This window comes from Streptomyces sp. P9-2 (genome assembly GCF_051903975.1).
Lineage (GTDB): Bacteria > Actinomycetota > Actinomycetes > Streptomycetales > Streptomycetaceae > Streptomyces > Streptomyces cellulosae.
The window spans coordinates 170,531-226,597 of sequence record NZ_CP192634.1 but is presented as its reverse complement, the minus strand read 5'-3'; the positions used below and the strand labels follow the sequence as shown (position 1 = coordinate 226,597).

The 56,067-nt window shown below is 74.5% G+C and carries 50 protein-coding genes and 2 pseudogenes (1 of these 52 running past the window's edge); 28 read left to right on the top strand and 24 right to left on the bottom strand.

Annotation, left to right across the window (positions count from 1 at the left end):
* Both ACQY0Z_RS33635 and ACQY0Z_RS33630 read left to right on the top strand, forming a co-directional pair.
* Nucleotides 1-344, top strand: partial view of a glycoside hydrolase family 1 protein gene (locus tag ACQY0Z_RS33635; protein WP_189898176.1) — the 3' end only. The gene continues 859 nt to the left of window position 1, outside the view; only the last 344 of its 1,203 coding nucleotides appear in the window; its start codon lies off the left edge, out of view; its stop codon occupies nt 342-344.
* 175 nt (nt 345-519) lie between these two features.
* Nucleotides 520-1,932, top strand: coding sequence for a glucoamylase family protein (locus ACQY0Z_RS33630; protein WP_439813470.1), 1,413 nt, complete (start codon nt 520-522; stop codon nt 1,930-1,932).
* Nucleotides 1,933-1,950: 18 nt separating this feature from the next.
* Here ACQY0Z_RS33630 and ACQY0Z_RS33625 read toward each other — a convergent pair whose 3' ends face one another.
* Nucleotides 1,951-2,238 (bottom strand): muconolactone Delta-isomerase family protein, encoded by a 288-nt coding sequence (locus ACQY0Z_RS33625; RefSeq protein ID WP_189898179.1) that lies wholly within the window; start codon nt 2,236-2,238, stop codon nt 1,951-1,953.
* A gap of 48 nt (nt 2,239-2,286) precedes the next feature.
* Here ACQY0Z_RS33625 and ACQY0Z_RS33620 point away from each other — a divergent pair, with 48 nt between their 5' ends.
* Nucleotides 2,287-2,715, top strand: a complete 429-nt coding sequence (locus tag ACQY0Z_RS33620; protein ID WP_137207266.1) for an OsmC family protein — start codon at nt 2,287-2,289, stop codon at nt 2,713-2,715.
* A 462-nt stretch (nt 2,716-3,177) separates the two neighbouring features.
* On the opposite strand, the gene ACQY0Z_RS33615 is transcribed toward ACQY0Z_RS33620, so the two are convergent.
* The 3 genes from ACQY0Z_RS33615 to ACQY0Z_RS33605 are packed head-to-tail and all read right to left on the bottom strand — an operon-like array spanning nt 3,178 to nt 5,824.
* Nucleotides 3,178-3,990, bottom strand: coding sequence for a polysaccharide deacetylase family protein (locus tag ACQY0Z_RS33615; protein ID WP_439813469.1), 813 nt, complete (start codon nt 3,988-3,990; stop codon nt 3,178-3,180).
* A gap of 54 nt (nt 3,991-4,044) precedes the next feature.
* Nucleotides 4,045-4,962, bottom strand: coding sequence for a DMT family transporter (locus tag ACQY0Z_RS33610; protein ID WP_439813468.1), 918 nt, complete (start codon nt 4,960-4,962; stop codon nt 4,045-4,047).
* A gap of 13 nt (nt 4,963-4,975) precedes the next feature.
* Nucleotides 4,976-5,824: an SDR family NAD(P)-dependent oxidoreductase gene (locus tag ACQY0Z_RS33605; protein ID WP_439813467.1), complete on the bottom strand. Its 849-nt coding sequence runs from the start codon at nt 5,822-5,824 to the stop codon at nt 4,976-4,978.
* 152 nt (nt 5,825-5,976) lie between these two features.
* Between ACQY0Z_RS33605 and ACQY0Z_RS33600 the strand changes: the two genes are divergently transcribed.
* Nucleotides 5,977-7,149 (top strand): MGDG synthase family glycosyltransferase, encoded by a 1,173-nt coding sequence (locus tag ACQY0Z_RS33600; RefSeq protein ID WP_189898545.1) that lies wholly within the window; start codon nt 5,977-5,979, stop codon nt 7,147-7,149.
* Nucleotides 7,150-7,158: 9 nt separating this feature from the next.
* Here ACQY0Z_RS33600 and ACQY0Z_RS33595 read toward each other — a convergent pair whose 3' ends face one another.
* A complete protein-coding gene (locus ACQY0Z_RS33595; RefSeq protein ID WP_189898546.1) occupies nt 7,159-7,932 on the bottom strand; it encodes a ribonuclease BN in 774 nt (257 codons plus the stop codon).
* A 284-nt stretch (nt 7,933-8,216) separates the two neighbouring features.
* Nucleotides 8,217-9,053 (bottom strand): MBL fold metallo-hydrolase, encoded by an 837-nt coding sequence (locus ACQY0Z_RS33590; RefSeq protein ID WP_189898186.1) that lies wholly within the window; start codon nt 9,051-9,053, stop codon nt 8,217-8,219.
* A gap of 192 nt (nt 9,054-9,245) precedes the next feature.
* On the opposite strand from ACQY0Z_RS33590, the gene ACQY0Z_RS33585 reads away from it, so the two are divergent.
* Entirely contained in the window at nt 9,246-10,283 is a 1,038-nt protein-coding gene (locus ACQY0Z_RS33585; protein ID WP_189898188.1) for a DNA topoisomerase IB, read from the top strand.
* 32 nt (nt 10,284-10,315) lie between these two features.
* Here ACQY0Z_RS33585 and ACQY0Z_RS33580 read toward each other — a convergent pair whose 3' ends face one another.
* Nucleotides 10,316-11,218, bottom strand: a complete 903-nt coding sequence (locus tag ACQY0Z_RS33580; RefSeq protein ID WP_189898548.1) for a UbiA family prenyltransferase — start codon at nt 11,216-11,218, stop codon at nt 10,316-10,318.
* Between the two features lie 73 nt (nt 11,219-11,291).
* Here ACQY0Z_RS33580 and ACQY0Z_RS33575 point away from each other — a divergent pair, with 73 nt between their 5' ends.
* The 3 genes from ACQY0Z_RS33575 to ACQY0Z_RS33565 are packed head-to-tail and all read left to right on the top strand — an operon-like array spanning nt 11,292 to nt 13,916.
* Nucleotides 11,292-12,365 (top strand): 3-oxoacyl-[acyl-carrier-protein] synthase III C-terminal domain-containing protein, encoded by a 1,074-nt coding sequence (locus tag ACQY0Z_RS33575; RefSeq protein ID WP_189898550.1) that lies wholly within the window; start codon nt 11,292-11,294, stop codon nt 12,363-12,365.
* A 10-nt stretch (nt 12,366-12,375) separates the two neighbouring features.
* Nucleotides 12,376-12,891 carry an isoprenylcysteine carboxyl methyltransferase family protein gene (locus ACQY0Z_RS33570; protein WP_189898190.1) on the top strand — a complete coding sequence of 172 codons (516 nt, stop codon included), beginning with the start codon at nt 12,376-12,378 and terminating at the stop codon, nt 12,889-12,891.
* Complete coding sequence (locus ACQY0Z_RS33565) at nt 12,888-13,916, top strand: NAD(P)/FAD-dependent oxidoreductase (RefSeq protein WP_189898192.1); 1,029 nt, start codon at nt 12,888-12,890, stop codon at nt 13,914-13,916. The genes ACQY0Z_RS33570 and ACQY0Z_RS33565 overlap by 4 nt, the downstream gene beginning before the upstream one ends.
* Before the next feature lie 12 nt (nt 13,917-13,928).
* Here ACQY0Z_RS33565 and ACQY0Z_RS33560 read toward each other — a convergent pair.
* A pseudogene (locus tag ACQY0Z_RS33560) lies at nt 13,929-15,912 on the bottom strand (SpoIIE family protein phosphatase).
* 352 nt (nt 15,913-16,264) lie between these two features.
* Nucleotides 16,265-17,041, bottom strand: coding sequence for an alpha/beta fold hydrolase (locus ACQY0Z_RS33555; RefSeq protein ID WP_439813466.1), 777 nt, complete (start codon nt 17,039-17,041; stop codon nt 16,265-16,267).
* A 330-nt stretch (nt 17,042-17,371) separates the two neighbouring features.
* On the opposite strand from ACQY0Z_RS33555, the gene ACQY0Z_RS33550 reads away from it, so the two are divergent.
* Nucleotides 17,372-20,224: a lectin gene (locus ACQY0Z_RS33550; RefSeq protein ID WP_439813465.1), complete on the top strand. Its 2,853-nt coding sequence runs from the start codon at nt 17,372-17,374 to the stop codon at nt 20,222-20,224.
* Between the two features lie 16 nt (nt 20,225-20,240).
* Nucleotides 20,241-21,983, top strand: coding sequence for a lectin (locus ACQY0Z_RS33545; protein WP_439813464.1), 1,743 nt, complete (start codon nt 20,241-20,243; stop codon nt 21,981-21,983).
* A 172-nt stretch (nt 21,984-22,155) separates the two neighbouring features.
* Here ACQY0Z_RS33545 and ACQY0Z_RS33540 read toward each other — a convergent pair whose 3' ends face one another.
* A complete protein-coding gene (locus tag ACQY0Z_RS33540; RefSeq protein ID WP_189898198.1) occupies nt 22,156-22,524 on the bottom strand; it encodes an STAS domain-containing protein in 369 nt (122 codons plus the stop codon).
* Nucleotides 22,525-22,756: 232 nt separating this feature from the next.
* Here ACQY0Z_RS33540 and ACQY0Z_RS33535 point away from each other — a divergent pair, with 232 nt between their 5' ends.
* The 3 genes and pseudogenes from ACQY0Z_RS33535 to ACQY0Z_RS33525 all read left to right on the top strand — a co-directional run bounded on the left by ACQY0Z_RS33535 (nt 22,757) and on the right by ACQY0Z_RS33525 (nt 24,465).
* On the top strand, nt 22,757-23,230 hold the full coding sequence (locus ACQY0Z_RS33535) for a PAS domain-containing protein (RefSeq protein ID WP_439813463.1): 474 nt from the start codon (nt 22,757-22,759) through the stop codon (nt 23,228-23,230).
* Nucleotides 23,227-23,619: a hypothetical protein gene (locus ACQY0Z_RS33530; protein ID WP_439813462.1), complete on the top strand. Its 393-nt coding sequence runs from the start codon at nt 23,227-23,229 to the stop codon at nt 23,617-23,619. The genes ACQY0Z_RS33535 and ACQY0Z_RS33530 overlap by 4 nt, the downstream gene beginning before the upstream one ends.
* Nucleotides 23,523-24,465, top strand: a pseudogene (locus ACQY0Z_RS33525) (PP2C family protein-serine/threonine phosphatase). The gene ACQY0Z_RS33530 and the pseudogene ACQY0Z_RS33525 overlap by 97 nt, the downstream one beginning before the upstream one ends.
* 13 nt (nt 24,466-24,478) lie before the next feature.
* On the opposite strand, the gene ACQY0Z_RS33520 reads toward ACQY0Z_RS33525, so the two are convergent.
* Nucleotides 24,479-24,739 (bottom strand): hypothetical protein, encoded by a 261-nt coding sequence (locus tag ACQY0Z_RS33520; RefSeq protein ID WP_189898617.1) that lies wholly within the window; start codon nt 24,737-24,739, stop codon nt 24,479-24,481.
* Nucleotides 24,740-25,034: 295 nt separating this feature from the next.
* Between ACQY0Z_RS33520 and ctaD the strand changes: the two genes are divergently transcribed.
* Entirely contained in the window at nt 25,035-26,750 is a 1,716-nt protein-coding gene (gene ctaD, locus ACQY0Z_RS33515) for an aa3-type cytochrome oxidase subunit I (protein ID WP_439813461.1), read from the top strand.
* Nucleotides 26,750-27,124, top strand: a complete 375-nt coding sequence (locus ACQY0Z_RS33510; protein WP_439813460.1) for a hypothetical protein — start codon at nt 26,750-26,752, stop codon at nt 27,122-27,124. Before ctaD ends, ACQY0Z_RS33510 begins: the two co-directional genes overlap by 1 nt.
* Here ACQY0Z_RS33510 and ACQY0Z_RS33505 read toward each other — a convergent pair.
* Both ACQY0Z_RS33505 and ACQY0Z_RS33500 read right to left on the bottom strand, forming a co-directional pair.
* On the bottom strand, nt 27,114-28,067 hold the full coding sequence (locus tag ACQY0Z_RS33505; protein WP_381726361.1) for an alpha/beta hydrolase: 954 nt from the start codon (nt 28,065-28,067) through the stop codon (nt 27,114-27,116). The two genes, ACQY0Z_RS33510 and ACQY0Z_RS33505, sit on opposite strands and share 11 nt — an antisense overlap.
* A gap of 101 nt (nt 28,068-28,168) precedes the next feature.
* Complete coding sequence (locus tag ACQY0Z_RS33500) at nt 28,169-28,501, bottom strand: putative quinol monooxygenase (protein ID WP_439813459.1); 333 nt, start codon at nt 28,499-28,501, stop codon at nt 28,169-28,171.
* A gap of 144 nt (nt 28,502-28,645) precedes the next feature.
* On the opposite strand from ACQY0Z_RS33500, the gene ACQY0Z_RS33495 reads away from it, so the two are divergent.
* Nucleotides 28,646-29,551 (top strand): AraC family transcriptional regulator, encoded by a 906-nt coding sequence (locus ACQY0Z_RS33495; protein WP_439813458.1) that lies wholly within the window; start codon nt 28,646-28,648, stop codon nt 29,549-29,551.
* Between the two features lie 2 nt (nt 29,552-29,553).
* Here the strand turns inward: ACQY0Z_RS33495 and ACQY0Z_RS33490 are convergent, their stop codons facing one another.
* Nucleotides 29,554-30,054, bottom strand: coding sequence for an N-acetyltransferase (locus ACQY0Z_RS33490; RefSeq protein WP_381726358.1), 501 nt, complete (start codon nt 30,052-30,054; stop codon nt 29,554-29,556).
* A 182-nt stretch (nt 30,055-30,236) separates the two neighbouring features.
* Here ACQY0Z_RS33490 and ACQY0Z_RS33485 point away from each other — a divergent pair, with 182 nt between their 5' ends.
* On the top strand, nt 30,237-30,815 hold the full coding sequence (locus ACQY0Z_RS33485; protein WP_019523075.1) for a Dps family protein: 579 nt from the start codon (nt 30,237-30,239) through the stop codon (nt 30,813-30,815).
* Between the two features lie 61 nt (nt 30,816-30,876).
* Here the strand turns inward: ACQY0Z_RS33485 and ACQY0Z_RS33480 are convergent, their stop codons facing one another.
* From ACQY0Z_RS33480 to ACQY0Z_RS33470, 3 genes are all read right to left on the bottom strand, one after another.
* Complete coding sequence (locus ACQY0Z_RS33480) at nt 30,877-32,019, bottom strand: polyprenyl synthetase family protein (RefSeq protein ID WP_254586452.1); 1,143 nt, start codon at nt 32,017-32,019, stop codon at nt 30,877-30,879.
* Between the two features lie 144 nt (nt 32,020-32,163).
* The gene (locus tag ACQY0Z_RS33475; protein WP_254586453.1) at nt 32,164-33,723 is read right to left on the bottom strand and encodes an SDR family oxidoreductase; all 1,560 of its coding nucleotides are present in this window, start codon (nt 33,721-33,723) and stop codon (nt 32,164-32,166) included.
* A gap of 144 nt (nt 33,724-33,867) precedes the next feature.
* A complete protein-coding gene (locus tag ACQY0Z_RS33470) occupies nt 33,868-36,036 on the bottom strand; it encodes an FUSC family protein (protein ID WP_189898206.1) in 2,169 nt (722 codons plus the stop codon).
* Between the two features lie 275 nt (nt 36,037-36,311).
* Between ACQY0Z_RS33470 and ACQY0Z_RS33465 the strand changes: the two genes are divergently transcribed.
* Nucleotides 36,312-37,463: a DUF3103 family protein gene (locus ACQY0Z_RS33465; protein WP_189898207.1), complete on the top strand. Its 1,152-nt coding sequence runs from the start codon at nt 36,312-36,314 to the stop codon at nt 37,461-37,463.
* Nucleotides 37,464-37,613: 150 nt separating this feature from the next.
* Nucleotides 37,614-38,081 (top strand): universal stress protein, encoded by a 468-nt coding sequence (locus tag ACQY0Z_RS33460; RefSeq protein WP_189898208.1) that lies wholly within the window; start codon nt 37,614-37,616, stop codon nt 38,079-38,081.
* A 10-nt stretch (nt 38,082-38,091) separates the two neighbouring features.
* Here the strand turns inward: ACQY0Z_RS33460 and ACQY0Z_RS33455 are convergent, their stop codons facing one another.
* Complete coding sequence (locus ACQY0Z_RS33455) at nt 38,092-38,670, bottom strand: TetR/AcrR family transcriptional regulator (protein WP_189898209.1); 579 nt, start codon at nt 38,668-38,670, stop codon at nt 38,092-38,094.
* A gap of 92 nt (nt 38,671-38,762) precedes the next feature.
* On the opposite strand from ACQY0Z_RS33455, the gene ACQY0Z_RS33450 reads away from it, so the two are divergent.
* On the top strand, nt 38,763-39,812 hold the full coding sequence (locus tag ACQY0Z_RS33450) for a zinc-binding dehydrogenase (RefSeq protein WP_439813550.1): 1,050 nt from the start codon (nt 38,763-38,765) through the stop codon (nt 39,810-39,812).
* Between the two features lie 12 nt (nt 39,813-39,824).
* Here the strand turns inward: ACQY0Z_RS33450 and ACQY0Z_RS33445 are convergent, their stop codons facing one another.
* Together ACQY0Z_RS33445 and ACQY0Z_RS33440 are read right to left on the bottom strand one after the other, a co-directional pair.
* Nucleotides 39,825-41,342 (bottom strand): MFS transporter, encoded by a 1,518-nt coding sequence (locus tag ACQY0Z_RS33445; protein ID WP_439813457.1) that lies wholly within the window; start codon nt 41,340-41,342, stop codon nt 39,825-39,827.
* 164 nt (nt 41,343-41,506) lie between these two features.
* Nucleotides 41,507-42,517: a LacI family DNA-binding transcriptional regulator gene (locus ACQY0Z_RS33440; RefSeq protein WP_189898211.1), complete on the bottom strand. Its 1,011-nt coding sequence runs from the start codon at nt 42,515-42,517 to the stop codon at nt 41,507-41,509.
* A gap of 154 nt (nt 42,518-42,671) precedes the next feature.
* Here ACQY0Z_RS33440 and ACQY0Z_RS33435 point away from each other — a divergent pair, with 154 nt between their 5' ends.
* From ACQY0Z_RS33435 to ACQY0Z_RS33420, 4 genes are read left to right on the top strand one after another with little or no spacing between them, the layout of a single operon-like run.
* Nucleotides 42,672-43,523, top strand: coding sequence for a phytanoyl-CoA dioxygenase family protein (locus ACQY0Z_RS33435; RefSeq protein ID WP_189898212.1), 852 nt, complete (start codon nt 42,672-42,674; stop codon nt 43,521-43,523).
* Between the two features lie 60 nt (nt 43,524-43,583).
* Complete coding sequence (locus ACQY0Z_RS33430) at nt 43,584-44,654, top strand: sulfite oxidase (protein WP_347224551.1); 1,071 nt, start codon at nt 43,584-43,586, stop codon at nt 44,652-44,654.
* 45 nt (nt 44,655-44,699) lie between these two features.
* On the top strand, nt 44,700-45,659 hold the full coding sequence (locus ACQY0Z_RS33425) for a Rieske (2Fe-2S) protein (protein WP_189898214.1): 960 nt from the start codon (nt 44,700-44,702) through the stop codon (nt 45,657-45,659).
* Nucleotides 45,660-45,688: 29 nt separating this feature from the next.
* Nucleotides 45,689-46,369 carry a phosphodiesterase gene (locus tag ACQY0Z_RS33420; protein WP_439813456.1) on the top strand — a complete coding sequence of 227 codons (681 nt, stop codon included), beginning with the start codon at nt 45,689-45,691 and terminating at the stop codon, nt 46,367-46,369.
* 13 nt (nt 46,370-46,382) lie between these two features.
* On the opposite strand, the gene ACQY0Z_RS33415 is transcribed toward ACQY0Z_RS33420, so the two are convergent.
* The 3 genes from ACQY0Z_RS33415 to ACQY0Z_RS33405 all read right to left on the bottom strand — a co-directional run bounded on the left by ACQY0Z_RS33415 (nt 46,383) and on the right by ACQY0Z_RS33405 (nt 48,718).
* The gene (locus ACQY0Z_RS33415) at nt 46,383-47,060 is read right to left on the bottom strand and encodes a hemerythrin domain-containing protein (RefSeq protein ID WP_189898216.1); all 678 of its coding nucleotides are present in this window, start codon (nt 47,058-47,060) and stop codon (nt 46,383-46,385) included.
* Nucleotides 47,061-47,211: 151 nt separating this feature from the next.
* Nucleotides 47,212-47,745: an SRPBCC family protein gene (locus ACQY0Z_RS33410; RefSeq protein WP_189898217.1), complete on the bottom strand. Its 534-nt coding sequence runs from the start codon at nt 47,743-47,745 to the stop codon at nt 47,212-47,214.
* Between the two features lie 94 nt (nt 47,746-47,839).
* Complete coding sequence (locus ACQY0Z_RS33405; protein ID WP_381729544.1) at nt 47,840-48,718, bottom strand: PhzF family phenazine biosynthesis isomerase; 879 nt, start codon at nt 48,716-48,718, stop codon at nt 47,840-47,842.
* 182 nt (nt 48,719-48,900) lie between these two features.
* On the opposite strand from ACQY0Z_RS33405, the gene ACQY0Z_RS33400 reads away from it, so the two are divergent.
* Complete coding sequence (locus tag ACQY0Z_RS33400) at nt 48,901-51,219, top strand: FdhF/YdeP family oxidoreductase (protein WP_347224554.1); 2,319 nt, start codon at nt 48,901-48,903, stop codon at nt 51,217-51,219.
* A gap of 67 nt (nt 51,220-51,286) precedes the next feature.
* Nucleotides 51,287-52,417 (top strand): hypothetical protein, encoded by a 1,131-nt coding sequence (locus ACQY0Z_RS33395; protein WP_347224555.1) that lies wholly within the window; start codon nt 51,287-51,289, stop codon nt 52,415-52,417.
* A gap of 342 nt (nt 52,418-52,759) precedes the next feature.
* Here the strand turns inward: ACQY0Z_RS33395 and ACQY0Z_RS33390 are convergent, their stop codons facing one another.
* On the bottom strand, nt 52,760-53,623 hold the full coding sequence (locus ACQY0Z_RS33390) for an SDR family NAD(P)-dependent oxidoreductase (protein WP_439813455.1): 864 nt from the start codon (nt 53,621-53,623) through the stop codon (nt 52,760-52,762).
* Between the two features lie 181 nt (nt 53,624-53,804).
* On the opposite strand from ACQY0Z_RS33390, the gene ACQY0Z_RS33385 reads away from it, so the two are divergent.
* Together ACQY0Z_RS33385 and ACQY0Z_RS33380 are read left to right on the top strand one after the other, a co-directional pair.
* Nucleotides 53,805-54,668, top strand: coding sequence for a helix-turn-helix transcriptional regulator (locus ACQY0Z_RS33385; RefSeq protein ID WP_189898222.1), 864 nt, complete (start codon nt 53,805-53,807; stop codon nt 54,666-54,668).
* 124 nt (nt 54,669-54,792) lie between these two features.
* Entirely contained in the window at nt 54,793-55,950 is a 1,158-nt protein-coding gene (locus ACQY0Z_RS33380) for a serine hydrolase domain-containing protein (protein WP_198427654.1), read from the top strand.
* Nucleotides 55,951-56,067: the final 117 nt, after the last annotated feature.

The window sequence follows — 56,067 nt, the reverse complement described above, 5'->3', positions numbered from 1 at the left end:
ACCCGGCCGCCGTCGGCCACGCCCTGCGCCACACCGCCGACGTCGCCGGCCCCGGCATGCCGCTGATCGTCACCGAGAACGGCATCGCCACCGCCGACGACGCCCGCCGCGTCGACTACTACACCGGCGCCCTGGAGGCCGTCTCCGCCGCCCTCGAGGACGGCGTGAACATCCACGGCTACCTGGCCTGGAGCGCCCTCGACAACTACGAGTGGGGCTCCTACAAGCCGACCTTCGGCCTCATCGCCGTCGACCCGGTCACCTTCGGGCGCACCGCCAAGCCCTCCGCCGTATGGCTCGGCGAGATGGGCCGCACCCGGCAGCTGCCGCGCGCCGAGCGCTGACCCGCGCCTTCCCGCGCGCCGCCCCCGGACCCGGGAGCCGGTGGGCCCCTGACACCCACCGGCTCCCGCACCCCCTCCGCACCACCCCCGCAACACCCCGCACCGCACGACGCCCCGACGGCCGGAGCCCCCGTCGCCCGGCCGCACCCCGCCCTTCCCCGAAGGCAGGAGCCGCATGAACCGTCGTACGTTCCTCACCACCGCCACCCTCACCGCCGCCGCCTCCGCGACCGCCCTCGCCGGCGCCGCACCCGCCGCGGCGGGCGGCAGCACCGGGCGCGCCCCGCTCCGCACCTGGTTCGAGGCGACCCACCGTTCCCTCGAGGCCATGACCACCGACTTCGGCCTCACCACCGACAAGATGGACGTCAGCGGCACGGGCGCCCCCGCCCTGTCCGCGCAGACCTCGCCCACCAACATCGGCTGCGGCCTGTGGACCACCGTCGCCGCCGCCGGACTCGGCGTCATCGACTCCGACACCCTGCACCGCCGCCTGACCCGCACCGTCGCCGCCGTCGAACGGCTGGAGCGCGCCCACGGCTTCTGGCTCAACTGGTACGACGCCCACGACGGCTCGCTGCTGACGACCTGGCCGGAGACCGGCGACCCGGTGCGGCCCTTCCTCTCCAGCGTCGACAACGCCTGGCTGGTCACCGGCCTGATGATCGCCGCCGACGCCGACCCGTCGCTGCGCCCCCGCGTCGCCCGTCTCCTCGAGGACGCCGACTGGTCGTACTTCTACACGCCCTACGACCCCGCCGACCCGGTCGCCGGCCCCGGTCAGCTCCGCGGCGGCTACTGGCCCGACAAGCCGGGCAAGGGCGAGCCGACCGGCCACCACTACGGCGCCCTCAACACCGAACCCCGCATGGCGAGCTACCTCGGCATCGCCGACGGCTCCCTCCCGCCGGAGCACTACTGGCACGTCTTCCGCACCCTGCTGGCCGGCATGGAGCAGGAGCAGGAACCCGAGGGCGCCTGGGTCACGATCGACGGCGTCCGCGTGTGGCAGGGCCACTACACCCACCGGGGCCGCAAGCTCGTCCCCACCTGGGGCGGCTCCATGTTCGAGGCGCTGATGGTGCCGCTGTTCGTGCCCGAGCCCGAGTGGTCCCCGCGCTCCTGGGGCACCTCGCACCACCGCTACGTCCGCGGCCAGATCGACCACGGCCTGCAGGAGGCCGGCTACGGCTACTGGGGCTTCTCGCCCGCCAACATCCCCGACGGCGGCTACAGCGAGTACGGCGTCGACGCCCTCGGCATGCAGGAGGAGGGCTACAACCCCAAGGGAGTGGTCACCCCGCACGCCTCCTTCCTCGCCCTGCCCTACGAGCCCGCCGCGGCCGTCGCCAACCTCACCGCGCTGGACCGCGACTTCGGCGCGTACGACGACCGCTACGGCTTCCGCGACTCGGTCGACACCGCGACCGGCCGGGTGAGCGACTTCGTCCTCGCCCTCGACCAGGGCATGGTCGCCGCCGCGCTCGCCCAGCAGTTGCGGCCGGGCCTGCTGCAGCGCCCGTTCCGCACGGGCGGGTTCCGCTCGCGTGTGAAGCCGCTGCTGGCGAAGGAGCGGTTCAGCATCTGACCTCGCTGGGTGCGCGGGTCAGGCGGTGGGGTCGTTGGGGTGCGTCTCCAGTTCCGTGACGACCGCGGTCATCCACGGCCACAGGGGCAGGGTGCCCAGCACCTCCTCGCGCAGCGCCGCCTCGTCCTCGGCACGCCACAGGCCGATGCTGCGCCGCTCCCCTACGGGCCGCCACAGACGCGCCAGATGCCCGGAGGCCGCGAGCTCGCGCGCGCGTACGGCCTCCCGCGCACGGACCCGGTCGACCTCGGCCGGGTCCGTGCCGTCGGGGACGGTGGTGGTGAGCTCCACCAGAAACTCCCGCATGTCGTTCTCCTCTCGGGGTGCCGGCCGCTTCGGGACTACTGTCGACGCATGAGCGAAGCGTCCAAGCGTTCCGTCGTCGTCGAGCGCACGAGCACCGGCCAGTTCATCGCCACCAACCCGCGCGGCGGGACCGTACGGTTCGGCACCGACGGGGGTGACGCCTTCACCCCCGTCGAACTGCTGCTCGCCGCCATCGGGGGCTGCTCGGCGGCCGACGTCGACGTCGCCACGGGCCGGCACGCCGAGCCCACCCGGTTCACCGTCGAGGTGAGCGGCGACAAGATCAGCGACGAGCAGGGCAACCGCATGACCGACCTGCGGGTCACCTTCCACATCGCCTTCCCGGACGAGGAGGGCGCCGACCGCGCCCGCGCGATCCTCCCGCGCGCGGTGAAGGCCTCCCACGACCGCCTCTGCACGGTCAGCCGCACGGTGGAACTCGGCACACCGGTCACGACGGAGATCGCGGAGGACTGAGGCTCCGCGCGCACACGAGCGCCCGGCGCCGGCGCGCCCGGCGTGGTGGCGTGCTCGCGTGCGCTGCTCCAGCCGTGGGCGGGCGGCCATGCGTGGGACTGCCGGACCGGGGGAGCGGCGTCGGGCTCCCACCCTTGCGGTTCCGCGCGCGGGTGGTCCCACGCGTGCCGCGAGCGAGGTGAGGACGCCGGTCCACAGACCGGTGGTCCCCATGCGTGCGCTGTCCCGCCAGGCGGGACGTCGCGCCCGGAGTGTGGTGCCGTGCTCGCGAGCGGCTGCTCCAGCCGCGGGCCGACGGCCCTAGGCGGGACGGCCCCGGACCGGGGGAGCGGCGTCGGGCTCCCACCCTCGCGGTACTGCGCGCCGGCGGCCCCCACGCGTGCCGCGAGCGACGGGACGACGTTCGTCCACAGCGCGGAGGGCCGGCGCCCTTGTCCACGGGCCACTGGGCGGTACGGTGCCTCACCCATGCCGTGACCGGCCATGCTCCAGCGGCCGGCGCGGCACAGCGCCCGACCGGCCCAGCACCCGGGGAGCCGTCGCGTGCACCTCCGCCGCCGTGCCGTGGTCCGCCAGGGGGCCGACCGTCCAGCCCGCCGCTCGCCAGTCCGCCACCAGGTCGGGCAGCGCGCCCAGGGTGGCGTGCCAGCAGCCCGGGGCCGCCGTGCGGTCGGTGTCGTGGAGGAGGACCGTGCCGCCGCCGCCCAGGTCCGCCTCGACCGTGGCGCGTACCGACGCCGGGGTGGCCGACGCCGTCCAGTCCCGGCCCCAGGCCGTCCACAGCACCGGGCGCAGCCCCGCCGCGCGGGCGGCCGCCCACCGGCCGGAGGTCAGGATGCCGTACGGCGGCCGGTACCACCGTGGGGTCACCCCCGTGACGTCCTGAACCGCCTCCACCGCACGGCGCAGGGCGCGTACGTCCCGCACCGGCGTCGGCAGCCACGGCCGGCCGTGGCTCCATCCGTGCACGGCCACCTCGTGCCCCCGCCGTGCCGTCTCCCGTACCACCCCGGGATGCCGTACGACCGCGTCGCCGAGGACGAAGAACGTCGCCCGCACGCCGAGGCCGTCCAGCGTGTCGAGGAAGCGGGGGGTCGAGACCGGGTCGGGGCCGTCGTCGAAGGTCAGGGCGACATGACAGGGGTGCCCCGCGCCGGCGAGGCGGGGGGACAGGCGCCTGCGCACCACGGGCAGCCACGTGGCCGCGGGACCGAAGTGCGTCAGGGCGGCCGCGGCGAGCGGCAGTGCGGCGGCCCGGGACACGGATTCGGGCATGGCGGTGACCTCCTGATCACGCGGACTGACCTCACGGACCGACCACGCGGACGCTCACGGCGGGCGGGACACCCGCTGCTGCGCCGCGGAGCCCGGGCCGTCCCGCACCCTGGCCTGGTCCCAGCCGCCCCCGACCGACGGCGCGCGCGCCAGGCCGACGCTGCCCGCGCCCATCAGCGCGATGCCGATCAGCTCCGGAACCACTCGCGCGCCGAGGTTGATCTGCTCCCCGAACAGCGCCCACCCGAGAGCCACACTGGTGAGCGCGTCACCGAGGGTCAGGGCGGGCTGCGACGCGGCCAGCGTGCCCGCCCGGAACGCGGCCTGCAGCAGCAGGAACGCGGCGATGCCCACCACGGCGGTGGCGTAGAGCGGCCAGGTCGACAGGACGGCGACGGGGCCGTCCGGGATCAGCCCGGTGACCTCCTTGAGCAGCGCGGCCGTCGCCGAGAACAACACGGCGGACGCCAGCCCCAGCAGCGCGGCGCGCGGCGCGCCCCGGACCGTACGGGACGCCGCCACCAGCCCCAGCACCAGCGCCACCAGGGCCGTCCCCGCCGGCCACCAGCGCCCGGGTATCGCCATGGCCCGCCCCGACGTCGGCGCCGCCGCCGTCAGGAAGAGGGACAGGCCCGCCGCGAGGGCCACGAAGGCCAGCCAGGTTCTCAGGTCCGGCAGACGGCGGAACACCACGCTCCCGACCGCCAGGGTGAACAGCAGCTCGGCCGCCATCAGCGGCTGCACCAGCGCGAGACTGCCCACGCCGAGCGCCGCCGCCTGGAGCACCGTCGTCAGGGCGAGCATCCCCGCGCCCGCCACCCAGTACGGCCGCCGCAGCACGTGCCCCAGCCAGCGCAGCGCCTGCCGCAGCCCCTTGCCGCTCGCCGGCTCGTCGGCGGCGGCCCGCCGCTGCAGCACGGAGGCCGCGGCGTTCGCCAACGCCGCGAGAAGCGCCAGGGCGACGGTCAGCACGCCGCGGCGCCGCTCATCCGAACGTGGCGGCCAGCCGCCGGTACAGTCCCGGCGCCGCGCCGCGCACCCTGGCCGGAAGACGCAGCCACCCGGGGACGTAGACCTCGTTCCGCCCCCGGACGACGGCACGCCACACGGCGTCGGCCACCCGCTCCGGCGGCACCGGCCGGGGCCGGTTCCGCACGTAGGGCGTGCCGCGCCGGTCGAAGAACGGCGTGTCCACCACCCCCGGCACGACGAGGGTCACGCCCACGCCCGTGCCCTGCAGCTCGTAGCGCAGCGCGTCCGCGAAGACCGCCACCGCAGCCTTCGACGCCGAGTACACCGCCTCGCCCTTCACCCCGACGGCCCCCGCGAGCGACCCGACGAGCACGACCCGTCCGGAGCCCGCCTCCACCATGTGGGGGAGCACCTGGCGCACCAGACGCAGCGTGGTCAGCAGATTCACCTCCATCACCTCGTCGAAGGCACGCCGGGTCATCGTGGTGAAGTCGCCGGCCCAGCCCACCCCGGCGCACGCCACCAGCAGATCCAGGTGTCCCACCTCGTCGAGCGCGAACCGGGTCAGCCGCCGCTCGGCGGCCGGGCGGGTGAGGTCCTCGGCGAACACCGCGGCGGGCGCGTGCGCGGCCGTCTCGGCCAGACGCCCCGCGTCCCGGCCGTTCAGCACCAGCCGCCACCCCTCCGCGGACAGCCTGCGCGCCACGGCGGCGCCGATGCCGGAGGAGGCTCCGGTCACCAGGGCCGTCCCCGGCCGCGTCGCCGCCGCGCCGGGAGGCTCCCGTACGTCGTCGGGGAACGGCGCCGGCGTCCGGGTGTCGGAGGCGCCGGCCGTACCGGCGCGGGAGGGTGCGTGGGGCATGGGCTGACCTCGGCTGCTGGGCGGACACCGGAAGCGGCCGGCTGGACCACTCCCGTCGTCCGGGAGGGGGTGAGCCCGGAGTATCCAGGTCAGGGACGCCCGAAACGCCCGGCGGGCGTTTCACCGGCGCGCCGACGGTGACTCAGCATGACGTGCTCCCGTCCTCCCCGGCCCCGCACCACCGGGGCGCCGCCCGGCAGGCCGGCGCCCGCCGCGTGCTGGTGCTCAGCGCGAGCATGGGAGCCGGCCACGACACGGTGGCCCGCGAACTCGTCCGCCGCGCCCGCGCACAGGGCCACCAGGCGGACGCCGTCGACCTCATGCGGCTGCTCCCGTACGGCACGGGCTCCGGGCTGCGGGCCTTCTACCGGACGTCGGTACGCCACGCCCCCTGGGTGTACGACGGCCTCTACCGGGCGTTCCTGCGCCCCGGTGACCACGCCCGCCCCAGCGGCGTCCCGCTCGCCCGGCTCGCCGCCGACGGGCTGGAGCGGCTCGTCGCACGGACCGGCGCGGACGTGGTCGTGCCCGTCTTCCACCTGGCCGCGCAGCTCACCGGCCACCTCAGGACGCTGGGCCGGCTGCGCGTCCCCAGCGCGGTGTTCGTCCTCGACTTCGCCGTGCACCGGCAGTGGCTCCACCCGGGCAACGACGCCTGCCTCTGCCTCACCGGCCAGGCCGCCGACGACGTACGCCGGGCCGTCCCCGGCACGCACGTCGAGGTCACGGGCCCGGTCGTGGCGCCCGAGTTCCTCACCCCCGCCCCGGGCGCCGACGACTGGCGCAAGCGGTTCGAGCGGTACGCCCCCGGACGACCGCCCGTCCTGCTGTCCGCCGGCGCCTGGGGCGCCGCGGCGGGCCTCGGTGAGACCGCCCGCCTGCTGGCCGGCGCGGGCCACCTCCCCGTGGTGCTGTGCGGCCGTAACCAGGCGCTGCGGTCCCGCACCGCCCGCGTGCCGGGCGCGCTCGCCCTGGACTGGGTGACGGACATGCCGGGCCTGCTGCACGCGGTGCGCGCGCTCGTGGACAACGCGGCGGGCCAGACCGCCGTGCAGGCCCTCGCCGCCGGACTGCCCGTGATCGGTCACCGCCCGCTGCCCGGACACGGCGCCGACGGGGTCCGCCGGATGGCGGAACTGGGCCTCTCCGAGGCCGCCCACGACAGCCCCGCCCTGCTGGACGTCCTGCACCGGATCGTCACCGGGAGCCCCGGGGAGCGCGAACGGAGGGCCGCGCGCGGACGCTCGGTCTTCCGCGCCGACGTCATGGAACGTGCGGTCGCCCTGGCCGACCGGTCCGCGGTCCCGCCTCCCGGCGCGGAGTGAGCCGGGGTCTCACTCCGCGCCGACCCGCTCCCGCTCCTCCTGCTGGTGCCGGTGGCCGAAGTGACGGAGGAAGCCGTGGTGGGTCAGGAGCCAGTGCCCGAACAGGGCGCCGCCGTACACGACGAAGCCCACGCCGATCAGCCAGGACTCCACGACCAGGACCACGCCGACCGTGCCGTAGCTGACGGCGTTGTCCACGATCAGCGGGGTGAACACGTAGTACGAGAAGATCCGCAGGCCGACCAGGCCCACCATGGTGGCGACCGCGCCGGGGAACAGGTCGCGCCAGCGGACCTGCCCGCCCAGCAGGAAACGCTGGCCCCACCAGAAGAACAGCACACCGGCCGCCGTCGACAGGGTGATCCGCTCCGGCCCGTACAGCAGCGTGCGCGTCCGCACCTCCTGGTACAGGAACGCGGTCAGCACGGCCAGCCACAGCGCCTGCCGCCACACCCGGTGCCAGGGGCCGGGCGGCAGCCGCCACACCCGCTCGTAGCCGTTCTGGACGCTGCCGCCCAAGGCGATCCCGAACACGGCGAGCGCCAGACCGCCCCACACGCTGGTCGTGCCCACCACCTTGCGGGGCGGGCTGAAGATCTCCGTGAGGACCCGCGCGGACCGCCCGGTCAGACCCATGCCGTCCGCCAGCCAGGTGGCGAAACCGCCCCGGCCCAGCGGGTCCGCGGCGGCGACGACGATCAGCAGCGGCGCCAGCGTCACCAGCGCGAGGGTGGCGAAGCCCATGGCCCGGTGCATCAGCTCCAGTTCCCGGCCCCGCGCCATCAGGGCATGGGCGCCCAGCCACCTCCAGCTGTTCTGGAGCACGCCGAGGTACCGCCTCACGGTGCCCCTCCTTCGCCTGCTCGGGCACGCGCCGCGAAGTGACCCGCGGCCGGACCGGACCGTCTCGTGCCACGCCGGGGGCGGACCGGGCGCCGCACGGCGACCGCACCGCTCTCCGCGTTCATCATCCGGCGACCGCGACGGGACCCGCCACTTCGCCCGTCCCGCCGCGACCGCGGGACGCCCGCCCGCGACGGCCGTCCTGGGTGGCACAAGGCCAGGGTTCAGCGGCGGGTGTCCCCGCCGACCGTCACCCGTTCACCCGGCCGGCAGCGCATGATCCGCCCGCCGTGCCCGCGCCGGGCCGCCTCGGCGAGGAAGTCGGAGAGCGGGGAGCGGAAGACGCCGTAGTCGTCGTGGTGGACGGGCAGCGCCCGGTGCGGACGGATCACGTCCAGCAGGTCCGCGCCCTGCTCACCGTCCATGGTGACGAGCAGCCCGCCGGGCAGCGTGGTCCCGCCCAGGTGCAGTACCGCCAGATGGATGTCGGGACACCGGCGGGCGATCTCCCTCAGCCCGTCGAACATCAGCGTGTCGCCCGAGAGGTACATGACCAGGCGGACACGGCCGGAGCGGTCGCCGAACTCCAGCAGGCTGCCCATCACCGGCGGCAGCAGACGCTGCGCCGGACCCGGGGCGTGCCGGCCGGGCAGCGCGGTGACGCGGACCAGGGAGTCGCCGCGCAGCAGGGTGTGGCTCTGCCAGGTGCGCAGGCCCACGGCGCGGTGGAAGCCGAACAGCCCCTGGAGGACGCGGGAGGCGTGCGGGGTGGTCAGGAACGGCAGCCCCCGGTCCAGATGGCGCCGGGCCACCCGGTCGAAGTGGTCGCCGTGCAGATGCGACAGCACCACCGCGTCCAGGTCGGCGTGCGGGAGATCGGTGACGTCCACGGCGGGCTCGGTCAGCCGGCGCGACACCAGGCCGTAGCCGAGGTGGGCGAGCTGCCCGCGGTGCAGGAAGTTCGGATCGGTCAGCAGGGTCAGACTGCCGTAGCGGATCAGCAGGGTGGCGTTGCCGATGAACTGCACCCTGACGGTGCCCGCAGGCGGTGTGCGCTCCACAGCGACCTCCCTCGGCCGTCGTCGGCGTCCGGGCACGACCCGGGTGGCCCCGCGCGGCCGATCTACACCCGGCGAACCCCGGGTGCGTGCCGGACGCGGTTTCGCGGGTACCCGCGCACCGTTCCACTTCTCCCCCCTCCCGGTCACGCGCCCGCCGCGTACGACGGTCGGGTTCCACGCCGGGAGGTCCGGTTGCGTCTCCACCACTCCCGCCCCACCGACGCCGGGTACTCCCGGCTGCGCCACGGGCGGGGCTTCCGCTATCTCGACGCCGAGGGCGAACCCCTGCGCGACCGCGAGGAACTGGCCCGCGTCCGCGCGCTGGTCATTCCGCCCGCCTGGACCGACGTGTGGATCTGCGCCCGCGCCAACGGGCACCTCCAGGCTGTCGGCACCGACGCCGCCGGACGCCGCCAGTACCTGTACCACCCGCGGTTCCGCGCCGAGCAGGAGGCCGCCAAGCACGAGCACGTCCTCGACGTCGCCGAGACGCTGCCCGCCCTCCGGGAGGCCGTCGAAGGGCACCTCGGCGACCGGGGCCTGACCCGCTCCCGCGTCCTCGCCACCGCGGTCCGCCTGCTCGACCTCGGCTTCTTCCGCATCGGCAGCGACCGGTACGCCGAGCTCAACAACAGCTACGGCCTCACCACCCTGCTGAAGGAGCACTCCAGCTGCCGGTCGGGCGCGGTGCTGTTCAGCTACACCGGCAAGCACGGCAAGGAGACCGTGCGGACCGTCGCCGACCCCGCCGCCTGCCGCAGCCTCACCGCGCTGCTGCGCCGCAGGGGCGGCGGCGACCGGCTCCTCGCGTACTGGGAGGGGCGCGCCTGGCACGACGTGAGCAACGCCGACGTCAACGCGTACCTCAAGGAGCTGGCCGGTCTCGAGGTCACCGCCAAGGACTTCCGCACCTGGCACGCCACTGTGATGGCGGCCGTCGCCCTCGCCGTCTCGGAGCCGGCCGCCCGCAGCGAGACCGCCCGCCGCCGCGCCGTCGCCCGCGCCGCCCGCGAGGTCTCCGGCTACCTCGGCAACACCCCCGCCGTCTGCCGCGCCTCCTACATCAACCCGCGGGTCGTCGAGTTGTACGAGGAGGGGGTGACCGTGGCGCCCGCGCTGCCGCACCTCGGCCATGAGGCCGCACACGGCATCCCGGCCACCCAGGGGGCCACCGAGCGGGCGGTGCTGACCATGCTGCGCACCGGCGCCCCGCCGGCCGGGGTGGTGTGACCCACGTGGAGGCGGGGACGCTTCGAAGCGCCTCAGACCACCCCTGCCCCCGCCCACACCAACCGCCCCACCGCCAGCCCCGCCACCGCCATCGCCGCCCGGAACGGCCACCGGCTGCCCCGCCCCGCTGCCGTCGCCGTGCCCGTCACGGCCACCGCGCCCGCCACCACGGCCAAGCACAGCCCGCCGGGGCTCACCGCCCCGGGCGGTCCCGCGACGACCACGCCCACCGCCGCCAGCATCACCAGCGGCGCCAGCCACCGGCAGACCGTGCGGCCCAGCCGCTGCGGCAGCCCCCTCACGCCCGTCGCCAGGTCGTCCTCGATGTCCGGCAGCACGTTCACCAGATGCGCCCCCACGCCCAGCAGCGCTCCCGCCGCCACCACCCACCAGGCGGGCCAGGCCGGTCGCGGCAGCCCGAGGGTGACGAACACCGGCAGCGAGGCGAACCCCACGGCGTACGGCAGCGGAGACAGCACCGTGTGCTTCAGCCGCAGGTTGTAGCCCCAGCCCGCCGCCACCCCCGTCAGATGCGCCGCCGCCGCGCCCGGCCCGGACAGCAGCGACAGCGGCACGCACAGCACCAGCGCCGTCCACGCGGCCCCAGCCACCGCCCGCGCCGACAGGAGCCCCTCGGCCACCGGCTTGTCCGTGCGCCCGCACACCGTGTCGCGGCGTGCGTCGGCCGCGTCGTTGCACCAGCCCACCGACAGCTGACCCGCCAGCACCGCCGCGCCCACCGCCGCAGCACCCGCCGGGCGGTGCCCCGCCGCCACCGCCAGCGCGGTCACGAACACGGTGACGGCCAGCGCCGGCTCGGGATGACAGCAGCGCAGCAGCGCGGGGAGACGGCCCGGCGGCGTACGCGGAACAACCCCGGACGGGTGGTGGGACACGGGTGCAAGGTAGCCGGAAGGCGACGGCGAGGAAGTCATTACGGACATGCGTGTCCCCCTCGTCGCCGAACCGGCGCCCGCCACCTCAACGCCCCCGAGCACGACGGCGCCGGTGACCACCGTCGCCGCCGTGCACACCGCGCTGCCGCCCCACCGCTACCCCCAGGACCGGCTCACCGAGCCCATCGGCGACCTGTGTCTCGCCCCGGGTGCCGACCGCGCCGTGCTGCGCCGCCTGCACGCGTCCGCCGGTGTGCGCACCCGCCATCTCGCCCTGCCCATCGAGCGGTACGCCGCGCTGCGCGACTTCCGCGAGAGCAACGAGGCATGGCTGACGGCGGGCCTCGACCTGGCCGAACGGGCGCTCACCACCGCGCTGGCACAGGCCGGGCTCGCCCCGGCCGACGTCGACCTGCTGGTGTGCGCGTCCATCACCGGCGTCGCCGCCCCGTCCCTCGACGCCCGCCTGGCCGGACGGATCGGCCTGCGGCCGGACGTCAAACGGCTGCCGGTGTTCGGCCTGGGCTGCGTCGCGGGCGCCGCAGGACTCGCCCGTGTCCACGACTACCTGCGCGGACACCCCGGCGGGACCGCCGTGCTGCTCACCGTGGAACTGTGCTCGCTGACCCTGCAGAAGGGCGACGACTCCCGCGCCAACCTGGTCGCCGGCGCCCTCTTCGGCGACGGAGCGGCGGCGCTCGTCGCCCGAGCCACCGGGACCGGCACGGAAGCCGGAGCGGAACCGGCCGCCGGGCCGGCCGTCGTCGCCACCCGCAGCCACCTCCACCCGGGCACCGAACACCTCCTCGGCTGGGACGTCGGCGCGGGCGGCTTCCGTGTGGTGATCGACCCCGACGTCCCCGCCCTGGTCCGCCGCGAACTGGGCGACCAGGTGCGCGGCTTCCTCGCCGCACACGGCCTGGACACCGGGGACATCGGCGCCTGGGTGTGCCACCCGGGCGGACCGAAGGTGCTCGACGCCGTGACGGACGCGCTCGCGCTGCCCGACGACGCCCTCACCCCGTCCCGGCGGTCGCTCGCCGCCGTCGGCAACCTGTCCTCCGCCTCCGTCCTGCACATCCTCCAGGGCCACACCGAGGCCCACCGGCCCGCGCCCGGCACCTGGGGGCTCGTCCTGGCGATGGGCCCGGGATTCTGTACCGAACTCGTCCTGCTGCGCTGGTGAGGTGACCGCCATGACCTGGTACACGCTGCTCGTCCTCGCCGTGGCCGCCGAACGCCTCGCCGAACTCGTCGTGGCCCGCCGCAACGCCGCCTGGACCCGCGCGCGGGACGGGGTGGAGCACGGGCGCGGTCACTACCCCGCCATGGTCGTCCTGCACACCGGCCTGCTCGCGGGCTGTCTCCTCGAACCCCTGCTTGCCGGCCGCCCGTTCCTCCCCGCCCTCGGCTGGCCCGCCCTGGCGCTCGCCCTGCTCGCGCAGGCCCTGCGCTGGTGGTGCATCACCACGCTGGGCCCCTACTGGAACACGCGCGTGATCGTCGTCCCCGGCGCCCGTCTCGTCGGCGCCGGCCCCTACCGCTTCCTCCGCCACCCCAACTACGTCGCCGTCGTCGTCGAGGGCGCCGCCCTGCCGCTGGTGCACTCCGCGTGGATCACGGCGACCGTGTTCACCCTGGCCGACGCGGTGCTGCTGACCGTGCGGATCCGCTGCGAGAACGCCGCCCTCACCCACGCGGTGCCCGCGTGAGCCACCCCGACCTCCTCGTCGTCGGCGGCGGACCCGCGGGTCTCGCCACCGCCCTGCACGCCGCCCGCGCGGGCCTGGACACCGTCGTCGCGGAACCGCGCCCCGCCCCGGTCGACAAGGCGTGCGGCGAGGGCCTGATGCCCGGCGCCGTCCGCGCCCTCACCGCCCTCGGCCTGCGCGCCCCCGGCCACCCCCTCACCGGCATTCGCTACGTGCAGGGGCCCTGCCGCGCCGAAGCCCTGTTCCGGCGCGGGCAGGGTCTCGGCGTCCGCCGCACCGACCTGCACACCGTCCTCCACCGGGCGGTGCTCGACGCGGGCGTCCCCGTCCTCCCGCTGCGCGTGGACGCCGTACGGCAGGACGCGGACGGCGTGACCGTCCCCGGCGCGGGGCTGCGCGCCCGGTGGCTCGTCGCCGCCGACGGCCTCCACTCACCCCTGCGCCGCTCCCTCGGCCTCGACCGCCCGGCCCGCGGCCGGCCCCGCCACGGACTGCGTCGCCATTACGCCGTACCGCCCTGGACGTCGCACGTCGAAGTGCACTGGGGACCGGACGCGGAGGCATACGTCACCCCGCTCGGCCCCCGGCTGGTCGGCGTGGCCCTGCTGACCTCGCGTCGCGCGCCCTACGACACGCAGCTCGCCGGTTTCCCCGAGTTGGCCGCCCGCCTCCCGCCGGACACCGCGGTCACCCCGGTCCGCGGCGCCGGACCCCTGCGCCGTGGCTCCCGCACCCGCGTGCACGGCAGGGTCCTGTTCGTCGGGGACGCCGCCGGGTACGTCGACGCGCTGACCGGTGAGGGCCTCTGCCTCGCCCTGACCGGCGCCCGCGCCCTCGTCGCCAACCTCCGCCGGGGCACGCCCGGCCGCTACGACACCGACTGGGCCCGAGCCACCCGCCGCTACCGCGTCCTGACGGAACTGCTGGTCAGGGCGCGCCAGCAACCCGCCCTCGCCCCGCACATCGTGCCCGTCGCCGCGCGCCTGCCCCGCCTGTTCACGGCGGCGGTCAACGCCCTGGGGTGAGCGGGCGGGCGGTCACCCGCAGTCGGGCGTGGGGCTCAGAAGCAGCAGGGCGATGTCGTCGCCGGGTGCCGGGGCGTGCCGTACCAGCGTGTCCGCCATGGCCTCCAGGTCGCGCGGGTCGGACTGCTCCACCAGACCGGCCAGCGCGGCCGTCGCGTCGTCCGGGTCGACGCCCGGCGCCTCGACGAGCCCGTCGGTGTAGAGCACCAGCACGCAGCCGGGCGGCAGCGCGCACTCCAGCGACGGGTAGCGGGCCGTCGGGTCGATGCCGAGGAGCAGCCCCGGCGGGATGGCCAGCAGCTCGGTGCGCCCGTCGCAGTGCCGCATCAGGGGCGGCGGATGCCCCGCGGTGGCCAGGCACGCCCGTCGGTTCCCCAGGTCCAGGTGCGCGTAGAGACAGCTGGTGAACAGACCGGGGTCCAGGTCGGTGAGGAGCCGGTTGGTGCCGCCGAGGACGTAGTCCGGGGGAGCGCCGACGGTGGCGTGGGCGTGCACGGCGGTGCGGACCTGCCCCATCAGCGCCGCCGCGTCCACGTTGTGGCCCTGCACGTCCCCGATGGCGGCCGCCGCCGTGTTCTCGTCGAGCCGGATCAGGTCGTAGAAGTCACCGCCGATGCCCAGACCGCGCGCGGCCGGCAGATAGCGGGCGACGACCCGCAGGCCGGGGATGCTCGGCAGGCTGTGGGGGAGCAGCGCCGACTGGAGCCGGTGGGCGAGCCGGTCCTTGTTGTCGTACAGCCGGGCCCGGTCGAGGGCCTGCCCGACGAGACCGGCCAGGGAGGTGAGGATGGCGCGCTCGCTGGGCGGGAAGGTGTGCGGCCGGTCGTAGGAGAGCAGCACGGAGCCGATGGGACGTCCGGAGGCGATCAGCGGCAGGACCGCCCACGCGGCCATCCCGTCCTCGTGGGTCATCTTCGGGTACACGTCCGCCATCTGCGTGAACGACGGGAAGAAGCCCGGCTCCCCGGTGGCCAGGACCGCCGCGCCCGGGATGTCCCGGCTCAGCGGTGTCCCGTCGAACCGTGCGAGCAGCTCGGGGTTGTAGCCGCGGTGGCCCAGGATCCGCAGCCGGCCGTCCTCCGCCGTCATCAGCACCATGGCCTGCGCCCCGAGGGCGGGCAGCAGCTGCTGCGCGGTCTGGTCGACGACGTCCTGCACGCCGACGGCCTCGGTCAGCGTGGTCGCCAGGTGCATCAGGTGGTACAGCATCGTGGCCCGGCCGGGACCGTGCGGCATCCGCGTGACCGGGTCGGCGTCCTGCCCGTCGCCGGTGCGGTCGATCCGCACGCTGATGCCCGAGGGGTCCGGGTACAGCTCGAACGACAGCCAGGTGCCGGGCGGGCGCAGCACCCGGAACGACTGCGGGGTGCGGCTGATCAGCGCCGCCCGGTAACGGTCCTCGACGTGGGGGACGTCCATCCACGGCAGCGCCTCCCACGGCAGGGCGCCCAGCAGCCGGTCGGGTGAGGCGCCCACGAGGTCGGCGGCGGCCGGGGTGACGAGGGTGATCCGCCCGTTCAGGTCCAGGCCGACGTACCCGCCGGGCAGCCGGTCGAGCAGCGCCGTGCCGGCCCACGCCTCCTCGGCGGTGGGGGTGCGTCCCGGTTCCGGCGGCAGGATGTGCGGCCGGCCGGGGGAGACGACGGCCTCGCCGCGCCGGGCGGCCTGTTCGAAGAGGTGCCCGAGGCGCCGGGAGCCCGCGCGGACGGCGTCGTGCTCGGCGCGGCTGAGCTGCGGCCGGCAGCACCACGGCCGGCCGGGGATAGCGGCGCGCCATCTCCTCCTGGCTGTTCACCCACACCAGGCGCTCCTCGCGCACCGCGTCGGCGACCGGTATCGGGTCGCCCACCGCGACCTGGGTCCACGGCGCGACGACCTCGCGCGGGGCGCCCGCCACATGGGACAGCCAGAGGGCCGTGCGGTCGGGGGTGAGGACGTAGAGCATGGCGCCGGTGGCGCGGGTCGCCCGCACGACGTCGGCCAGGGCGGTGTCCATCAGTCACCCGCCCGTCCCGGCGGGGACGAGCCCGCCGACTCGACCGGCGTCGCCCGAACTGCTCCCATATCGGGACAGTACGCCGAATCCTTGCCGGAGGCATCCAGCGTCCGGGCGGCCCCCGGGCCCTGCCTGGCTGCGGGCATTCGTGCCCCCCCAGTGCCTTGAGGGCCTGGGAGGTACCCCAGGGCCACGGGGGTACCTCCCGGGTACCTCCCGCTCGAGCGAAGCCGAGAGTGGGGGAGGGTGGGCGCAGCGGCCTCAGCCTGCCAGCGGCCCGAGCGTCCCCCGTGCGGGCAGCCAGGTCCGGGCACCTGTACAGCACCGCAAGCCGCACCCCCGGGCGCCGTGCTCAGGCGCGCAGCACCGGCATCATCGTCTCGGGCGCGCCGCCCGCGAGGTGGTCGAGGATCATCCGGTCGACCTCGGCGGGCTTCTCCAGCGGCACCAGATGGGACGCGCCGGGGATCACGGCGAGCCGGGCGTCGTGGAGCGCGTGGTAGAGGGCCGCGGTGTGCTCCAGGGTCATCAGGTCGTCGTCGCCGGTCATGACGAGGGTGGGCGCCCGCACCGCCGCCAGGTCGTCGGCGTCGAGCGTCGGCTGGGTGCGCCACATGTCGATCATCCGCGTCGCCACGGCAGGCCAGTGGTCCGGCCCGTCCGGGCTCGCGGCCGCGTACAGCTCGCGGAAGAAGGCCATGTCGGCGCTGTCCGGGGTCAGCGCGTCGAGCATCTCCGGCGCGACGAACGCCTCCGGCGCGGGCCGGAAGTTCGCCCCGATCACCACCATCCGGCGCACCAGGTCGGGCCGGGCGAGGGCGGTCAGCAGCGCCACGACGCCCCCGTCGCTCCACCCGACCAGATGGGCAGGGCCGCCCACCACGGACTCCAGGAACGCCACCGTGTCACCGGCCATGTCGGTGTACGACAGCGGACCCGCGACGTCCGGGGTGCGCCCGTGCGCCCGCCGCTCGGGGAGGTGGACACGGTAGGAGGCGGCGAGGTCGGGCCGCTGCGCGCCCCAGGTGTCGTTGGTGCAGAACCCGCCGTGCAGCAGCACCAGCGCATCGCCGGAGCCCTCGGTCTCGTACCAGGTCCTGACCCCGGCGAGGTCCGCGTAGTCACCCATGCGTTCCCGCCCTCCAGGGACGTACGGCCGTCCCCGGCCAGTGTCCGGCGGCCCCGGAACGGCCGCAACGCGGCCCCCGACACCCGCGAAGCGCCCCCGTGCCGCACCGGCCGGAACACTTTGTCCCAGCGGTGGAAGAAGGCGCGGGACGCCGTGCGAAAGGGGTTACGTCTTCGCGCCCCGCCCGCTAACTTCCTTGAAACACACCGGTCTTGAGGCCTACGGGCCGACCGGCCGGCGCTCCATGGCGCGACGGCGCGCGCCTGTGCTCCTTCACGGCAGCCCCCTGCCCTGGGCCTGCCGCCACCCCCCACTGCCCTGGAGAGCTCCGTGCGCACGAGACCGCTCGGACACAGACGTGTCCGCACCCTTCTGACCGCACTGACCTGCGCCGCCGCCCTGGCCCTCCCCATGGGCCCCGCGGCGGCCGCCGCCCCCGCCCCCGTTGACCGGGTGGCCGCCGCCCCCGAGGACTTCCAGCAGGTGACCCTCGCCAAAGGCGTGGCCGAGACGGGTGAGCCCATGACCCTGGCCGTGCTGCCCGACCGTTCGGTGCTGCACACCTCCCGCGACGGCACCCTCCGCCGCACGGACGCGGCCGGCACCACCACCGTCGCCGGCAGGCTCGACGTCTACAGCCACGACGAGGAGGGCCTGCAGGGCGTCGCCGTCGACCCCGGCTTCGCCTCCAACCGCTTCGTCTACCTCTACTACGCGCCCCGGCTGAACACCTCCGCCGGGGACGCCCCGTCCGACGGCAGCGCCGCCGACTTCACCCCGTTCGACGGCGTCAACCGCCTCTCCCGCTTCGTCCTGCGGCCCGACAACACCCTGGACACGACGAGCGAGAAGAAGATCCTCGACGTGCCCGCCTCCCGCGGCCTGTGCTGCCATGTCGGCGGCGACATCGACTTCGACGCGGACGGCAACCTGTACCTGTCGACCGGCGACGACACCAACCCCTTCGCCTCCGACGGCTACACGCCCGTCGACGAGCGCGCCTCCCGCAACCCCGCCTACGACGCCCAGCGTTCGGCCGGCAACACCAACGACCTGCGCGGCAAGATCCTGCGCATCAAGGTCCAGGCCGACGGCAGTTACACCGTCCCGCCCGGCAACCTCTTCCCGCCGGGCACCGACAGGACCCGCCCCGAGATCTACGCGATGGGCTTCCGCAACCCGTTCCGCATGAGCGTCGACCAGGCCACCGGCACCGTCTACGTCGGCGACTACGGCCCGGACGCGGGAACGGCCAGCTCCACCCGAGGCCCCGCAGGGCAGGTCGAGTTCAACCGCGTCACCCGGGCCGGCAACTACGGCTGGCCCTACTGCACCGGCCGGAACGACGCCTACGTCGACCACGACTTCGCCTCCGGTTCCGCCGGCGCCCGCTTCGACTGCTCCGCCCCGAGGAACACCTCACCGCGCAACACCGGCCTGACCGAGCTGCCGCCCGCCCAGCCCGCCTGGATCCCCTACGACGGCGGCTCGGTACCGGAGTTCGGCACCGGCTCCGAATCCCCGATGGGCGGCCCCGTCTACCGCTACGACGCGGAATCGGCCTCCGATGTGAAGTTCCCCCAGGAGTACGACGGCGACTTCTTCGCCGGGGAGTTCGGCCGCCGCTGGATCAAACGCGTCGAGACCGGCGGCGACGGGACCGTGCAGTCCATCGACGCGTTCCCCTGGAACGGCACCCAGGTGATGGACATGGCCTTCGGCCCGGACGGCGCCCTCTACGTCCTCGACTACGGCACCGGCTACTTCAACGGCGACCACAACTCCGCCCTGTACCGCATCGAGCACGTCACCGGCGGACGCGCCCCGCTCGCCCAGGCCGCCGCCAACAGGACCTCGGGCATCGCGCCCCTCACGGTCGCCTTCTCCTCGTCCGGCACCTCGGACCCCGACGGCGACACCCTCGGCTACGCCTGGACCTTCGGCGACGGCGCCACCTCCACCGCCGCCGACCCCTCGCACACCTACACGGCCAACGGCCAGTACACGGCGACCCTCAAGGTCACCGACCCGTCCGGCAAGTCGGCCACCGCGTCCGTGCGGATCACCGTCGGCAACACGGCCCCGACCGTACGCATCGACACCCCCGCCGACGGCCGCATCTACGACTTCGGCGCCGCCATCCCCTTCAGCGTGACCGTGACCGATCCGGAGGACGGCGCCGTCGACTGCTCCCGGGTGAAGGTCACCTTCGTCATCGGCCACGACAGCCACGGCCACCCGCAGACCTCCGCCACCGGCTGCACCGGCACCCTGCGCACCCTGGCCGACGGCGAGCACGACCCGAACGCCAACATCTTCGGGGTCATCGACGCCGAGTACACCGACCGGGGCGCGAACGGCCAGCCCGCCCTCACCACCCACGACCAGCACATCACCCAGCCCAGCCACCGGCAGGCCGAGCACTACGGCGACTCCGCCGGCGTACAGATCATCGACAAGGCGTCCGCGCACGGCGGCAGGACGGTCGGCGAGATCCACGACGGCGACCGGATCTCCTTCACTCCGTACAGCCTCGACAACGCCTCCCGCTTCACCGCCCGCGTCTCCTCGGCGGGCAGCGGCGGCACGATCGAGATCCGCGCGGGCTCCCCGACCGGCGCCCTCCTCGGCACGGCCACCGTCCCGGTCACCGGAGGCTGGGACATCTTCCGTGACGTCACGGCGCCCCTGAGCGGCCGGCCGGCCGGAGCGACCACCCTGCACCTCGTCTTCAAGGGCGGCGCCGGACCGCTGTTCGACGTGGACGAGTTCTCCTTCGACACCGGCGCCACACCGGGGCCCCGCACCGGTGAGATCCGGGGCGTCGACGACAAGTGCCTGGACGTGGACAACGCGGGGACGGCGGACGGCACGCGGGTGCAGATCTATGCCTGCAACTCCTCCGCCGCCCAGCGGTGGACCGTCTCGGCCGACGGCACGCTCCGGGCGCTGGGCAAGTGCCTCGACGTGTCCGGGGGCGGCACCGTGGACGGCACCCGCGTCCAGCTGTGGACGTGCAACGGCACGGGCTCGCAGGTGTGGGCCGCACAGTCCGACGGGACCGTGCGGAACCCGCAGTCGGGCAAGTGCCTGGACGCCTCGGGCGGCACCTGGGAGGACCGCACCCCGGTCCACCTGTGGACCTGCCACACCGGACCCAACCAGAAGTGGACCCTGCCGTAGGAAGGAGGCGCCCCCCATGCGCACCCCCTGGAAAGCAGCACTCGGTCTGATCGCCGGCGCCGCGCTCTGCCTGACCCCTCAGGCCGCCGCGACCCCCGGCGCCGCGCCCGCCGACGCGCCCCTGGCGGCGCCGGCGGCCGACCCCGCGTACCGCATCCTCGTCTTCTCCCGAACGGCGGGCTTCCGCCACGACTCCATCGACGAGGGCATCACCGCCCTGCGGGAACTCGGCGCGGCCGGCAACTTCACCGTGACCGCCACCGAGGACCCGGCGGCCTTCACCACCGACAACCTCGCCCGGTACCGGGCCGTCGTCTTCCTCTCCACCACCGGCGACGTCCTCGGCCCCGCCCAGGAGACCGCCCTCGAGCAGTACATGGGCGCCGGCGGCGGCTACGTCGGCGTCCACGCCGCCGCCGACACCGAGTACGACTGGCCCTTCTACGCGGGACTGGCCGGCGCCCTGTTCCAGTCCCACCCGGCGATCCAGCCCGCCACCGTGCGGGTCGAGGACCGGGCGCACGACGCCACCGCCCACCTCGGCACCGCCTGGCAGCGCACCGACGAGTGGTACAACTACCGCACCAACCCCCGCTCCACCGCCCATGTCCTCGCCTCTCTGGACGAGTCCAGCTACTCCGGCGGCACGATGTCCGGGGACCATCCCATCGCCTGGTGCAAGGACTACGCGGGCGGCCGCGCCTTCTACACCGGCGGCGGCCACACGGCCGAGTCCTACGCCGAACCCGCCTTCCGCCGTCACCTCCTCGGCGGCATCCGCTGGGCCGCCGGCACGACAAAGGCGGACTGCCGCCCCGAGACCGGCTACACCCCGCTGTTCGACGGCACCGGCACCACCGGCTGGAAACAGGCGGGCCCCGGCGGCTTCACCCTGAACGACGCCACCCTCACCTCCCAGGGCGGCATGGGCCTGTTCTGGTACGACCGGGAGATCACCGGCGACTACTCCCTCAAGCTCGACTGGAAGCTGCACGGCGACGACAACTCCGGTGTCTTCCTGGGCTTCCCCGCCTCCGACGACCCGTGGTCCGCCGTCGACCAGGGCTACGAGATCCAGATCGACGCCACCGACACCGCCGACCGCACCACCGGCGCGGTCTACGGCTTCCAGTCCGCCGACATCGCCGCCCGGGACGCGGCACTGAACCCGCCGGGGGAGTGGAACACGTACGAACTCCGCGTCACCGCGGAACGGCTTGAGATCTTCCTCAACGGCCGGAAGATCAACGACTTCACCAACACCGACCCCGCCCGCAGCCTGCGCGACGGCCACATCGGCCTGCAGAACCACGGCGACGGCGACCAGGTGTCCTTCCGCAACATCCGCCTCCACCAGAACGGCGCCACACCGGGGCCCCGCACCGGTGAGATCCGGGGCGTCGACGGCAAGTGCCTGGACGTGGACAACGCGGGGACGGCGGACGGGACGCGGGTGCAGATCTACGCCTGCAACTCCTCCGCCGCCCAGCGGTGGACGGTGCCCGCAGACGGGACGCTGCGGGCGCTCGGCAAGTGCCTGGACGTGTCCGGGGGAGGGAGCCTGGACGGTACGCGGATCCAGCTGTGGACGTGCAACGGAACCGGTGCGCAGGTGTGGGCCGCGCGGTCCGACGGAACCGTGCGCAACCCGCAGTCGGGCAAGTGCCTCGACGCCTCGGGCGGCACCTGGGAGGACCGCACCCCGGTCCATCTGTGGACCTGCCACACCGGACCCAACCAGAAGTGGACCCTGCCCTGAGTCAGGACAGCACCTCGTAGGTCAGGTGGGTGACCCTCCGGGCCGGCCGTGACGCGGGACCCCGTCGAAGAGGCGGGGTCCCGCCCCGGGCGCCGGCGGCGACGATGAGCAGCCGCGCAGGACCCTGACCGCCGGGCGGGGGAGAGGCACGAGCGTGCACCCGTACGGGTGGTCAGGGCAGGGGCGGCCGGGCGGCGCGGAGCGCGTCCTCGACGCCGGCGTGGAAGGTGAACACCTCGTCCAGCCCCACCATGCGCAGCACCCGCATCTGGGCCGGGGCCACGCCCGCCAGGCTGAGCTGCGAGCCCTTGTCCCGCGACCGTCGGTGCGCCGTCACGAACACGGTGATCCCCGACGAGTCGCAGAAGGTCAGCCCCGACAGGTCCAGCACCACACCGTAGGGACCGAACGGCGCCTCGTTGACCGCCTCCGTCAGCAGCGGCGCCGTGTGGTGGTCGAGCTCCCCGGCCACCTCCAGGACGTAGGGCCCCGTGGCGCTCGGGCGGGGGGTGACGGTGAACGTCTCGTCCGGTACGGACACGAAATCTCCTCGGCGGGGTGTTCGGCGCATGCGGGTGAGCCCGACCTCCGCCCATCCCCACGGTGCCCGGCCGGCCGGTTCATCCTACGAAGTCCGGGCAGGTGTCTCGTGCACGCCCCGGGCCGTCGCACCGCCTACCCACCCCGGTCCGCTCCATGCGGAGCCCCGTACACAAGGGGCGGAACGCCCGCGGATGTGGGGAACGTGCGATGATCCGAAGGGGTGAGAGGGCATGGAGACGGTGGAACCGGAACACGACGGGGAGACGGCCGGGGTGATCGGCGACACGATCACCCCGATCGGCACCGGCGCCTACGTCGTGGACGGACGCGGGACGATCGTCGCGGTCAACGCGGTCGCCGAGCGGCTGCTGGGGCGGCCCGCCGCCGCACTCGTCGGCGCCGACGCGCACGACCTGCTGCACCGCACCGCCCACGGCGAGACCCTGCCGACCTCCCAGTGCCGCATGCGGCCCGCCTTCCTCTCCGGCCGCCCCGCCCAGGACGGCGGGGAATGGTTCGAGAAGGGCGACGGCACCCTGCTCCCCGTCGCCTGGACCATCACCCCCTACGACGCCGGCACCGACGACACCTGCGTCCTCGTCCTCTTCCACGCCCGCGAGACCCCGCCGAGGCGCCCGGCCCGCCCGCGGCCCGCCAGGGGACGCTCGACGAGCTGGAGCGGCTCGCCCTGCTGGCGGAGATGACCACCCAGCTGACGTCCACCCTCTCCGTCGACGAGGCACTGCGCCGGCTGGTGTCCCTGGTGCTGCCGCGCCTCGCGGACTGGGCGGTGATCGACCTGATCAGCGAGCGCGACGAGGTGTGGCGCACCAAGGTGGTGCACCTGGAGGACGGCCTCCCCGTCTCCCGCCGTGACCTCGAAGGGCCGATGGCGCCCGTCCCCGACGAGTCCCCGATGCCCCTGTCCCGCGCCCTGCGCGGCGCCTCCTCGACGATCGCCGGCCCGGAGACCTACGAGGTGTCCCCGACTCGGGCATCGCCGTCGAGCAGCGCCGGCTGTTCGAGGCCACGGGAATGCACTCGGCCGCCATCGCCCCCATCCGCGGGCTGCGCGAGGTCCTCGGCGCCCTGACCCTCGGCCGCTCCGAACGGGCCGACGCCTTCACCCCCGACGACCTGACCCTGCTGGAGGACATCACCCGCCGCGCCGGACTCGCCCTGGACAACGCCCGCCTCTACCAACGGCAGCGCAAGGTCGCCGAGACCATGCAGCGCTATCTGCTGCCCCAGCTGCCGCGCGTCCCCGGCCTGGAGATGACGTCCCGCTACCTGCCCGCGCCGGACGCCTCCCACGTCGGCGGCGACTGGTACGACGCCTTCCCCCTCGGGGAGGGCGACACCGCCCTGGTCGTCGGCGACGTCTCCGGGCACGACCTGGACGCCGCCGCGGGCATGGCGCAGCAACGTGCTGCGCTCCTACGCCTGGTCCTCACGGGACGAGCCGCCCGGCCGGGTCGTCGAGCGGGTGGACCGCGCCGTGCTGCGCATCACCGACGTCTCCATGGCCACCCTGGTGCTCGCCGTCCTCGGCACGGACGAGGAAGGGCGCTGGACCCTGCGCTGGACCAACGCCGGCCATCCGCCGCCCCTGCTGGTCACCCGGGAGGGCGTCGCCGACTACCTCACGGAGGGCGGCGGGATGCTCCTGGGCACCGGCACGGACCGTCCGCGCGCCGACGGCTCGACGGTCCTGCCCCCGGGCGCCACCCTCGTCCTCTACACGGACGGGCTGATCGAGGCGCCCAGCCACACCATCGACGAAGGGCTGGAGCGGCTGCGCCGGCACGCCGCCGCGCTCGCCCACCGCCCGGTCGGGGAGTTCACCGACGAACTGCTCCGCCGGGCGCGCCCCGCCGACAACGACGACGACGTCGCCCTCCTCGCGGTCCGCGTCGGCACCCGGCCGGCACGCGGCTGACCTTTCCCTCGCGTCACGCCCCTTCCGCAGGCCGGCGGGATCTCTCACGCAGCCGGGCCACGGCCGCCTGGAGGTCGTCGAAGGCGTGCTGCTCGTGCCACGGGCCGGTGCGCGCCCCCGGCAGCAGGCTGTCCCGGGCCGCGCGGGCCCGCGCGTACGCCTCGAACCGGGTGACCACCTCGGCCACGGCATCAGGAGGCGGGGAGTCGTTCTGCGAGCTTTCGCGGGAGGAGGGGGAGGACCCCTTCCGCCGCGCGTTCGTACGTCCGGTCATGCCCGCATCCTGACCGGGCCCCCGGCCGCTCCACACTGCACGCCTCCGGACGAGGACGCCGGGCCGACGTTGCCGGGAGCGGGCAAGGACGACGGGGACCTCCCAGAACCGTTCGCAATCCGTGCACGAAGTGACGCCGCTCGGACGGGTGAAGTAGCCCGCCGCTCGGCGGGTGTCAGAACCCGACGACCGGTTACCTGACATAGCGTCGATCCGGCACCCGTGTGCCGATCGCGCCCGCAATGAGTGCGTTCCCTCCCGGCCGGCCTCCGCGTAGTGAACCCGAAGGAACTCGATGGCGACACACACGACTGAACCTCTTTCCCCGGTTCCGGCGGCGGAGGGAAGACGATCGAGAGGGCGTGTGGTCATCTCCTGGCTGACCACCACCGACCACAAGAAGATCGGGCACCTCTACCTGATCACCTCGTTCGCCTTCTTCCTCGTGGGCGGTCTGCTCGCCATGGTGATCCGCGCGGAACTGGCGCGGCCCGGGCTCCAGATCGTGTCGCCCGAGCAGTACAACCAGTCGTTCACCATGCACGGCACGATCATGCTGCTGCTGTTCGCGACGCCCACGTTCGCGGGGTTCGCCAACGCGATCATGCCGCTGCAGATCGGCTCCCCGGACGTGGCGTTCCCCCGCCTGAACATGCTGTCGTACTGGCTGTTCGCCTTCGGCGGGCTGATCGTGATGACCAGCTTCCTCACGCCCCAGGGCGCCGCGGACTTCGGATGGACGGCGTACACGCCGCTCAGCGGCGGCGAGCGCACCCCGCAGGAGGGCGGCGACCTGTGGATCATGGGCCTGGCGCTGTCCGGCTTCGGCACGATCCTCGGCGCCGTCAACTTCATCACCACGATCATCTGCATGCGCGCGCCCGGCATGACGATGTTCCGAATGCCGATCTTCACCTGGAACGTGCTGCTCACGTCCGTGCTGGTGCTCCTGGCGTTCCCGGTCCTGGCGGCGGCGCTGCTCGCCCTGGAGGCGGACCGCCGCTTCGGCGCGCAGATCTTCGACCCGGGGAACGGCGGGGCGCTGCTGTGGCAGCACCTGTTCTGGTTCTTCGGCCATCCCGAGGTCTACATCCTCGCGCTGCCCTTCTTCGGCGTGGTCAGCGAGATCATCCCGGTCTTCGCCCGCAAGCCGATCTTCGGCTACATGGGACTCGTCGGGGCGACCATCACCATCACCGGTCTCTCCGCCACGGTGTGGGCCCACCACATGTTCGCCACCGGCGCGGTGCTGCTGCCGTTCTTCTCCTTCATGAGCTTCCTCATCGCCGTGCCGACGGGCGTGAAGTTCTTCAACTGGATCGGCACCATGTGGAAGGGCAGTCTGTCCTTCGAACCGCCCATGCTGTGGGCCACCGGCTTCCTCGTCACCTTCCTCTTCGGCGGTCTGACGGGTGTGCTGCTGGCGTCCCCGCCGATGGACTTCCACGTGCATGACAGCTACTTCGTCGTCGCCCACTTCCACTACGTGCTGTTCGGCACGATCGTGTTCGCGATGTTCGGCGGATTCAGCTTCTGGTGGCCGAAGATGACCGGCACCATGCTCGACCACCGTCTGGAGAAGGTGCACTTCTGGACGCTGTTCGTCGGCTTCCACACCACTTTCCTGCTCCAGCACTGGCTGGGCGCCGAGGGCATGCCCCGCCGCTACGCCGACTACCTCGCCGCCGACGGGTTCACCGCCCTCAACACGGTCTCCTCCATCGGCGCCTTCCTGCTCGGCCTGTCGACGCTGCCCTTCCTCTACAACGTCTGGAAGACCGCGCAGAAGGGCGAGAAGATCGAGGTCGACGACCCCTGGGGCTACGGGCGTTCGCTGGAGTGGGCCACCTCCTGCCCGCCGCCCCGGCACAACTTCGTCACCCTGCCCCGTATCCGCTCCGAGTCGCCCGCCTTCGACCTGCGGCACCCGGCCCTGGCCGGCGTCGACCAGGCGGAGAACACCGGGCAGCGTGACGTCATCGACCCCGGCGGCCACAAGGGCGACCGCTGATGACGCGGTCGCGGTTCCGTCGCCCCACCGCGCACGACGCCTCGGCCGTCATGGCCGAGGCGGAGGGCATCGTGATGGCGCGCTCCCACCTCGCCGAGGCGCGCCGGGAGGCGGAGGCCCTCTGCGCCGACCTGCCGTGGCTGACCACCGGTCAGGCCGAGGACCTCACCCGGCACTACGTCGCCCGCCGCATCGATCTCACCCGCCAGATGCTCCGCACCACGGTCCGCCGAGCCGACGAACTGCGCCACGAGTACGAGACGCGGTACGTGGAACTACGCGGCGCGCTGTTACGACGTCACGTGGCCTGGGCGAGCGGCGTGCTGGCCTGCGCCACGGGGATCAACGCGACGCTGTGGCTCTTCACCCGCTGAATGTCGCCGGCCGGCCGTTCGCCGACGCGCCGTCGGCCGCGGCCTGCCGCAGCACCCGCCCCAGCCACTCGCTCCGCGTCCTCCTGGCCGTCACCGACAGTTCCGCCTCCGGGAACTGCGCGTCGAAGCCGTGGTGGCCGCCCGCCCACACGTGCAGCTCAGCCTGGCCGCCCGCCGACCAGAGGGCGGAGGCGTACGCCACGTCCTCGTCGCGGAACACCTCGGCCGAGCCGGTGTCCACGTAGGCGGTGGGCAGCCCGGACAGGTCGGCGGCCCGTGCGGGGGAGACGTACGGCGGCACCTCGCCGTCGGCCTGGTCGCCCAGCAGCGTGCGCCAGGCGAACTCGTTCGTCTCCCGCGTCCACACGCCGGGCTCCCCGGAGTACTGCCGGCTGGAGACGGTCACGTTGCGATGGTCCAGCATGGGGCAGATCAGCAGCTGTGCCGCGATCGCGGGTGTGCCGCGGTCGCGGGCCAACAGGCAGAGCCCGGCGGCGAGACCCCCGCCCGCGCTGATGCCGGCCACCACGATGCGGCCGGGGTCGACGCCCAGCTCCTCGCCGTGCGCGGCCACCCAGGCCAGCCCCCGGTGGCAGTCCTCCACGGCGGTCGTGCCCGTGGCCTCCGGGGCGAGCCGGTACTCCACGGTCACGACGACCACGCCGAACCGCTCCAGCCACTCCAGCGGGATGTCGATCTGCCCGAACCGGTCGCCCAGGACCATCCCGCCGCCGTGGATCCAGTACACGCACGGCGCGGGGACGGCGGGGTCGCGGTCCGCGGGACTCAGCACCGACAGCCGGACGACGGCGCCGTCCTCGGCCGGCACGTCCACCTCCCGGCGGACCACGCGGCGGCCGGCGAGCAGGGAGTCCGGGGACGGGGACGGCAGGGCGCGCAGCTGGCTGAGGATCTCCTCGTCCATCCGCTCCACGAGGGGCATCTCGGCGAGCAGGGCGCGGAGTTCGGGGTCGACGTCGGGGCGCGGGCTCAGGGACACGGGTGTGCCTTCCGGTGGGGTGGGGACGGGGTTCACACGGCGGTTCACGCGGCGGCGGGGCCGAAGGCGGCCTTACCGCGCACCGGGACGTAGTCGGCGTGGACGGGCTCGCCGGCCAGCAGCGGCGTGATGCGGGACACGAGAGCACGGGCGGCCTCGCCGTCGAACAGCCGCTCGTGTTCCTCCTTGCCGGTCCAGCCCTCGGTGATGTGGACGACGTCCGGGGCGGAGGCGGACCGCGACACGAGGTAGACGACGCAGTGCTCGCTCGCGGCGGCGCCTCCCTCGTCCATGCCGGTGAGCAGCAGCTCGGCGAGCTCCCCGCCCCGACCCGGACGGGCGGTGAGCGTGGCCTGGAAGCCGTACTGGACAATCATGGCGACCTTCTCTCGTTCGGTGGAGTGCGATTACTCCATTGAAGGCCGTCGAACTGGGGAAACGTTAGATCGATCCTCCCCGGTGCTTGCACGATCCTCTCAGTGCCGGGGATGCGGCACCCGCTCCTGTGCTGCAATGGAGGCATGGCCCTCCTCGAAGAGCTGCGCACCCTGCTGGAGCGTTGTGCCCGCCCCGACGGGGCCACGCCCGTCGACGGCGTCCTCGCCACGCGGATCGACCGGCAGGATCCCCCGGGACCGTCCATGTCCGGCACGGTCCTCGCCGTCGTCGCCCAGGGCGCCAAACGTCTCGCCCTCGGCGATCGCGTCTACGAGTACGGCCCCGGCCAGTATCTGGTCGCGTCCGTGGACCTGCCCGTCACCGGCCACTGGCTCGACATCGGCCCCGACCGTCCGGCCCTCGGCTTCGGACTGGTGCTGGACCCCTCCGCCGTCGCCGACCTCCTGCTGTCGGCCGGCCCCGGAGGCCTGCCCAGCACCGGCGGGACGCCGTCCGCGCTGGCCGTGAGCGACGCGCCGGAGCCGCTGCTGGACGCGGTCGTCCGGCTGCTGCGCCTGCTGGACCAGCCCCGCGACCGCGAGGTGCTCGCACCGATGGTCAAGCGGGAGATCCTGTGGCGCCTGATGACCGGTGAACAGGGCGCCGCCGTACGGCAGTTGGGGCTCGCCGACAGCGGGCTCAGCCACGTCTCCCGTGCGGTGCGCTGGATCCGCGAGAACTTCGCGGAGTCGTTCCGGGTGGAGGACGTGGCGCGGATGAGCGGTATGAGCGTCTCCGCCTTCTACCGCAACTTCCAGGCGGTGACGGCGATGAGCCCCATCCAGTTCCAGAAGCGGATCCGGCTCCAGGAGGCCCGGCTGCTGCTGGCCACGCGCCCGGGCGACGTCACCGCCGTCGGCCGGCGCGTCGGCTACGACAACCCCTCCCAGTTCAGCCGCGAGTACCGGCGCCTGTTCGGCGCGCCCCCGAGCCGCGACGCGGCCCGCCTCCGCGGGACCGGACAGGCCCCCGCCGCCCTGGCGCCCTGACCTCAGGCGACGTCCGGCAGCTTCAGCCACTCCTCCCAGGTGAGGTCCCGGCCGATGAAGCGGGGCCGTTCGAACGGCCAGTCCTCGGCGATCCACCGCGGCACGAACGCGTCCAGCGCCCGCTCCAGGGGACCGCCCACCTCGTCGTCCACCACCCACCAGGAGATCTCGGCGTCCGCGCCCTCCTTCTCCGGCGGGTCGATGTAGACGCAGCCGCGCAGCGCGGTGCGCTCCGGGTTCTCGATCGTGTAGTTGAACGACTCGTGCGCCTCGATCTCGGCCGCGTGCCGTTCCAGATCGGCGAGGTTCGCCTCGTACGTCATGGTGGCCGAGGGCCAGCCCCAGGCGGGGCCGAATATGGACCACAGCCGCTCGCGCGACCCCATCACCGCTGGATAGTCCAGCGGCGCGTCGGCGCCGGCGATCGGGCGCAGCCGATGGCCCGCACCGCCGGGGACGCCGACGTGCAGGGGGTGGACGAAGTCGCGCGGAAGCCAGCTCATGGGCGTGAGCCAACCACGCGCCGTCCCGCCCGGCAAAGCAATAAGCGCGCGGGCCCTGGGCGGCGCCTTCCGCTGCTCCAGACCGGTGAGACGCGCGGAGGTGGGCGACGGTGAACCGGGCAACGGGCCGATGAACCGCTTATCTGGATGTTCGAGCATCGGACGATCGCAAGGAGCCCCTCGTGCCGTCACAGCCCGCCGACCCCTCGTACACCGTGCCCGGCCTCAGCACCCAGGACAGCGGACGGATCATCGAGCTGTTGCAGAGGCGACTCCACGCCCTCAACGACCTCCATCTGACCCTGAAGCACGTCCACTGGAACGTCGTCGGACCGCACTTCATCGCCGTGCACGAGATGATCGACCCTCAGGTCGACAAGGTGCGGGACATGACCGACGACCTCGCCGAGCGGATCTCCACCCTCGGCGGCGAGCCGAACGGCACCCCCGGCGCGCTGGTCGCCGCCCGCTCCTGGGACGACTACTCCATCGGGAGGGCCGAGGCGATCGAGCACCTGGGAGCCCTCGACGTCGTGTACACGAACCTGATCGAGGACCACCGGGAGGCGATGCGGGAGACCGAGGAGTCCGACCCGGTCACCCAGGACATGCTGATCGAGCAACTGCGCGGCCTGGAGCTGTTCCAGTGGTTCGTCCGCGCCCATCTGGAGTCCAGCGGCGGCAAGTTGAGCACGCGCGGCGCCACCACCGAGACCGGCGCCGCGGGCCAGGCCGCCGAACAGGCCCGCCGCCAGCCCTGACCCGCACCCGAGGGCGGGCGGCCCGCCACGATCCCGTCCGGACCGTGGCGGGCCGCCCGCCTCACACCGTTTCCCGCACCTGCGGCGCCGCGATGCCCGACGCGCGGGCGACCAGCGCGGCGAACTCCCGCCGCACCGCGTCGTCCGCTCCCGTCCCGCCGAAGTGCCGCAGCGCGGAGTCCGCCAGCTCGGCGATCTTCGCCTCCACCACGTCCCGGGCGCCCGTCCGCTCCAGCGCCGCCCGCACGCCCTCCACCGCACGCTCCGGCAGCGCGGGCACACCGGGGGAGAGGAGCGCCACGGCCTCCTCGTCACCGGCCGCCCGGCCCATCTCCAGGGCCACGGCCAGCAGGTAGGTGAGCTTGCGCGCCCGCAGGTCGTCGCCCACCGGCTTCCCGGTCAGCGCGGGATCGCCGAACGCGCCCAGCAGGTCGTCCCGCAGCTGGAAGGCGAGCCCCGCGCACCGGCCGGCCGCGCGCAGCGCCGCCGTCACCGACTCGTCCGCCCCGGCCAGCGCCGCGCCCAGGGCCAGCGGGCGCTCCACCGTGTAGAGGGCACTCTTCAGCGTCGCGATGGTCAGCGCCTCCTCGACACCGGACGCGCCGGCCGCCTGCGCCTGGAGGTCGCGGTACTGCCCGGCCACCATCTCCTCGCGCATCGCCCGCCACTCCCGGTACAGCCGTGGCCCGTTGGGCGTGGCGAGCGCGATCTCCGTCATCAGGTCGTCGGCCCAGGCCAGGGCCAGGTCCCCGGCGAGCACGGCAGCCGAGTGCCCGAACGCCTCGGCGCCGCCCGTCATGCCCGCCGCGCGGTGCATCCCCGCCAGGTCCACGTGCATCGAGGGCGCCCCGCGCCGCAGATGGGAGCCGTCCATCACGTCGTCGTGCACCAGCGCGCACGTCTGCACCAGTTCGAGCGCCACGCCCGTCTTCAGCAGCGGTCCCGGGTCGCCCGGGCCGCCCGCGGCCCGCCAGCCGCACCAGGCGAACGCCGTGCGCAGCCGCTTCCCGCCGCGCCGCGCGAACGCGGAGACGCGGCCCGCCACGTCACGGGCGAACACGGCGTCGAGGTCGTACGCCTCCGACATCCGGGCGTCCAGCACCTCGCCCAGGACCCGGCCCACGGCCCTGGTGGCGGCGTCGGCGGTGAGGGGTCCACCGGCCCGTTCCGCCGGTTCCTCCGTCGCCGACCGCAGTTCACGCATGCACAGCCCCTTCACGTCGTCCGTCGCCCGCAGCCTGGCGCTCGCCCCCGGGTACCCGCGAAAGGCCCGGACGACCTTCCCCGGTGCGCGCGTCGGCCCGCACCGGCGCGCCGACGCGTCCACGCGGCGCCTCCGGCCCGGACATCAGCGGCGGACGCCCTCGCGCAGCCGGCGGGGCCGCCGGCTGCCCGGCCCCGCCACGCCCTCGGCCGCCGCGAGGGCGATGTTGCGGGCCATCCCGCCGAACACGAGGGCGTGGAAGGGCGACACCGCCCACCAGTACGCGTGACCGAGCAGACCCCGCGGATGGAACAGGGCACGCTGCCGGTACCGGGTGCGGCCCGCGTCGTCCGTGTCCACACGCAGCTCCAGCCACGCCAGACCCGGCAGCCGCATCTCGGCGCGCAGCCGCAGCAGCCGTCCCGGCTCGATCTCCTCCACCCGCCAGAAGTCCAGCGAGTCGCCCGCCCGCAGCCGGTGCGGGTCACGCCGTCCGCGGCGCAGCCCCACCCCGCCGACGAACCGGTCCAGCCGCCCGCGCACCGCCCACGCCAGCGGGAAGGAGTACCAGCCGTGCTCGCCGCCGATGCCCTCGATCACCTTCCACAGCGCCTCCGGCGACGCCGGTACCACCTGGTCCCGTTCGTCGCGGTAGAGGCTGCCGCCCGCCCACCGGGGGTCGGTGGGCAGCGGATCGCTCGGCGCGCCCGGCACGGAGGCGGACGACCAGCGGGTGGCGACCCGCGCCTCCCGCACCCGCGCCAGCGCCAGCCGCAGCGCCTCGTCGAAGGGCAGCGGCCGGCCGGGCTCGTCGGGCACGTACCGCGCGATGTCGTGCTCGCGGCACACCACTTCGTGGCGCAGCGACTCGGTGAGCGGCCGGGCGATGGAGGCGGGCACCGGCGTGACCAGCCCGACCCAGTGGCTCGACAGCCCCGGCGTCAGCACCGGCACCGGCACGATCACCCGCCGGCGCAGCCCCGCGACCTCGGCGTAGCGGCGCATCATGTCCCGGTACGTCAGCACGTCCGGGCCGCCGATGTCGAAGGCCCGGTCGACGTCGGGCGGCATCGTCGCCGAGGCGACCAGGTAGCGCAGCACGTCGCGCACCGCGATCGGCTGGGTGCGGGTGTGCACCCAGCTGGGGGTGACCATCACGGGCAGCCGCTCGGTCAGATAGCGCAGCATCTCGAACGACGCCGAGCCCGAGCCGATGACGACGGCGGCCCGCAGCACGGTCGCGGGCACCGGCGAGTCCAGGAAGATCCGCCCCACCTCGGCGCGGGACCGCAGATGCGGAGACAGCGTCTCCTCCGGCACCCCGTACGGCGTGAGCCCGCCCAGGTAGACGATCCGGCGTACCCCGGCCGCGTGCGCCTGCTCGGCGAAGGTGCGAGCCGCGCGGCGGTCGGTGTCCTCGAAGTCCCCGCCGCTGCCCAGCGCGTGGACCAGGTAGTACGCCACGTCGACGCCCCGCATCGCCTCGGCGACGGACGCCGCGTCGGTGACGTCGCCGCGCACCGTCCCGACGTCGGGCGCCCAGGGGTGGTCGCGCAGCTTGTCGGGGGAGCGGGCCAGACAGCGGATCCGGTGGCCCGCCTCCAGCAGCTCGGGGACCAGCCGCCCGCCGACGTACCCCGACGCCCCGGTGACCAGGCAGTGCAGTCCCGCCCCGCTCCCATGGCCCTGCCCGTCCACGGTCATCCCTCCGCACACCTCGACGCGACACCTGCGTCGATCCTCACCGCAGACGCCCGCCACCGCGCGCTGTCCGGCGCCGCGAGGGTCCAAGCCGGCAGGCGGGAGACCCGGTGGCGGGGGCCGTACGGGTGACCCGGCGGGCCGCCGTCACCAGAAGCCGCCCTCCACCTTGCTGCCCGATCCGACCGCCGTCGTCAGGTCGGAGGCGAGGGCGTGCAGCCACACCTCCACGTCGACCAGGTGCGACACGGACGGCGCCGGAATCCGCGTCAGCACCCCCGGCGGCAGCGGCGCCGGCCGTACGGTCACACCGTCCGCCGGGAAGTGCGCGGCCCGCAGCGTCGCCGACACCACCTCGTCCGTCGCCTCCCGCGCCCAGGACGCCGCGTCCGACGGCCACGCCGTGCCCTCCGACCAGGGCAGCCAGTAGGCGCCGACCAGCACGCGGGAGCCGAAGTTGAGCGCGGCCAGCCAGTCGGGGCCGCCCTCCGGGGCGCGCCGGGGCGGGGGCTCGGTGCGCAACTGCGCGTACGAGGCGTGGGCGATGCGCCAGTACCGCCGCGTCCGCCGCAGCGCCGCCGCCGCGTCGGCGCGGGTCGTGGGCGCGGAGTGTCCGGTCGCCGCCCGCTCGACGGTCATCCGGATCAGCGGCGCGGTGGCGCGGAGCAGGGCGGCGGCGCTGCGCCGCGTCTCGCCCCGCGCGCCGGCGGGCCAGGCCAGCACCCCGCACACCAGCCCGATCGCACTGCCCGTCAGCACGTCGACGATCCGCGCCTCCGCCAGTTGCCAGGTCACCGGGGCGATCTGCGCGAACGCCGTGGACACCACCAGGGTGAACAGCCCCTGGCCCCAGGCGGGCCCGCCGACGGGCCCCACCGAGAAGGCCACCAGCATCGTCGGCACCAGCAGCGCCGCGTAGACCTCGGTCATGCCGCCCGCCGACACCAGCAGCGCACCGGCGGCCAGCGACCCGACCAGCGTCCCCGCCGTCGCCGACCGGACCGCCGACCATGTGGCGCCCGCCGTGGTGCGGCCCAGCGTCAGCATGCCCAGCAGCACCCAGAAACCGTGCGACAGGTCCAGCGACCCCGCCACCAGCCGGGCCAGCGCCAGCCCGGCGGCCGTACGGACCGCGTTCTGGAAGACGACGGAGCGCGGGGTGAGGTGGTCGGCGATCCGCATCCACCACAGCCGGGGCGTGGACGCTCCCGCGTACCAGAACTGCTCCAGCGGCAGCCCGGGCATCGACCGGCGGCGTCCCGTCGCCAGGGTGACGGCCGCGCTCACCGTCAGGGCGGACACCGCGGCGGCCAGCAGCGTCGACTGCCGCCGCAGCAGCGGACGCGGATCCTCGCGCGGGTCCGGAGGCACGCCCCGTACGGCCGCGTACCGCGCGATCATCTCCTCGACCCCCTCGGGGCCGGGCGCCGGGCGGGTGCCGCGCAGCGCGGCGGCCTCGTCGGCGCAGGCGGCGGCGAGACCGCGCAGCAGCGTGGCCGACGGCAGGTCGACCGGCGCGCGCAGCAGCGGGGCGAGGACGGCGAGCAGGTCGAGGAAGCGGCGGGTCGCGTAACCGGCCTGGGCCAGCGCGTGCTCCCTCGCCCCCGCGCCGGTGGGCCGGAGGCCGGCCGCCGTCCGGGAGAAGCGCAGCTCCCGGCCCGCAGCCCGGAGCCGTTCGGCCGTCTCCCGGCCGTCGGTTCCGCCCCGCAGCAGATCGTGCACGGCGTCCGCCGCGAGCTCCAGCGCGTCGGCGACGCGGCCGCGGTACGACGGCTGTTCGGGCTCCGGCAGCAGCAGCCGTTCGCAGAGGATCGTCAGCGTCGCGCCGACGGCGAGCCCGGCCAGCCGGTCCGGCAGCGTACCGGGCGCGTACGGCGGGAAGCAGGCGAGGATGTAGCAGAGCTGGAGCGCGGGGACGACACCCGTCGCCCGGGAGCCGATCGAGGCGCCGAGCACCAGCGTGAACCCCACGACCAGCATCCCGAGCGTCGCCGACCAGGTCGCCGCCGCCAGATACGTGCCGAGCGTGATCAGCGCGGCGGCGGCCGGCACGGCGCGCAGCACGGTGCCGGCGCGGCGGCGCCCCGAGCCGGGGAGCGGCGACAGCAGCCCGAACGCGACGGGGACGAACAGCGTGTAGAGCGCGAGCACCGGGCGGTCCAGCAGGTCGACCGCGGGGTAGAACCCGGCGACGGCGGCGACCGTGACGCGGACCGCGCGCCGGGCCGCGCCCACGGACTCGGCCCGTGACGACGGCGCCGGCAGCAGAGTCCGCCAGGAACGCGCGCGCCCCTCGGGGCGTCCCCGGTTCCACATGGCGCACCATCCTGCCGGGGCCCGTACGCCGCCGCTCGCGGACCGCACCGGCGTGCGCGGCGGGACCGCCCGACCGGCCGACCGCGGAGGACCGCGCCCGACCTCCCGGCGCGAGGCCCTCTTGCGCGTCTGTCATGGCACCGTCATCATCGCTACTCGCGGGTATCTACCCGCATAGATCCGCGCGGTCCCCGCATGGATCCCTCGCACGGTCACGCTCACGAGCTCCACACGCAGTGCCCTGTCGACCACTCGTCCCAGGAGGCTCGATCCACGTGAGACCCCGTCACCTCCGCCGTCGCGGCGCCCTCGCCGCCGCGGCGACGACCCTGGCCGTCCTGTGCGCCGGCCAGACCCTCGCCGCACCGCGGGCAGCCGCGGCCCCCGCCCCGGCGGCCGCGCGGGAAGTCCGCACCTCGACCGCGTCCGAGGTCCGCACGGCCCAGGACGCCGCCGCGCGGGCGATCGCCGGCGCGCTCACCGACCCCGCCTGGCGCGCCCGCGTCCGCCAGGCCGCCCTGACCTCTGACGAGATCCCTGTCACGGCCCTCGCCGACGGCGCCCTCCGCGCCGCCCTCGCCGCGGCCGACCGCCGCATCGCGGCCGCCAAGGGCCTCGCCTCCGACGTCGGCCCGCTGCTGAGCCTGCGGCTCGGCGACCCGTCGATGCGCGGCGCGCTCACCGCCGGGACGGCGCCCTGGGTGGCCGCCGCCACCTCGGACGACGGCCCCGTCACCGCGTACGACGGCAAGGGCCGGACCCACACGCTCGACGCCCGCGCGACGCCCGCGCGCCCCGTGTACGTCGTCGACATCGACGGCTCCCGCGCCCTGGCCGCCGGCCTGGACGTCCTCCACGAGGAACTCGCCCGCCAGGGCGTCCGGTCCGCCGACCCGGCGCCCGAACCGACACGGGCGCGCGCCTCGGCCGCCGCCGCGGGCTTCTGGACCACCCGGATCAGCGCGGTCTCCCTCTCCGACGACCAGGAACCCTGGATCAAGGGCGACGCCGAGATCTACACCCTCGTCACCGGCTTCGGGCACGACGGCAAGGTGCGGGTCGACCCGGTCGACATGCCGTACCTCGACAACGACGGCACCGTGTACCGGCCCCGGCAGATCCTGGTCAACTGGTCGTCGTACAAGTACAGCCTGGCCGACGCCGTGATGATGGAGGAGGACGGCTCCACCAACTACCGCGACCTCGCCAAGGCCATCGCCGCCGTCCTGCTCACGGTCACCGACCAGGGAGCCTATATCCCGCTGGTGAACGCGGTGCTGGACGCGATCCCGGACGACTGGTGGACGGACGACCCGGACTACGTCGACTCCTGGTACACCCTCGCCCGCACCGACGACGGCACCCGGTACGGGGCGCGCGGCAACGGCTGGATGACGCTGGAGCCGTACTTCGTGCAGGAGCTCTGAGGTATCCCCCGGGGGTCTCGCCATGAGCCCCCGCTGCCCCGTCCGGACCCGCTGGGCTCGGCAACCGGCGCTCCGCGCCGGAGGCTGGGGACCGGGCGGGGCGGCGCGCGCCGGCCGCCCCGCCCTTGCCGCCGAGCGTGAGGAGAGACCGTGGACGAGCAGGACCGCATCGTGGCCGGGGTGGACGGCTCGCCGTCGTCACGGGAGGCGCTGCGCTGGGCGGCCCGCCAGGCCGCGCTCACCGGAGGGACGGTGCTGGCGCTGACCTCCTGGGACTACCCGCAGTACCACGGCGCCCTCGGCTGGCTCCCCCCGTCGAGCGGCGACGAGGAGGCCCTGGAGGCCAGGGCTCGTGAGGACCTCACCCGGTGCGTCGAGGAGACGCTGGGCGCGCGTCCGGCGGCGGACGTCCGTACGGAGGTGCAGTACGGCACGCCGGCGAGCGTGCTGCTGCGCGCGGCCCGTGACGCGTCCCTGCTCGTGGTCGGCAGCCGCGGCCTGGGCGGCTTCGCCGGCCTGCTCCTCGGCTCGGTCGCCCAGCACTGCGTGCAGCACGCGGCCTGCCCGGTCGTCGTGGTCCGCGAGGACACTGTCACGAGTGTCGGCGAGGGGGACTGAGCGGTCCGGCTCACCCTCGCACGGCCGCACGCACCAGCTCCCGCGCCAGATCCGCGGCCGCCGTGACCGTCCCGAGGGACAGGGGTTCGGTGGCGACCGCGCCCTCGTGCAGCACGAACAACCGGGTGGCGAGCGTGGCGGGTTCCGGGCAGCCGGCCGCCGTGGCCAGCTTCTCGAACAGGCCTCGCAGCCAGCGCTTCTGCTCCGCGGCGACATGGTGCCCGGGGTGCCGCGGGTCGGGCAGTTCGGCGAGTGCGTTGAGGAAGGCGCAGCCCCGGGTGTACGTCGACGTCCAGGTCCGCAGCGCCTCGAACGGCGCGGTGACCGCCTCCTCGGCACTGCCGCTCGCGTCGACGGCCGCGCGGACCGCCGACCGCCAGCGCCGGTCCCGCTCGGCGAGGTACGCCGCTACGACGTTCTCCTTCGACCCGAAGCGGTTGTACAGCGTCCGCTTGGTCACTCCGGAGTGCTCGGCGATCAGGTCCACGCCGACCGCCGTGATGCCGTGCTCGTAGAACAGCTCCTCGGCCGCGTCGACGATGCGGCGCGCGGCCGGAGTCAGGGGAGGAGCGTCACTGCCGCTGTCCATGCGCACGAACCTTCACTGATCGGTGTACGGTGGGATGCAAGAGGTATACAGATCAGTATACCTGCGAGGAGGTGAGGACCTTGTCCGAGCACATGCGCGCGGTGCGCGTCACCAGGCACGGAGGGCCGGAGGTGCTGGAGGTGACCGAGGTGCCGGTGCCCCTCCCGGGAGCCGGCGAGGCGCTGGTGCGGGTCGCGGCGGTGGCCCTGAACAACACCGACCTGTGGACCCGCGAGGGCGCCTACGGCCGCCCCGGCGACCCGGAGGCCCGCTCGGGCTGGCGTGGACCCGTCGCCTTTCCCCGCATCCAGGGCGCCGACGTGGCCGGCCGGGTCGAGGCCGTGGGGCCCGGCGGCGACACGGGGCTCGTCGGCCGCCGCGTGGTGGTCGACCCGGCGCTCTACGACGGCGACGGCCCCGACGCCCACCCGGTGGGCCTGATGGGAAGCGAACGCGACGGCGGCTACGCCGAGTTCGTCGTCGCCCCGCTGGAGCGGCTGCACGACGTCACCGGATCGCCGCTCACCGACGACCAGCTCGCCTCCTTGCCCACCGCCTACGGCACGGCGCTGGGCATGATCGAACGCGGCCGGCTGCGCGACGGCGAGACCGTCCTGGTGACGGGAGCGTCCGGCGGAGTCGGGCTCGCGGCGGTGCAGATCGCCCGCGCCCGGGGCGCCCGCGTGGTCGCCGTCAGCAGCGGCCCGAAGACCGACGCCGTACGCGAGGCCGGCGCGCACGCCGTCGTCGACCGGGCGGGGGACGTCGTCGAGGGGATCCGCGCCGCCGCGCCCGAAGGCGTCGACGTGACGCTGGACGTCGTCGCCGGAGACCTGGTGGGAGAGGGGCTGCCGTTGCTGCGCGAGGGCGGACGCTGGGTGATCGCCGGGGCGTTCGGCGGCTACGCGGTGACCCTGGACGTACGCCGTCTCTACCTGCACAACGCCCAGGTCATCGGCTCCGCGATGCACACGCCGGCGCACTTCGACCTGCTCATGGACATGGCCCGGCGGGCCGCCGTCGAACCGGTCGTCGCCGCCGCGTACCCGCTGGAGCAGGCGGCGCGGGCCCAGGAGGAGCTCGCCCTCAGGAAGCATGTCGGCAAGATCGTCCTGCGCCCGGGGGCATCGGCGGCGACCTGACCGCCCGGAGCGTCAGAGCGACCGTGAGTGCACCGGGCTGTTCGCGACCTCCTCCGGGCACTTTCCGTGCTCCGCGCGCCTGCGGCGGTCGCGCAGCCAGTCGTACGCCGCCAGGGCCAGCGACGTCGACATGGCCGCCAGGGCCGCGCACAGCGCGGTGAACAGGGCGACCTGGAAGTCGTCGCTGTGGCCGAGCACCAGGTAGAAGAGGCCCGGCAGGGCCGCCGTGCCGACCGCCGCGCCGAGCCGCTGCCCCGTCTGCAGGGCGCCGCCCGCCGCGCCCGCCATCCGCACCGGCACGTCCCGCAGCGTCATGGTGATGTTCGGCGAGACGACGAATCCGCCGCCGATGCCGCCGACGAACAGCGCCGGCGCGGCGAGCCACGGCGCGTGGTCCAGCGGCGCGAACCGCAGCAGCACGGCGGCCGTGCCGAGGCCCACGATGACGCCGGTGAGACCCCACACGGTGAGCAGCCGCCCGAACCGGTCGACCAGCCGGCCCGACACCACCGCGGCCCCCGCCGAGCCGATGGCGAACGGCGTCACCGCGAGCCCCGACTCCAGCGGGGAGTAGTGCAGTCCGTGCTGGTAGAACAGCGCGAACACGAGCCAGACGCCGCTGAAGCCGATGAAGTACAGGGTGCCGACGCCCGCGCCGACGGCGTAGCCGCGCACGGTGGTGAAGAGGCGCGGGTCGAGCAGCGGCGTCGTCCCCCGGGCCAGCAGTTTCCGCTGCCGCCGTACGAACACGGCGAGCACCGCCGCGCCGACGAGGAACAGCCACGACAGCCGGCGCAGCCCGCCCGACTCCGCCTGCACCAGCGGATACATGAACGCCAGCACGCCCAGGCCGAGCAGCAGCACCCCCGGCACGTCCACATGGCCCCGGCCCGACTTCCGCGTCCGCGGGAGCAGCCGGCGGCCGAGCAGCACGGCGAGGACGCCGATGGGCACGTTGACGTAGAAGATCCAGCGCCAGCCCTGCATCCCGTCGGCCAGGGCGAGGATCGCGCCGCCGACGATCGGCCCGGAGGCGGAGGAGATGCCGACGGTCGCGCCGAAGTAGCCGAAGGCGCGGCCGCGTTCGGCGCCGTGGAACATCTGCTGGATCAGCGCCGAGTTCTGCGGCGCCATGAATCCGGCCGCGAGCCCCTGCGCGAGACGCGCCACGACCAGCAGTGTGATGTCGGGCGCGGCGCCGCAGGCCGCGCTGCACAGCACGAAGACGCACAGGGCGACCAGGAAGATCTTCCGCCGGTCCAGCGCGTCCCCGAGCCGGCCCGCCGTGACGAGGGCCAGGGCGAAGGTGAGCGCGTACCCGGACACCACCCACTGCACCTCGGCGGGGGAGGCGCCCAGGTCGTGCTGCACGGTGGGCAGCGCGACCGCCACGATCGTGACGTCCAGCAGGCTCATGAACCCGGCGACCAGCGTCACCCACAGCGCCCGCCACCGGCGCGGATCCGGCTCGTACGCGTCCTCCTGGGCACCGGCCCGCCGGTCACCCGCCCCTGACGCCGACGCAGTCACACGCAGTCCTCTCGCACGGCCCGACAGAGCACACGGCCCGACAGGGCACACCGCCCACAAGGCGGACGGCCCGAACAGGGCGAACATGTTCCCCGGCCGGGCTCGGCGCATACCCGGCATACCGTAAAAAATCCACCTGCGTGTCCGCCCCTCCGGACCCGCGGTCAGCCCCCGGTGCTTCCGCGCACCACCAGCCGGTGCGGGACCGTGAGGTCGGCGGCCGGCACGTCGTTGCGCGGGCTGTAGATGCGGTCGGCGAGGCACTGCAGGGCGCGCGCCGCGATCTGCCCCTTGTCGGGGGACACGGTGGTGAGCGTCGGCCGGCCGAACCGGCCGTCCTCGATGTCGTCGAACCCGACCACGGCCACGTCCTCCGGCACCCGCAGCCCCCGCGCGTGCGCCGTGTGCAGGGCGCCCAGCGCCAGCTCGTCGCTGAACGCGAACACCGCGTCCGGCTCGGCCCCGGCGTCGAGCAGATCCGCCATCGCCCGGGCCCCGTCCGCGCGGTGCAGCGCCGACACCGGGCGCTCCCACTCGGGTCGCGGGGAGATCCCGGCGCTCCGGAGCGCCGCACGGTATCCCTCGGCGCGCAGCTCCGCCGTGCCGTTGCGCAGATGGGGCTGGAGGCCGATCGCGGCGATGCGGCGGCGTCCCAGCGACAGCAGATGCGCGGTGGCCTCCCCGGCCGCGGCCACGTTGTCCACGGCGACCCGGTCCGCCAGGCCCTGCGGACTGCGCTCCCCGAGCAGCACCACGGGCAGCGGGCGGGCGGCCGCCGTGATGTCCTCGGCGGGCAGCGCCCAGGGGCTGATGATCAGACCGTCCATCACCCGCCCGCCGTCGCCGGTCAGCAGCCGCCGCTCCGACTCGGCGTCGCCCCGCGTCTGGTCGATGACCACCGTCCACGACCGGCGGCGCGCCTCGTCCACCAGCAGCCCGGCCAACTCGGCGAAGTAGGGGGAGTGCAGCTCCGGGATCGCCAGGCCGACGATGCCGGTACGGCCCGCCCTGAGGCTGCGCGCCGCCAGGTTGGGGCGGTAGCCCAGCTCCTCGATCGCCTCCTGCACCCGCCGACGGGTTTCGGGCGCCACCCGGGCCGACCCGTTCACCACGTTCGACACCGTGCGCGCCGACACCCCCGCGCGCGCCGCCACGTCCTTCAGGCTGCTGCTCACCCGCACATCGTGGCATGCGCCGCCCGCCCGCGGACCAGGCACCCGTGACCCTCCCGCTCCCGGGTATTGCCACGTTGAAATCAACGATGCAACGATAACGCCCGGCAGGCGCCCGGCACGTACCCGCCGGCGGTTCCGTCGCAAGGAGGCATCCATGAACCCGCACACCCACCCCGCCGTCACCCCGGACGCGCCCGACGTCGACGTCACGGCCGACGTCGAGGCCCTTTACGAGGACGGCATCACCGCCCGCAAGGGCGCGTTCACCCCCGAGTGGGCCGACCGGCTCCGCGAGGACATCGAGACCGCCTTCGAGGAGGCGCGCAGCCGTCCGGGCGGCGCGGTCGGCCGCGGCCCCCACCGCTACTACGTGGAGATCCACCCCGAGCAGCTGCGCGGCTTCGTCGACCTCGTCGACCACCCCTGGGTGCGCTCCCTCTGCACGGCGGTCCTCGGCCCCGACTACCGCATCGTCGAGGTCGGCTTCGACGTGCCGCTCGAGGGCGCCGTCAACCAGCCGTGGCACCGCGACTTCCCGATGCCCGAGGAGACCCGCGCCGAACGGCGGCTGACCTCCCTCGCCTTCAACGTCACCGCGGTGGACACCGAGGAGGACATGGGCCCGTTCGAGATCGCGCCCGGCACCCAGTGGGACGACAGCCCGGAGTTCGGGCACGGCATGTTCCCGCCCCGCTCGCACTACCCGCGCTACGAGGAGCGCGCGGTGCGCAAGTACCCGCGGCGCGGCGACATCTCGGCGCGCTCCGCCCTGACCATCCACCGCGGCACCCGCAACCACTCCGCGAAGTCCCGCCCCGTGCTGGTGCTGGGCGTCGACGGCCCCGAGGCGACCAACGGCGAACGGCACGACGCCGCCGTCACCCGCGCCTACTGGGAGAGCCTCCCGGAGCGGGTACGGCGCCACCTGGACTGCGAGGTCGTGGACGTGCTGCGGCCGATCACGCAGAAGCACACGATCGAGGGGCTGGTCATGGGCGACGCCTGAGGTCCGAGCCGGGACCCGCGTGACCGGGCGCGCCCCGACGCACAGGCGGAGAATCACCCCATGGGCATGTGGGGCAAGCGGGACGACATGGTGGTCCACGGACGGGAGCCGTTCAACGCGGAGCCGCCCGGGGCCGTGCTCGCCCGCGCCGCGGTCACGCCCGTCGACGCCTTCTACAGCCGCAACCACGGCCCCGTGCCCAGCTCCGACCGGGCGGACTGGCGGCTCACGGTGGACGGCCTGGTGGCGCGCCCGCTGCTGCTGACCCTGGACGACCTGGGGTCCCGTTTCGACGTGACGGAGGCGACCGTCACCCTCCAGTGCGCGGGCAACCGGCGCGCCGACCTGACCGCCGTACGCGCCATACCGGGGGAGACGCCGTGGGGACCGGGCGCCCTGTCGACCGCCCGGTTCCGCGGGGCGCGCCTCGCCGACGTCCTCGCCCACGCCCGCATCGCCCCCGACGCCGCCCACGTCGCCTTCCAGGCCCCCGACGTCTCCCCGTCCGCCGACCCGCCCCAGCCCTACGAGGTGTCCGTCCCGCGCGACCGGGCGCTGGCCCCGGACGTGCTCCTGGCCTGGGCGATGAACGGCGCCCCGCTGCCACCCGTCCACGGCGCGCCCCTGCGCGTGGTCGTGCCGGGCTGGATCGGCGCCCGCAGCGTCAAATGGCTCACCCGCGTCACCGCGCGCACCACCCCCTCCGACGCCTACTTCCAGGCCACCGCCTACCGCCTCCCTCCGGCCCCCGACGACCCCCGGGGCGTCACGCTCGGCCCGCTCCCGCTCAACTGCGCCGTCCTCACCCCGTCCGACGGCGCCGTCCTGCCGCGCGGCCCGGTCGACGTCACCGGATACGCCCTCGCCGGCGAGGGCCGGACGGTCGCCCGCGTCGAGGTGTCCACGGACGGCGGCCGCGCCTGGTCCCGCGCCGCGCTCGAGGCGCCCGCCGGGCCGGGGGCGTGGCAGCGGTGGCGCACCACCCTCGACCTGCCGCCCGGCGAGACGCAGCTCCTGGCCCGCGCCTGGGACTCCTCCGGCGCGGGCACGCCGGAGTCCCCGGCCCAGGTGTGGAACCCGAAGGGGTACGTCAACAACGCCTGGTCCCGCGTGCGGCTGCGTATCCGCTGACCGCCCCCGCCGTTTGCCCGCCGCGCGCGGGGAAACTCAGCGCCCATGAGCAAGAAGCCTGGGCGTCGCCTCCTCGGACAGAACCGCATGCTGTGGCTGCTGGACGCGCTGGAGCGCGATCCCGGCCGTGACCAGCTGATCGAAGCGCTGACCCGGCGCGTCCGCGCGCTGCCGCTCGGCCGCGTCCGGGACGTGCTGCACGGCACGTGGCTGGGCCACCCCGTGCACCCGATGGCGATCCATCTGCCCCTCGGCAGCTGGATGTCCGCCGCCGTTCTCGACCTCAAACCCGGCCGGTCCCGGCAGGCGGACCTCCTGGTGGCCCTGGGGCTCACCGGGGCCGTCCCCGCCGCCGCGACGGGCCTCGCCGACTGGGCGGAACTCCATCGCGAGCAGCAGCGCGTGGGCCTGATCCACGCCTGGGCCAACACGGCCGCCGTGGGCCTCTACGGCGCCTCCCTGGTGATGCGTCTCAGCGGCAAGGGCGCGAAGGGACGCGTCCTCGGGTACCTCGGGCTGACCGCGGTCGGCGTCGGCGGCCTGCTCGGCGGCCATCTGGCGTACCGGCAGGCGGCGGGCGTCAACCACGCCGAGGAGGTCCCGCACGTCGTCAGCGACGGCTGGCACCGCGTCGGCGGCGTCGACGAGTTCCCCGCCGGCGAGGCCGTGCGGTGCGTCGTGGACGACGTGCCGGTGCTGGTCGTGCGGGAGGCGGGCGGGGAGGTACACGCCCTCGCCGAACGGTGCAGCCACCTGGCCGGACCGCTGTCCGAGGGCACGGTCGCCGACGGCTGCGTCCAGTGCCCCTGGCACGGCAGCGTCTTCCGCCTCTCCGACGGCTGGAACGTCACGGGCCCCGCCACCGCACCCCAGCCCTCCTTCGACACCCGGGTCGTCGACGGCCACGTGGAGATCCGCCTGCCGACGGAGACCGTTCCGGACACCCCGTACGCCGGCGACGCGTTCGCGGCCACGTCCACCGACGGGCACCGGCCCCGCCGGTGAGCCCACGAGGGGCGGCGTCCCTGGCGAGCGTGCGGGAGACCGCCCGCCGGGCCGCCGAGCGCGTCGCCCGGTGGCGGGACGCTCCTGCCGTGCACCCCACCGGCGTGCTCTGCTCCGGCACCCTGCACGTCGCCGGGCGCGGCGAACGGCCGTGGGGCGAGCCATGGCTGGACCGGCACGCCTCGTACCCGGCGATCGTGCGCTGGTCCCACGCCCTGGGCACGCCCGGGCGGCTGCCGGACGCGCTCGGTCTGGCCGTCCGCGCCGAGGACGCGGGCGGCCCCGGCCGGCCGCTCGACCTGCTGTTCACATCCAGCGGCACGGGCCGCCTCGGCCGCCATGTGCCGCTGCTCCGCCCCGACGCGCTCACCGGCGGGTACTCCACACTGCTGACGTACCGGACGGGGGACCGCGAGCGGGTGCTCGCCGCCTTCCCCCTGCTCGATCCGCCGCACACACCGCGGCCCACGCTGTGGCAGGAACTCGCCTGCCGTCCCGTCCCGTTCCGGCTGTGCGCCGCCGCGAGCGACGAGCCCTGGCGGCCGTTCGCGTCCCTCACCCTCGAAGCGGTGCATCCCGCCCCGGCGGAGACCACGGTGTCCTACGACCCCGTCGCCCACAGCCTGCCCGGCCTGCGCCCCGCCGGCCGCCTCAACCGGCTGCGCGACGCCGCGTACGCCGGCTCCCGCCGGGGACGCGGCGCCGCATGACGCCCTGGGTGTGTCAGCCGCGCCGACGGGCGGCGCGTACCACCGCGGCGGCCACCAGCGCGCCCGTCACCGCCAGGGAGGCGCGGCGGGCGGTCGGGCCGCTGCCCGGCGCCAGGTCCCGCAGCCGGTCGAACGCGCTGAGCGGGACGCCCCGCAGCGCGTTGCCGGGCGGACGCCGCGGCACGCCGGGGTGCGGCCGGGTCGGGGCGGTCGCCCGTACGGCCTCCCACGCGGCGCCGATGCGCCGTAGCTTGCGGTCGTCGAACGCGGTCCGCAGCCGCGGCAGCAGCTCGTCCTCCTCGTCGCGGATGTCCTGCCGGATCAGCGCGAACGCCTCCCGGATCCACTCCGCGCGCCTCGGGTCGCCGGGGGAGCGTTCGATCCGGGCGATGAGCTCGTTGATCGCCTGGTGCTCCTCCTCGACCTGCCGGGTCAGCTCCTCACCGTCGGGAGAGACGCGCCGCAGCAGCGGCCACAGCACGGTCTCCTCGGCGAAGGCGTGACTGAACACCAGCTGGACGACGTCCAGCCACAGCGCGTCGAGTTCGCCGGGCGGGAGGTCCTCGGAGAGGCAGCGGTTCATCATCGCGTCGAGCCGCGCGTGGTCCCGGCGCTGGCGCATCAGGATGCTGTCGTCACCGCCGAGCGCGTCGGCGTCCTGATCGGAGATCGACACGGCGGGCGCGGTCACGGCCGGCCTCCGGACGGCTCCTCGCCCAGGCGCTTGTCGTGGGGGATGTTCATGGTGACTCCTCGGGTCGGTTCCGAGCGCCGGGTTCCCCGGACGGAGCGGACCGCGCAGACCCGGCCGGGCTGATTTCCCGATTCCCCCGGCCTGCTGCTCAGCCGACCGGCCAGCCCGCCACCAGGCTCCTCGCCGGCTTCTCCTCCTGCGGGCGCACCTGACCCTTGCGGATGACACCGCGCCACGCGCCGGACTCCTGGCCCACGCCTTCGATGAACTGCTTGAAACGGGCCAGCTCGGCCCGGATCAGCCGCGGCGTCACCGGCGACCGGTGCAGCAGATGCCGCCGGGTCGGGCGTGCCAGGGACCGCAGGCGCACCACGATCCGCGTGCGGTTCGGGGCGAGGGCGCGGAACTCGACCTCGCCCCGGTGCCCGGCCCAGCGGCCGAGGCCCTGCCAGGCGATCAGCTCGTCGGGATGCTGCTCGACGACCTCCGCCATGAGCGTCCAGGTCGCCCAGCCGGTGCCGATCTCCCACCGGGTGAGGTTCGGGCGGAGCTGCTCGACCCCCTTCACCCAGCGCATGAAACGCGGGAAGGTCTTGAACTGGGTCCACTGGTTGTAGGCGGTGTGCACGGGAACGGCGACCTCGATCGCCTCTTCGACGGACTGCGCGGATGCTCCAGGCATGGCCCCACCTGTCGGTTCGGGTTTCTTCCTCAGTGTGCCCCGCATGCCGCACCCCTACCACGCGTGTCCGCACGGCCGCCCGCCGCGCACGCCGTCAGCCGATACGCACGCCCGCCCCGCCGACCCGCACCCGGGGGTCGCCCGCACGCAGCGTCACCGTGAGTTCGCCGGGGCGCCCCAGGTCCTCACCCTGACGCAGCGTGAGGACGGCGTCCTCGGGCACCAGCCCCAGCTCACGGGCGTACCCGCCGAACGCGGCGGCCGCCGCCCCCGTCGCCGGGTCCTCCACGACACCGCCCACCGGGAACGGGTCCCGCACGTGGAACAGCGTCGGCGACTCCCGCCACACCAGCTGCACGGTCGTCAGGTCCAGGCGGTGCATCAGCGCCTCCAGCCGTGCGAAGTCGTAGTCCAGGTCGGCCAGTCGGGCGCGGGTGGCCGCCGCCAGCACCAGATGGCGGGCGCCTGCGTAGGCGATCCGCGGCGGGAAGGCCGGGTCGAGGTCGGCGGCGGGCCAGCCCAGCGCGGCCAGCGCCTCCGCCAGATCGGCGCCGTCCACGTCCTCGACACGCGGTTCGACACTGGTGAGCGTGGCCCGCAGAGTGCCGTCCTCCGACGCCGTCACCTCCACCGGCACCGGCCCCGCCTGCGTCGCGAACAGCAGTGGCCCCGGGCCCTGACGCTCGGCGAGCGCGACGGCCGTCGCCACGGTCGCATGCCCGCAGAACGGCACCTCGGCCTTCGGACTGAAGTAGCGGATGCGGTACGTCCGTCCCTCCGGGCCGTCCAGCCCCTCCGGCGGGGCGGTAAGGAAGGCGGACTCCGAGTACCCGAGCTGAGCTGCGACGGCGAGCATCTCCCCGTCGTCCAGGGCGCCGGCGTCCAGCACCACCCCGGCGGGGTTGCCGCCCGCGGGGTCGCCGGAGAAGGCGGTGTAGCGCAGCACCTCGGGCCGCGAACCGGTCGTAGTCATACGTCCGACAACGCGGGCCGAGATCGTGATGTTCCGCCGGCCGCCGACGGGGAACCCGAGCCCCGCGCTTCCCCCCGGCCGCCGTGCGGCCGGGGCCACCCCATCGGCGGAAGATCATGTGGCCGCCCCCCGCCGGGAGCGTGAGACTGGAGGGCGTCCGCGTGTCCGGTGAAGGAGAGTCCATGCCCGAGCGGCCCGACGACGGTTCCCAGGAACGGCTCACCGTGACACCGCCCAAGAAATGGGCCACGGGAGCGCCCGCGGTGATGCACGCGCTGGAGTACTCCCTCGAGCAGACCACCCCCGTACGCACCGGGCGGACGCTGCTGACCATGAACCAGGTCGGCGGCATCGACTGCCCCGGCTGCGCCTGGGCCGACCCGGCCCCGGGGGAGCGGCATCGCAACGAGTACTGCGAGAACGGCGCCAAGCACATCAACGACGAGGCGACCACCCGCCGGATCGGCCGCGACTTCTTCCGCGAGCACCCGGTGTCCGAGCTCGCCCGCCGCTCCGACAAATGGCTCAACGACCAGGGCCGGCTCACCGAACCCATGGTCAAGCGGCCCGACTCGGACCACTACGAACCGATCAGCTGGCACGACGCGTTCGGACTGCTCGCCGAGGAACTCACCTCACTGGACTCGCCCGACGAGGCCGCTTTCTATACCTCGGGCCGCGCCAGCAACGAAGCCGCCTTCGTACTCCAGCTGTTCGCCCGCGCCTTCGGCACCAACAACCTGCCGGACTGCAGCAACCTGTGCCACGAGTCCAGCGGTTACGCCCTCCACGAGACCCTCGGCACCGGCAAGGGCACGGTCAGCCTGGAGGACATGCACCACGCCGACCTCATCTTCGTCGTGGGGCAGAACCCCGGCTCCAACCACCCCCGCCAGCTCTCCGCCCTGGAGGAGGCCAAGCGCAACGGCGCCCGCATCATCGCCGTCAACCCGCTGCCCGAGGCCGGGCTGCTGCGCTTCAAGAACCCGCAGAAGCCGCGCGGCATCATCGGCCGCGGCACCACCATCGCCGACCGCTTCCTGCAGATCCGCGTCGGCGGCGACCTCGCCCTGTTCCAAGGCCTCAACCGGCTGCTCCTGGAGGCCGAGGACGCCCGCCCCGGCACCGTCCTCGACCACGACTACATCCGCGACAACACCGAGGGCTTCGAGGCGTTCGCCCGGCACATCCGCTCCGTCGACTGGGACGACATCCTCGCCGCCACCGGCCTCACCCGCGAGGAGATCGAGCAGGTCCGCGACGAGGTGCTGCACTCCGAACGCGTCATCGTCTGCTGGGCGATGGGCATCACCCAGCACAAGCACGCGGTGCCCACCATCCGCGAGTTCGTCAACTTCCTCATGCTGCGCGGCAATCTGGGCCGGGCGGGCGCCGGAGCCTGCCCCGTGCGCGGACACAGCAACGTGCAGGGCGACCGCACCATGGGCATCTGGGAGCAGATGCCCGACTCCTTCCTCGACTCCCTGCAGAAGGAGTTCGGCTTCGATCCGCCCCGCCACCACGGACTCGACTCCGTGAACGCCATCCGCGCGATGCTCGAGGGCCGCGTCAAGTTCTTCCTCTCCCTCGCGGGCAACTTCGTCCGCGCCGCGCCCGACAGCATGGTCACCGAGGAGGCCATGCGAGCCTGCCGGCTCACCGCCCACATCTCCACCAAGCTCAACCGCACGCACACCGTCTGCGGCCGCACGGCGCTCATCCTGCCGACCCTCGGCCGCACCGAACGGGACGTGCAGTCCAGCGGCGAGCAGTTCGTCACCGTGGAGAACTCGATGAGCGAGGTCCACACCTCCCGCGGACGCCTCCAGCCGGCCTCCTCGCTGCTGCTCAGCGAGGTCGCCATCCTCTGCCGCCTCGCCCACCGCACCCTCGCCGGGCGCGGCCCCGACATCCCCTGGGGTGTCTTCGAATCGGACTACGGCGAGATCCGCGACCGCATCGCCAACGTCGTCCCGGGTTTCCACGACTTCAACCGGCGCGTCACGCGCCCCGGCGGCATCCGGCTGCCCAACGCCGTCAACGAGGGCGTGTTCCACACCGAGGTCGGCAAGGCGCGGTTCACCCGCAACGAGCACGAGGCGCCCAGCGTCCCCGACGGCCACCTGCTGCTGCAGACGCTGCGCTCCCACGACCAGTGGAACACCGTGCCCTACACGGACAACGACCGCTACCGGGGCATCCACGGCAGCAGGCGCGTCGTCCTCGTCAACCCCGACGACCTCACCGCGCTGGGCCTCGCCGACGGGGACCGCGTCGACCTGGTCGGGGTGTGGAAGGACGGCGCGGAGCGGCGCGCGGACGGCTTCACGATCGTCGCGTACCCGACGAAGACCGGGACGGCGGCCGCCTACTACCCGGAGACCAACGTCCTGGTGCCCCTGGACAGTGTCGCCGACGTCAGCAACCAGCCCGCCTCCAAGAGCGTCATCGTGCGTCTGGAGCCCGCGCCCCGGCCGGCCCCGGTCTCCGTGCCCGGCTGACCGTGCGGCGGAGCGCCACGCGCCGCAGGATGGGAACCAGGGGGCCGGCGACCCGGGAGGTGCGGTGATGGGCGGCAACGCCGACGACACCGAGTACGACACCGAGAACGGCGAAACCGAGTACGGCTCCGAGAACGGCGACTTCGAGCGCGGTGATTCCGAGGACGGCGTCGCCGAGGTCGAGGAGGTCCACGGGGCGGGTGACGAGGAGACCGTCCCGCGGACCCCGGCCACCCCCACGGACACGGACGTGTTCCTCGACGTCCCGCTGCTCAAGGTCGACGAGATCGACCTGGACGTCGAGGATCTCCGCGCCCATGTGTCGCTCCAGGCCGAGGTGCTCGACCTGCTGAGACTCAGCGTCGGCGCGGACGTCTCCCTCGGCCGGGTGCACCTGGGCATCTCGGGGGTGGAGGCCCAGGCGCAGCTCAGGGTGCGGCTCGACAACGTGGCCGTGATCGTCAACCGGGTGCTCACCACCGTGGACCGCAACCCGGAGATCCTCACCGAGCTGGCCCGGGGCGTGAGCGCCGCCGTGAGGGACGTCGGCGGCGGAGCCCGCCAGGCCGTGGGCGCGGTGGGCGAGGGCGCCGGACAGGCCGTCCAGGACGTCGGAGCGGGCGCGGGCGGCGCGGTCCGCGACGTGGGGCGCGGCGCGGGCGGAGCCGTCGAGGAGGTCGGCCGGGGCGCCGGGGGCGCGGTGCGGGACGTGGGCGCGGGGGCCGGAGGTGCCGTGCGGGATGTCGGTGCGGGGGCCGGAGGTGCCGTGCAGGATGTGGGCGCCGGTGCCGGCGGAGCCGTACGTGACGTCGGCGCGGGCACTGGGGAGGCCGTTCAGGGCGCCGGAGAGGCTGTTCAGGGCGTCGGCGGTGTCGCGGAGGGTGTCGGACGCGGAGCCGGGGCGGCCGTGGAAGAGGCCGGCGGGGGAGCGGGACGTACCGTCGAGGGTGTCGGCGCGGAGGCCGGTCAGGTCGTCGCGGGTGCGGCGGAGACCGCCACCGGGGCGGCCGGACAGGTCGCCGACACGGCGGGCCGAGCGGCGGCACCGGCCCGTAAGGCGACCCGGTCGGCCGCGAAGAAGCGTACGGCCGCCGAGGGCGCCACCCGCAAACGCCGGGTGCGCGGCGAGGACGGCAAGCTGCCCCCGCGGCCGGCCCGCAGGCGCGCGCCCGCGGAGGAAGCCGAAGAGCCGCCCTGAACGCCCGTGACGGCAGAGTCTGGGAAGGACATCACCTTCCACTCCACGGTTCACGCCGACCGCCTCCGGTTCAGGGAGCCACCTCGAACGGCCGTCCGCTTCCCGGGTGCGGACGAGCGCACGTCGGTGAGCCGGAGCGACCGCACGAACCTTCCGGACACGGTCGAGCCGGACGTGGACTACCGCGACGTCACGGTCCACTACCGCCAGGAGACGTCCCTGCGCGAGCCTTCGCCCAACTGACCGGGACGGCGGCCTCAACCAGCCCTGACCACCGCCCGGTTCGGGCGTACGAACCGGGCGGGCCCGCCGCGGTCGGCGGACCCGCCCCGTCCTCGGGGATCACGCGGCGGCGGGGTGGTCCGTCGCCGGGGCCGTCGCGGCCGTGGCGTCCAGGTTGTCCCGCAGGGCCTGCACCTTGGCGGTGGCGTAGGCGTGCGAGTCGCTGCCCAGCAGCTGGCGCAGCGGGCCCTCGCCGGTGACGACACGCTCGATCACGGCGGCCGCGCCCTTCACCGGGTCGCCGAGCTGCTTGCCCTGGAGCTCCAGGTGCTGGGCGACCATCTCGCGGATCGCCGGGTAGTGCCCGGTCGTGGTCTCCGGCAGGGCCAGGGAGTCACGGGTGAGGAAGTCCGTGCGGAAGTAGCCCGGTTCGACGATCGTGACGTCGACGCCGAAGCCGGCGACCTCCGCCGCGAGGGCCTCGCTGAGCCCCTCCAGGGCGAACTTGCCCGCGCAGTAGAGGGCCCAGCCGGGCACGGCCGTCAGGCCGAGGACGGAGGAGACGTTGACGATGTGGCCGCCGCGCTGCTCGCGCAGGACGGGGATCGCGGCGCGCAGCACGTTCCACACGCCGACGACCTGCACGTCGAGCATGTCGCGCACGTCCCGCTCGCCGGTCTCCTCGACGGCGGCGAGGTAGCCGTAGCCGGCGTTGTTGACGACGACGTCCAGGCCGCCGAAGCGCTCGGTGGTCTTCCGTACGGCGGCCGCCACCTGCTCCTCGTCGCGCAGGTCGACGGTGAGGGGCAGCAGCCGGGAGGTGTCGACGCCGTCGCCGAGGGCCGTCAGCAGCCGCTCGGTGGACCGGGTGGTCGCGGTGACCGCGTCGCCGCGCCCCAGCAGCTGCCTGACCAGGTCCAGTCCCAGGCCGCGGGAGGTGCCGGTGACGAACCAGGTGGCGGGTCGGTCGGTGGGGTAGGCCATGATGCTCAGTCCTCGTGTGTGGGAGAGGGGTCCGGATCCGCTCCTCGCGGCCGGTGACTCCAGAGTGGGCCGCGGATCCACGCCGTGGGCCGCCATACCGGGCCCCGCGGGGACCCGGTCGCGGCAACCCAGGACTCGGAGGGCCAGGTGGCGCGGAACCCGATGAGCCACACTGGGAGACGTGACCGGGACGAACCGTGAACTCGCCGACTTCCTGCGCAGGGCGCGGGCCCAGGTCGACCCCGCGCGGGCGGGCCTCCCGCCCGACAGCCGGGTCCGCCGCGTGCCGGGGCTGCGCCGCGAGGAGGTCGCCCTGCTCGCCGGGGTGTCCACCGACTACTACACCCGGCTCGAGCAGGGTCGCCGTATCACCCCGTCGCCCGCCGTCGTCGAGGCACTCGGACGCGCCCTCGACCTCGACGAGGCCGGCCGGGCCCACCTCCAGGACCTCTTCGGCCTCACCGCGGCCTCCGCGCGCGGCCCCCGGCGTCCGCCCGCCGTGCAGCGGCTGCGCCCCGGACTGCACCAGCTGATCGACGCCCTCGACGGCGAACCCGCGCTGGTCCTGGGCCGGCGCACCGACATCCTCGCCGCCAACCGCATGGCGCGCGCCCTCTTCGCCGACTTCGAGCGCAAGCCGCGCCCGGAGCGCAACTACGCGCGCTGGATGTTCCTCGACGAGGCGGCCCGCGACCTCTTCACCGACTGGGAGGACCAGGCCCGCACCGCGGTGGAGAGCCTGCGCCTCGAAGTGGGCCGCGACCCCCACGACCGCGCCACCAGCGAGCTGGTCGCCCAACTGCGCGAGCGGAGCGCCGATTTCGACCGCTGGTGGGAACAGCACCGCGTCCACCAGCGCACCCACGGCTCCAAGCGCCTGCGCCACCCGGTCGTCGGGGACCTGACCGTCGAGTACGAGACCCTCACCCTGCCGGGCGACCCGGACACGACCCTCTTCGTCTACACCTGCGAGCCGGGCTCACCGTCCCGGCGGGCGCTGGACCTCCTGGCCAGCTGGACCCTCACGGGCCCGTCCGGGGGCTGAACCGCCCTTCAGCCGGGGGGCCGGGTAGCGCTGGGGGTACCCCGGTTCGGGGGTTGGCATGACTGACTCCGAGGTGTCGGCACCGGCATCGTTCCTGGTACCGATCCACGGAGAAGGAGTGCCGGTGCCACGGAACAAGAAGTCCGTCCTGCGCGGAAGTCTGCTCGTCCTCGCGGCCGCGGGGCTGCTGAGCACCACGGTCACGGGCGCCGCGGAAGCGGATCCGCCCTCGCGCTCGCCCCTCCAGCGGAGCCTCGAACGGCTCGTGGAGGAACAGAAGTTCCCCGCCGCGCTCGCCTGGAGCAGCAAGGACGGGCGTACGACCTCGCTGGTCGCGGGCTCCTCGCGGCTGGGCCGCCAGGTGCCGGTTCCGCGCGACGGCCAGGTCCGTGCGGGCAGCAACACCAAGACCTTCACCGCCGTCGTGGTGCTCCAACTGGTCGCCGAGGGCAAGGTCCGACTGGACGCTCCCGTCGAGCGCTGTCTTCCGGGCCTCGTACGGGGCAAAGGCATCGACGCCCGGAAGATCACCGTCCGGCACCTGCTGCAGCACACCAGCGGGCTGCCCAACTACACCGAGCACATAGGGCTGGAGCACTTCGAGAAGGTCCAGCACCGCTTCTTCCACCCGCACGACCTGCTCGCGGCGGCCCTGGCCCACCCGGCGAAGTTCGCCCCCGGCGCCAAGTGGGAGTACAGCAACACCAATTACCTGCTCGCGGGACTGATCGTCGAGCGGGTGACGGGACGCCCGGTGCAGGAGGAGATCACCGAACGCGTCATCAACAAGGCGCGCCTGCGCCACACCTACTGGCCCCAGCCCGGCGACCGGAGCATCAGCGGACCGCACCCGCACGGCTACGCCCTCGCCCGCCTCGACGACGACCGCGTGATCGACGCGACCGAGATGGACCCCTCCTGGGGCGGCGCGGCCGGGCAGCTGATCTCCACCCCGAGCGACCTGGCCCGCTTCACCCGCGCCCTGCTCGACGGCAGGCTCCTGCCGCCCGAGCAGCTGGCGGAGATGCGCGAGACGGTCCCCGCCCCCGTGCTGCCGGGGTGGCGCTACGGACTGGGCGTCGCCAGCATCCCGCTGAGCTGCGGCGGCGTGTACTGGGGTCACGGCGGGGACATCGACGGCTACGAGACCCGCGGCGGCGCCACGGACGACGGCCGCTCCGTCGGCCTGGCCGTGACCGCGCTGCCGGGGACGTTCGGCGGCGACGACGAGAAGGCGGCGCTGGCGGTGATGGACGCCGTGGACACGGCGTTCTGCGAGTGAGGCAGCCTTCCGGGGCGCTAATGGGGAGTGCTCCCCGGTTCCCTGGTAGGGCACCGCACGCGGATGAGCCGCGGCACGGGCAGGCTACGAGCAGGCCCTCCGGGTCGTCGCCGAGGT

Excerpts from the sequence above, each read along its gene's own strand:
- ACQY0Z_RS33630 (WP_439813470.1), top strand. The coding sequence starts at position 520 with ATGAACCGTCGTACGTTCCTCACCACCGCCACCCTCACCGCCGCCGCC.
- ACQY0Z_RS33625 (WP_189898179.1), bottom strand. The coding sequence starts at position 2,238 with ATGCGGGAGTTTCTGGTGGAGCTCACCACCACCGTCCCCGACGGCACG.
- ACQY0Z_RS33620 (WP_137207266.1), top strand. The coding sequence starts at position 2,287 with ATGAGCGAAGCGTCCAAGCGTTCCGTCGTCGTCGAGCGCACGAGCACC.
- ACQY0Z_RS33615 (WP_439813469.1), bottom strand. The coding sequence starts at position 3,990 with ATGCCCGAATCCGTGTCCCGGGCCGCCGCACTGCCGCTCGCCGCGGCC.
- ACQY0Z_RS33605 (WP_439813467.1), bottom strand. The coding sequence starts at position 5,824 with ATGCCCCACGCACCCTCCCGCGCCGGTACGGCCGGCGCCTCCGACACC.
- ACQY0Z_RS33595 (WP_189898546.1), bottom strand. The coding sequence starts at position 7,932 with ATGGCGCGGGGCCGGGAACTGGAGCTGATGCACCGGGCCATGGGCTTC.
- ACQY0Z_RS33580 (WP_189898548.1), bottom strand. The coding sequence starts at position 11,218 with ATGACTTCCTCGCCGTCGCCTTCCGGCTACCTTGCACCCGTGTCCCAC.
- ACQY0Z_RS33570 (WP_189898190.1), top strand. The coding sequence starts at position 12,376 with ATGACCTGGTACACGCTGCTCGTCCTCGCCGTGGCCGCCGAACGCCTC.
- ACQY0Z_RS33555 (WP_439813466.1), bottom strand. The coding sequence starts at position 17,041 with ATGGGTGACTACGCGGACCTCGCCGGGGTCAGGACCTGGTACGAGACC.
- ACQY0Z_RS33545 (WP_439813464.1), top strand. The coding sequence starts at position 20,241 with ATGCGCACCCCCTGGAAAGCAGCACTCGGTCTGATCGCCGGCGCCGCG.
- ACQY0Z_RS33535 (WP_439813463.1), top strand. The coding sequence starts at position 22,757 with ATGGAGACGGTGGAACCGGAACACGACGGGGAGACGGCCGGGGTGATC.
- ACQY0Z_RS33530 (WP_439813462.1), top strand. The coding sequence starts at position 23,227 with ATGACCACCCAGCTGACGTCCACCCTCTCCGTCGACGAGGCACTGCGC.
- ACQY0Z_RS33520 (WP_189898617.1), bottom strand. The coding sequence starts at position 24,739 with ATGACCGGACGTACGAACGCGCGGCGGAAGGGGTCCTCCCCCTCCTCC.
- ctaD (WP_439813461.1), top strand. The coding sequence starts at position 25,035 with ATGGCGACACACACGACTGAACCTCTTTCCCCGGTTCCGGCGGCGGAG.
- ACQY0Z_RS33510 (WP_439813460.1), top strand. The coding sequence starts at position 26,750 with ATGACGCGGTCGCGGTTCCGTCGCCCCACCGCGCACGACGCCTCGGCC.
- ACQY0Z_RS33505 (WP_381726361.1), bottom strand. The coding sequence starts at position 28,067 with ATGCCCCTCGTGGAGCGGATGGACGAGGAGATCCTCAGCCAGCTGCGC.
- ACQY0Z_RS33500 (WP_439813459.1), bottom strand. The coding sequence starts at position 28,501 with ATGATTGTCCAGTACGGCTTCCAGGCCACGCTCACCGCCCGTCCGGGT.
- ACQY0Z_RS33495 (WP_439813458.1), top strand. The coding sequence starts at position 28,646 with ATGGCCCTCCTCGAAGAGCTGCGCACCCTGCTGGAGCGTTGTGCCCGC.
- ACQY0Z_RS33490 (WP_381726358.1), bottom strand. The coding sequence starts at position 30,054 with ATGAGCTGGCTTCCGCGCGACTTCGTCCACCCCCTGCACGTCGGCGTC.
- ACQY0Z_RS33480 (WP_254586452.1), bottom strand. The coding sequence starts at position 32,019 with ATGCGTGAACTGCGGTCGGCGACGGAGGAACCGGCGGAACGGGCCGGT.
- ACQY0Z_RS33475 (WP_254586453.1), bottom strand. The coding sequence starts at position 33,723 with ATGACCGTGGACGGGCAGGGCCATGGGAGCGGGGCGGGACTGCACTGC.
- ACQY0Z_RS33470 (WP_189898206.1), bottom strand. The coding sequence starts at position 36,036 with ATGTGGAACCGGGGACGCCCCGAGGGGCGCGCGCGTTCCTGGCGGACT.
- ACQY0Z_RS33455 (WP_189898209.1), bottom strand. The coding sequence starts at position 38,670 with ATGGACAGCGGCAGTGACGCTCCTCCCCTGACTCCGGCCGCGCGCCGC.
- ACQY0Z_RS33450 (WP_439813550.1), top strand. The coding sequence starts at position 38,763 with ATGCGCGCGGTGCGCGTCACCAGGCACGGAGGGCCGGAGGTGCTGGAG.
- ACQY0Z_RS33435 (WP_189898212.1), top strand. The coding sequence starts at position 42,672 with ATGAACCCGCACACCCACCCCGCCGTCACCCCGGACGCGCCCGACGTC.
- ACQY0Z_RS33430 (WP_347224551.1), top strand. The coding sequence starts at position 43,584 with ATGGGCATGTGGGGCAAGCGGGACGACATGGTGGTCCACGGACGGGAG.
- ACQY0Z_RS33425 (WP_189898214.1), top strand. The coding sequence starts at position 44,700 with ATGAGCAAGAAGCCTGGGCGTCGCCTCCTCGGACAGAACCGCATGCTG.
- ACQY0Z_RS33410 (WP_189898217.1), bottom strand. The coding sequence starts at position 47,745 with ATGCCTGGAGCATCCGCGCAGTCCGTCGAAGAGGCGATCGAGGTCGCC.
- ACQY0Z_RS33405 (WP_381729544.1), bottom strand. The coding sequence starts at position 48,718 with ATGACTACGACCGGTTCGCGGCCCGAGGTGCTGCGCTACACCGCCTTC.
- ACQY0Z_RS33400 (WP_347224554.1), top strand. The coding sequence starts at position 48,901 with ATGCCCGAGCGGCCCGACGACGGTTCCCAGGAACGGCTCACCGTGACA.
- ACQY0Z_RS33395 (WP_347224555.1), top strand. The coding sequence starts at position 51,287 with ATGGGCGGCAACGCCGACGACACCGAGTACGACACCGAGAACGGCGAA.
- ACQY0Z_RS33390 (WP_439813455.1), bottom strand. The coding sequence starts at position 53,623 with ATGGCCTACCCCACCGACCGACCCGCCACCTGGTTCGTCACCGGCACC.